This window comes from Paraflavitalea devenefica, assembly GCF_011759375.1.
In the GTDB taxonomy this organism is placed as follows: Bacteria; Bacteroidota; Bacteroidia; order Chitinophagales; family Chitinophagaceae; genus Paraflavitalea; species Paraflavitalea devenefica.
On the sequence record NZ_JAARML010000002.1, the window covers coordinates 57672 to 115342 of the forward strand.

The following is a 57671-nucleotide window of genomic DNA, read 5'->3' on the forward strand; positions in this document are numbered from 1 at the left end:
CTTACCGTGGCAATGGAGATATTCAGCTTGCGGGCAAGGTCGTATATAGTAACTTCTTTTTCCTTTTCCATTACAATCGTTTACATCAATATAAATAGCTGCTGGTAAAGCTAAGGAATATTTTTTTTAAAATATTCATGTAATCGGTTACAATTATAGGGAATTTGTCCGATATTAGCCCTGCAAACGTATAACTGCATACTTGCCATAACTCTAAAAAACGATTGTTTCTATGCAGCCAAAACCAGAACTGACAAGGCTTTTGGGAGATTCCGGAAGTTGCCGGAAAAGCTATGTAAAGCTGTTTTCCTACCTTTACCAGCTCAGTAGATCCCATCATTTTGCAAGGCTTTTGATCGCAGTACGGCATTTCATGCCTTTTTTCCCTGCTGCGGGTATGCAATCTGTTCCTTTATTACTGTTTTCTGCCCATAATAGATCATCCCAAACGGGATGCTTATAGTCCGTTCCCGAAACCTGTCCGGGTGATTGGCCCGGCGCTCCGTACTTCTTGAATCCGGGGCATAAATGCTCCCAATACCATTGTTCAATTAAGAGTTGGTTCAGGCTCTATCATTTTAAAAAACGATTATTTATGACAGTTTTGGTTACGCACCATGTTAACAAAGCGTCCATCCAATCCCGCTTGCGTATGGGAAAACTGATGGCGATTGCCTTGTCAGTGCTGGCAGCACTTATACTTGCCCTGCCTGTGTATGCCCAGAATGATATTCGTATTAAAGGGCGTGTTACTGGTAGCGACGGTCAGCCGGTTCCCCGTGCTTCCGTTACAGTAAAGGGGGGAACTACGGGTACGAACAGTGATGATGGGGGCAATTTTGAGCTTACAGCTCCTTCCAATGCCACCCTGGTATTTTCTTCAGTGGGCTTTTTAGCAAGGGATGTAGCGGTGAACGGACAAACAACCATCAATGTTTCTTTAACGGCCGCAACCGATCTTGACCAGGTGGTAGTGGTAGGGTATGGTACCCAACGCAAACGCGATGTGACCGGTTCTGTGGTGTCGGTAAGTGAAAAAGCATTGCGTGAGGTACCTGTTGCCAACCTGCAGGGCGCTTTGCAGGGTCGTGCAGCAGGCCTGGAGATCCAGCGTACAGGAACAAAACCCGGTGCCGGCGCTGTTATCCGCATACGCGGCGAACGTTCCATTACCGGTTCTAATGACCCGCTGATCGTATTGGATGGAATACCTTATGATGCTAACCTGAATGATATTAACCCGGACGATATTGCTTCTGTCGACATCTTAAAAGATGCTTCAGCTACTGCTATTTATGGTTCCCGGGGTTCTAATGGGGTGATCCTGATCACCACAAAACGTGGCAGGACTGGTGAAGCAAGGCTTAACTACAACGGCTACTATGGTATCAATTCTGTGCGTACCCGGTACAATGTGTTCAATGCACAGGAGTACCAGGCTCTGCGTAATATCAGTACTTACACAGGCGGATACATGCCCGAAGAAAAAGTGGCCATGGCGGCAGGCACTTCTACCGACTGGCAGGATGTAATGTACCAGGATGGATACCTTACTAATCATAACCTGACTGTTGGTGGAGGCGCCAATGGAAGCTCCTGGTCACTGGGCGGTGGTTATTACAAAGAAACAACGGTATTGCCTGGCCAGGATTTTACCCGCTATTCCTTACGGGGAACGATTGATGCAAAGGTGGGCAAACGGATCAAGATCGGCCTCAATACGATGAACAATATCAATGTCACCAATGGTTCGCAGTTTAATGATCCGATGTTCCCGATCCTTACCCTGAGCCCGTTGATGCCTGTTTATGACAGCACCGGAAAGCCGATCCTTTCGCCCACCGGTAATACGGATGACCGGGTAGGTCAATACAATCCGGTGTTTTTAAAGCACAACAACAACAATTGGATAGACAGGGTCAACCGCATGCGTTCTTTCAATTCACTGTATGGTGAATTGCAGCTCATGGAAGGGTTGAAATACCGCCTGAATGTGGGGCTTGATTACCGCCGCCAGGAGAGCCAACAGTTCCGCAGTTCCGACAATGCCCTGAACCCAAGCTACTTCAGGGCCAAACTGGGAAATACAGCCAGCGTTAACAATGCGGAGTCATGGGGATATACCCTGGAAAACATTGTGACCTACGATAAAACCATCGCCGGTAAGCACAAAATAAACGTTACCGGGCTGTTCAGCTACCAGGAAGACCATACCCACAATACCTTCGTCAGCAAAGATTCCATAGACGAGAACTTTATCCAGTTTTACAACCTTGGCCAGGCCAATGCTTCCAATAACGTAAAGCCGGTAGTAACAGGCGCCGAATCATCCTTTGCGTTGGTTTCCTATATGGCCCGTGTCAACTATGCTTATGATGATCGTTACATGCTTACCTTAACCGGCCGGATTGACGGTTCATCGGTTTTAGCGCCAGGCAATAAGTACCATGAATACCCGGCTGTTTCTGCAGGTTGGAATATCAGCAACGAGTCGTTTATGCGCAATATTAAACACCTGTCGAACCTGAAATTGCGGGTAGGATTTGGACAAACATCCAATCAGTCTGTCCGTCCTTATTCTTCGCTGGGTCAGGTATCCAGCTATAATGGCATCGGCAATGTAGGCAGCATCGGCAGTATTATACGCTATAATTATGGACCTACGGTAGTTTCAGGTTATGCGGTTACTGCGCTGCCCAACAAAAGCCTCGATTGGGAATACACCAAGACGGTGAATGTGGGTCTTGATTTCGGTGTGCTGAATAACCGCATTACAGGTACTATTGATTGGTACCATGCCAGCACCTTCAAGATTTTGTATGGTATTGTGCTGCCCCCCACTTCGGGTATTGTCGGTTCATACATTGACAATATTGGTGAAATGGAAAACAAGGGGCTTGAGATCTCTATATCTTCTGCCAATATCAGCAGCAACAATGGTTTTACCTGGTCAACTGATTTCAATATTTTCTTTAACAGGAATAAACTGGTAAGACTTACTGACAACTTTACCCAAAACATCGCCAGTCAGTTATTCTTAGGCCAGCCGCTGACCGCTATCTATGATTATAAAAAACTGGGTATCTGGCAGATCAGCGAAGCAGCAGAGGCGGCCAAGTATGGCAACCTGCCCGGCGATATTAAACTGGCAGATATCAGCGGACCCAATGGTAAACCCGATGGAGTAATTGATCCTAACTACGACCGCACCGTGATCGGCAGCTCACAGGCCAAATGGCAAGGCGGTATGACCAACCGTTTCACCTATAAAGGTTTTGATCTCTCGTTTGTATTGTATGCCCGTTATGGCGGACTGCTGGTAAGTCAGATGCACCAACCTTTTTCTGCTTACGTAGCCCTGTTGAATGGTAACAGGAATACGATCAAAGTGGATTACTGGACACCTACCAATCCAACAAATGATTTCCCCAGCCCAACTTCTATGACCAGGACACGCCCTGTTGGCGCCGACCTGAATACGCTGGCTTACTACGACGCATCCTTTGTGAAACTCAGGAGCGTCAACCTGGGTTATACCTTCCCCGGCGGCATCATTAAGAAGATAGGGGCACAGTCGGCAAGGGTATACATCACAGCACAAAATCCCTGGGTAATCTACTCTCCCTATATGCGTGCAGGGGGTGTTGATCCCGAAGCAACCGGAACCGGTCCCCAGGGCGTGCAAAACCCGGGCAACCTTTCACCCCGTGCTTTAACCATTTCGGTTTCCACACCTCCAACAAAAGCTTTCCTGGTAGGAGTAAACGTTAGTTTTTAATTGTTCATGCTGAAACGAAATCATATGAAACGTCAATATAAATTTCCCGTATTGTTGCTTACTGCAGCTTGTTTACTGGCTACTGCCTGTAACAAGAAGCTGGAGGAAAAGCCTTACACCGTTTTTACAGTTGATTATTTTAAAACACCCAGTGGTTTACAGAGTGCCGTGAATGCCTTGTATTCCGGTATGCGCTGGGTATATGGACCTATTGGGGGAGTGTATGTTTTAAATGCCGGTACAGATGAATGGACCTATGGCGACCAGGTGCAGGGCGGGGGAGAACTGGAACTTGCTTCTTATTCCATCCCTTCCACCAATGGCCATATCCTCACACCCTGGAACCGGAACTATTCCAATATCAACTTGGCCAATGCCGTTATAGAGTTTGCTCCCGATGTTGAAATGGATGCAGCCACTAAGGCTACTATTATAGCAGAAGCCCATTTTCTAAGAGGGTTGTATTACTTCTTACTGGTGCAGCAATTTGGCGCGGTACCCCTCGACCTGGGTAGCGGAGAGCTTAAATTCAACCAGGGTGCTTACCAGGGATTCAACAGGCTGCCAACAGATCAGTTGTTTGTTAAAAATTATCAGATTATTATTGATGATTTCAAGCATGCAAGCGACAACCTGCCCGATAAACGTCCGAGCAATGCCTTTAAACTATCTAAAGCAGCGGCCATGCACATGCTGGCGAAGGCTTATATTTTCAGGGCTTATTCTGCTGCCAAACAAGGCAGTGACTTTAAAAGCGCCTGGGACATTGCCAAAAACCTGATTGACCAACAGTCTACTTACGGAACAGGACTACTCACTGATTTTGGCGATGTAAATAAGGAAAACAACGATTACAACCAGGAGATACTGTATTCAGTAGAGCGTCTCCCTGGCAATCCCCTTGATAATGAAGTGGCCAATATTGGTTCTGATTTTTCCAACAAAGCAAATATTACGCTGAACCTGTTTAACTGCAACTATCAAAACAACGTAGCCATTCCGGCCGGCTCGGGGAAATTTCCTTGTGACAGGGTGATACAGTACAGCCGTCCTTTGCGTCAGGTTGTACCCACGCCCTATGTATACAATATTGCCTTTGCCGACAAAGTGAATGACAGCCGTTATGACAACAGTTTCCGCACCATGTGGCGCGCCACCAATACCAACGTAACCGGCATCGCTGTTGGCGATACGGCTTATTACCTGGCGCCATCCGATGAAGCAGGAGATGCGTTGATAGCCCAGGGAAAAAAGTACAGGGTGATCAAACCCAGTGAATTTTATCTGCCTTCCCGTCCGGCCATTCAAATGTTCCCGGCCCTGACAAAATTCGATGATAACAAGCGGGCTGCGCCTAATGATGGGTCCGGTCGTCCTTTGCCGGTAGCGAAATTATCAGAAGTGTACCTGCTGGCTGCTGAAGCGGCTATTGGTGATGGCCGTCCGGCCGATGCACTGCCGCTGGTACTTACCATACGCCAAAGAGCTGCTTACAGGCCGGGACTTGCTGCCGGAGAACTAACAAACCGGCAAAACCGGATGAAGCAAAAGAACACCGGCACTGTGAGCAGTCCGGTTTGGGTAGACCTGACCAGTGCAGATATGACCCTCGATTTTATATTGGAAGAAAGGACCCGTGAACTGGCTGGTGAAAATGTTCGCTGGCCCGACCTGGCATGCCGCAACAAACTGGTGGAGCGGGTGAAACTCTACAACCTGGCGGCCGCTGCAAAAGTAGAGTCGAAGCATAACCTGCGGCCGATACCCCAAACACAACTGGATGCCATGAACGACCCGGACAAGAAAAAGTATCAGAATCCAGGTTACTAGTAATGTCGTTTGTCAGGCTGAGCCTGTCGAAGCCCCCCTTCAACAAGCTCAGGGTGACATCTCTCAGGGTGACAACTTGAAACAAACAGCTAACATTAAAAAAAGATCAATGAAAAATAAATACAGGTCACTATTGACGATTGCTGCAGCGATAACGCTGCTGGCTTCCTGTACTAAAATGAGGGATACCGGGATTATGGAGATGAGGAATTTTAGCGATACGGCAGCCGTTTTAAAAGACGCAACCGATGTTCCTATAGGGGTAGCCATTGATTATACACCCATGCTGAACGATGCTAAATATGCAGCCGTTGCCAAACGTGATTTTGACGGTGTTACTTTCGGTTATCAAATGAAGCATGGAGCGATCGTGCAAAGTGATGGAACGCTCAAATTCACCAATGCCGATGCATTGGTGGCCGCCTCTGCCGGCCTGAACATCTTTGGCCATACACTTGGCTGGCATGCGAACCAGAATGCCACTTACCTGAAAAATTATTCGGGCCTTACCGTTCCTGCAGCAGTGGAACTCATTGCCAGCAACGCCGGTTTTGAAAGTGGCCTGGCAGGCTGGTCAACGTTCAATGCACAAAACGGGGCCACGGTTACAGCTACCAGTACGGCTTCGGAAATACGCACCGGCAGCGGTGCCATGAAAGTGGTAAATCCCGTTGCCAATGCCAATGGCCAATGGCGTGTGCAGGTATCCAGTACTGCATTTCCCACTGTAGCCGGCAAGCAATATGTTGTTTCCTATTGGGTAAAGGCAGCGGCTGCAGGCGGTTCCATCCGCTTGTCTACCGGCCCTTCAGCGCCGCAATACCAGGGCGACCAAACGATTGGTACTACCTGGCAGAATGTGACTTACCAATTTACGGCCAGTCTGACCTCTACTACTTTCCTGTTTGACATGGGACTGGTGGCCAATACTTATTACATTGACGATGCCAGCGTGAAAGAAGTTGTGGTAGCCAACAACGGCGCCCAGATCGCTGCCAAGTTGGATGAAGCGCTGAATACTTTTATAACAGGCATGGTAAACCACTATAAGGGTACTGTAAAGGCCTGGGATGTGGTGAATGAGGTAGTGAGCCCTTCAGGCGCGTACAGGAACATTGCCAATAGTACGGATGTGGCCGATAAATCGGCCGCCGATCTTTTATTCTGGAGTGAATACATGGGCCGCGACTATGTAGTGAAAGCATTCAAGTATGCTGAAGCTGCCGATCCCACCGCCAAGTTGTTTATAAATGATTATGGTCTGGAATCAAGTGCGGCCAAGCTGGATTCACTCATTGCCCTTGTAGGCGAACTGAAAACAAAGGGAGCCAAGGTAGATGGCATTGGTACACAAATGCACATTGCCTGGAATACTACCTATGCCGGCATTGACGCCATGATGCAGAAACTGGCTGCTACCGGTTTGCTCATTCACCTCTCAGAACTGGATGTGAAGGTCAATCCATTGTTTAAGCCTAATTTTGAGCTGACAGACCTGGCTGCCAATTACCAGGCTGATATGTACAGGTATGCTATTCAATCATACCTGAAGTATGTACCCAAAGCACAGCAGTATCGCATTACTGTGTGGGGTATCACCGACAATACCAGTTGGCTGTACAAGAACGGGCAGGAATTCCCGCTCCTGTACAATGCCGACTATTCAAAGAAGAAGGCGTATGCTGGCGTGTTACAGGCTTTGAAGGGTCAATAGCAGGTTGGCCACTATGAAAACTTTGTTTCAATAAAAGTATTATTGCATGCACAAAGCATTATTGCTTATTACAGTTTGTTTTTTATTCAATATGGCCGGAGCTCAGTCTCCGGCCTTGTCACGGAAAGAACGCACTACCAGGGAGCGCATCCTGATCAACGAAGGCTGGAAATTCATGCGTTATACCGGAGCGCCGGACAATTTAAGCTATGATGTGCGCCCGGAAGTGACGGACCGTAATGATAATGTAGTGGCAGATACCAAACCTACCGAATCAATAAAGGTAGCTGAGGATAACAATGTGTTGAAGCCATGGATACTGCCTGTTGCCAACGAGTTTATTAAAGACCCTGCCAAACACCATCAGCGGCCTCCCGGCCATCCCGGGGGCCGCTCCCTTTTCGTACAAAACAACTTTAATGACCAGGACTGGGAATCCGTAACGCTTCCCCATGACTGGGCTATAAAAGGGCCCTTCTACAAGGAAGCCAATGCGATAGTTGGCGGCGGCATGGGCCGCCTGCCGATACAGGGCGTAGCCTGGTATCGCAGGAAGTTAACGATTACTGCTGCAGACGAACACAAGTCAATTTACCTGGATATTGATGGCGCTATGTCATACGCCATTGTTTGGCTGAATGGACACCTGGTGGGCGGCTGGCCTTATGGTTATAATTCTTTTAGACTTGACCTGACGCCTTATGTAAAACCGGACGGCGATAATCAACTGGCGATAAGGCTGGACAATCCACTCAACTCCTCCCGCTGGTATCCCGGGGGCGGCATTTACCGGAATATATGGCTTACCAAAGTGAACAAGGTACATGTAGCGCAGTGGGGAACATTTATTACTTCAAGAGATGTTTCGGCTTCCGCTGCTACTGTTGATCTGGGTGTATCTATAGAAAATAAGTCAACCACGGACCAGCGTATTGAAGTGATTACAGACGTGTACAGGATGGATGATCAACTCAACAGAACAGGGAACAAGATAGCAACTTTCCCTTCTTCCCTATCCATCGTACCGGGCGGGCAAAAGATAAAGACCGAAAAGTCAGTAAGCATAAAAGACCCTGTATTATGGGGACCTCCGCCTGCTCAAAAACCGAACCTGTACGTTGCTGTTACCCGTTTGTTGTCAAATGGAACAGTGATTGATGAATATGAAACCCGTTTTGGCATTCGCTCCCTGCAGTTTGACCCGCTAAAAGGTTTGTTGGTGAATGGTGAACCTGTTCGCTTCCAGGGGGTGAACCAGCATCATGATCTGGGCGCTTTGGGTGCTGCCTTTAACACGAGGGCGGCTGAAAGACAATTAGAGATGCTGCGGGAAATGGGTTGCAACTCCATCCGGCTGGCGCATAATCCGCCGGCGCCTGAATTGCTGGACCTGACTGACCGCATGGGCTTCCTGGTAATTGATGAAATTTTCGATAGTTGGGAAAGGAAGAAAACACCATTGGATTTTCATTTGATCTTTCCTGACTGGCATGAACCTGATATCAGGGCCTTTATGCGGAGAGACAGGAATCATCCTTCTGTGATCGCCTGGAGCTTTGGCAACGAAGTAGGAGAGCAATACACTGCCGAAGCGGGAGCAGCATGGGCAAAAAAACTGCATGCTATTGTACGGGAGGAAGATAGTACAAGGCCTGCTACTGCCTCCATGAATTATGCCAAGCCGGATATGCCTTTCCCGAAAGAGATGGACATTTTAAACCTGAATTACCAGGGAGAGGGTATCCGTGATGCACCGGCCTACGCTCATTTACGGGGGATCAGAACCTCACCTTTGTACCCGGCATTTCAGAAACAGTTTCCCGATAAGTTAATTGTAAGCAGTGAAACAGCCTCTGCGCTTAGCACCCGGGGTACTTATATATTCCCGGTATTTAATGGAATAAGCGCCCCTGTGAGTGACAGTACAGGCGGTGACCCCAAACAACAATATGTAAGCGCTTATGAATTGTATACGGCTGCATTCGGCGCATCGGCCGATAAGGTCTTTGCTTCCCAGGATAAGCATCCTTATGTGGCCGGGGAATTTGTGTGGTCGGGTTGGGATTACCTGGGCGAGCCTACGCCTTACTACTCAGCACGCAGTTCCTATTCCGGCATTATAGACCTGGCAGGATTTAAGAAAGACCGCTTTTACCTGTACCAGTCACGCTGGCGTCCTGATCTTCCTATGGCGCATATACTGCCACACTGGACATGGCCCGAACGCAACGGGGCCATTACCCCCGTACATGTTTTTTCATCGGGTGATGAAGCGGAGTTGTTCCTGAATAATAAATCACTGGGCCGCAAAAAGAGAGGCGCCTACGAATATCGTTTCCGTTGGGATAGCGTGGTTTACCAACCCGGCGAGCTGCGGGTAGTTACTTATAAGAACGGAAAAAAATGGGCTGCCGACAAGGTGAGAACAGCGGGTAATGCTGCGCGGCTGCAATTGAGTGCCGACAGAAGCAACATACAGGCAGATGGGAAAGATCTTTCGTTTATTACGGTGCGTGTAGTGGATAATAAAGGTTTATTGGCGCCGCGGGCGGGTAACAATATACAATTTGAATTATCGGGTCCCGGTGAAATAGTGGCTACTGATAATGGCAATCCTGCTGACCTTGTTGCTTTTCCTTCAAAAGAAAGGAAGGCATTTAATGGACTTGCACTGGTAATTGTTCGTGCAAAGGCTGGAACGGCAGGGGCAATAACCATAACAGCAAGATCTGGTGGCCTTGTATCAGGACAAGTGATTGTTAAGTCCCGGTAGTTCCGCCTGGTTAATAGTGCTTATAAGATGGCTGGTTCTATTTAGATTAAAGTATTAACCTATCAGAATTCACGATATGTATTTAATGGAACAAACAATGCGGTGGTTTGGGCCGAATGACCCGGTAAGTTTATGGGACATACGGCAGGCAGGATGTACAGGCGTAGTGACAGCGTTGCACCAGATCCCGGTAGGAGCCGTATGGACGGTGGAAGCCATCAATACCCGCAAGGCAATGATTGAAGCAGCAGGCATGAGCTGGACAGTAATAGAAAGCCTGCCGGTGCATGAGGACATTAAAAAGCAATCGGGCAATTACCGGCAGTATATTGAGCACTATAAAGAGAGCCTGCGCAACGTGGCGGCCTGTGGCCTGAAGGTAGTGACGTATAATTTCATGCCTATACTGGACTGGATGCGTACGGACGTATCTTATGAAATGCCCGACAAAAGCAAGGCCCTGTACTTTGAACGGTCGGCCTTTATTGCCTTTGATCTCTTTTTATTGAAAAGGCCCGGCGCAGAAAAAGACTATACGGCCACCGACATACAAAAAGCGACAAACAGGTTTGAGCGCATGAATAATGCGGAAAAAGAAACCCTTTTCCGTAATACGATGCTGGGCCTTCCCGGCAGTGATGATGCCTTTACGCCGGAGCAGGTATTGACAGCCCTGAGAACGTATGACGGTATTGATGCACAAAAGCTAAAGCAGCATCTATTCTATTTTCTGCAACAGGTGGTGCCGGTGGCGGAAGCTTGCGGGCTGAAGATGGCAATCCATCCCGACGATCCGCCCTATTCCATTTTAGGATTGCCCCGGATAGTAAGTACAGCGCAGGACGTATTGGACCTGCTGGAGGCCGCTCCTTCATTGGCCAACGGACTGTGTTTCTGTACCGGTTCCTTTGGCGCCCGGGCCGATAATGACCTGTTCACGATGCTACAGGCTTTTGGTGATCATGTTCATTTCCTGCACCTGCGCAATACAAAAAGAGATGCAGAAGGGAACTTCTATGAAGCTGATCACCTGGCCGGTGATGCGGATATGTATACGATTGTGAAAGAAGTGCTGCATATTATGCAACGCAGGAAGGTGGCTATCCCCATGAGGCCTGATCATGGTCACCAGATGCTGGATGACCTGCAAAAGAAAACCTATCCGGGTTATTCTGCTATCGGGCGGCTGCGCGGACTGGCTGAGTTGCGGGGATTGGAGATGGGGATCTGTAAGAGCTTGAAGTGAATAGTGAGTAGTGAGTTATGAGTACGTTTGCTTCGAAAGATTCGCCGCTTACTCACAACTCACCACTGACAACTCACACAGTAATCGTTTCCGAAAACACATTTCCAAACCTGTCCGTTGCCTTCACCATGATCTTTTTGGCAGCGGGTGATGGCTTGGCGAAAAAGAGGTGATCTGTTAAAGTAGGCTCTACAAACTTGTGTTTTTGGGGAAGCTGCGGCCCGCCATGCAGTTCTATTGACCAGGGGTCCAGCTCTACGCGCTGTTCCATGGCGCCTTTGGCTACTTCATCTTCCCACCATTCTATTTTCCATTTGGGGTCCCAGTTCCATACATTCGCCACGATTTCATCCGGTGCTGTAGTCAGTTTCCCTTTATTGTACACTCTTAACTGGTGGTCTTTCTCCTTACCGGTAGATTTGTAATACCATTTAATGTCATCTCCGTCCACTTCATATACGCCATAACCATTGGGGGTACCATCGCTGCAGATAGGCCCTGTCCACCAGGCGCCGCAAACAGTGCCATGTACATGCTCCATGAGATTGTCTTTTTCCCATTTTTCGTTCATGTGGGTATGGCCCGACATGATATGTACGTTATAAGGTTTCAGCAGCTTGTACAACTGGTTCCTGTTGGCTACTGTACCACCAATGGCCTCCTCGGCCAGCTTGTTCCTGCGCTGGTTGCCTGTGTCGGTAGGGATATGATTGCTTACCACTATCGTTGAGCCGGGCTTTACCAGTGCCAGGTCCTGCTCCAGCCAGCGCAGTTGCGCTTCGGTGAGGTAACCAATGTACTTTTTAGCTGTACCTATAAAGAACACATTATCCAGTACGATGTAATGTATTTTACCACGGTTAAAAGAATAATAAGTAGGGCCAAACTGTTTTTTGAACGTGCGGGCAGAAACATCATCCGAACCGCCATCAATATCCATGTCGTGGTTGCCGATCACATTGAAGAAAGGAACACCGCTGATGGCTACCGCTTCCCGGTAATCTTCAAACAGTTCAAAATGGTCCCATACCAGGTCGCCGCAGCCGATGCCGTGGAATAAACTGTCTTTGGGATAAGAAGCTACCAGTTTTTGCAGGTCGGGGGCAGATTGTGTTTTGAGCAGTTCTGCATCTTTTTCTGAAATGATCTGGGTATCGGCCCATACCACAAAATTGTGTTTGGTATCATCAACAGTCAGCTTCTCCAGGTTGAAGTCGGCTTTCAAAGCACCTTCCTTCTGGGTAAGGGGCTGGTAGAATTGGGAGATGCCTTTGTTGTTGGGGAAGGCATAGCCTGCCGGCAGGCTGATGTATACAAATTCAGCCGCGGAATGTGCATTGATCGTATAGTTCCCTTTTTTGTCGGTGGTGGTAACAGTGTAACCATCGGTTACTGCCACACCAGCTATAGCGGTACCATTGTTTTGTACACGGCCTTTAATAGTAAGGCTGGCTGCAACACGTTGGCCGGCTGCCTGCGTAATCATGGCAGGTGTGGAAAAAGCAGCGCCTGCAAGGCCAAAACTCCTGAGAAAACTTCTTCTGTTAAGCATAGGGAGATATTTGGTGATAGAGAATTTTAGGATTTGCAATAATAACTATAAATGAGTAATCTGTTATTGAAGATGAAGTAAGAAGTCTGAAGTCCGAGGCCTGAAAAATCCTTTCAGACCTCGGACTTCAGACCTCAGATTTTTATTTCAGTTTGGTAGCTCCTTCACCTTCAATCTCGGTGATGGGAGATTGTTTGGTGAGCAGGAAATTGGTTTGTGTCCGGGCCTTTGTCCATCTTCCCAGGGCCATGTTGTATTCGCCACCCAGCAGGTTAAAATAGCCTTGGTCGGCAGTAGCGTAGCCGAGGCAAAGGGTATTCGAGCCTTGCCTGTAAAATGGCTGGTCTTCCAGGGTGATGGGGTTCTTAACGTCGTACCAGTCGTTATTGGCGATCTTGTAACCTACTGCCGGCGGACCTGGGGTATACAAGCTGCCGCCATTGGATACAAAAATAACATCTACGGGTTTGGTGCTGGCATCTACCGTGGTGCCCTCAAATACTGCCAGTCCGGAAGCATTGCCGCTATTGGCAAAAAGTCCGCCGGTTTTAGCGCCAAAGCCATCTCCATCGGTAGTGGTATAGTTGAAGGCGCGTATCCAGTTGGAGCTGCTCATACTGGTGGAGCCTGAACCATTGATCATTTTGCCTGTGCCGCCAACATAGAAGTAAGTTCCTTTAGCAGCAGTGCCCGTTGTAAGATTGAATTTGAATGTACGCTGGTTGCCGGTGCCCCATCCATTGGCAGGATATCCTGAAGGATTAGAGGCATTGGCATTGTTGGTAACTACAACAGAGAAAGGAGTAGCGGCAAAATTAATATCCTTTGTAGCCATCATTTGAATATATTCATAATTGCCATCTGCGCCTTTCACATCGCTTATAAAGCCAGTAATGATAACGGGCGGGATCTCTATAACAGAGCTAAGTACTACCACATCATTACCTCTACGCAGGTGGAACCTGGGCACCAGTGAGTCTTTGGATACAACAGTGTTGAACACTATTCCATAGAAGTTGGCCAGTACGGGAGCGGGTGTATTGGCGAAGGTAGCATTGGCTGCTGTGTGAAGCGTGATATTACCAAAGCCATCATTCAGTACTTTATCGCCAGCCAGTACATCTCCTGAAGCGGGTAAAGGATCAAAGCCTCCTTTTACTACTACAGATAAAACGCTTTCGTAGTCTTTCGGTTTAGTCAGCATAAGACTGATAGGTACCCGCAAAGCAAGATAGCTGTTGCCGGAGGATACTTTGGTAATAGCATTGGCAGGCAGGTCGGTGATCTGCAGGATGCCTTCTTTTCTTTTCAGCATAGCGCCTTCCACCTTGATCACTACAGAGTCGCCAGGTTTGTAATTGGCAGCGTCTGCACCAATAGAAACTGAAATACCCCGCAGCAGTCCCAGGCGGCGTATATCCTGTATGACCAGCAGTCCTTCGGGTAAGTTGCCGCCTGAATGATCTGATACCACCATACCTGTGATGGAGGTAGAGCCCAGCATATTTTCTTTGGTAAGGGTAACATCCTGCCCCTTATGAATATTTTTCAGGTCGTATATAGGCAGATAAGCGCTTATCTCTCCACCGGGGTAATTGTCTTTTTTACAGCCCCACAGGGAGGCCAATGACAGCAAAAAGAGAGAATATAGAATGATCTTTTTCATTGCATTGTTTTTATAACTAACAACTATTCTTAAACTGTATTTCTGTTTTCCTGCTCATCACTCATTTACGGCTTCTGCCACCATACCTGGGTAGATATCAGGTCAGGCCCCTGTGCAGCTATAGCCGCTTTGTAATTGGTGGGGTTGGCAGATTGTACGTATACCGGGTAAGTCATCCTGGCCGGCATTACACCACCGTTCTTTAAGCCGGGTCCTTTCGGTAAGTTGGGGTGACCGGTGCGGCGGTATTCAAACCACTGCTGCATATCGGTCAGGAACAGGGCATAATACTTCTGAAGGTGTATCCTTTCCATTTTATCTTCCACGCTGGCCGCGTCGTCCCAGTCAATATCGGCAGCAGCGAGATGGTCTTGGATATTGTATATCTTGGTAGAAGTATCGGGCCAGTTGGGCAGCCAGAGCTTGATGCTAGCGTCTGCTCCGTTCTCGTAGAAAGTTTGGGCAGAACCATTGATCCATCCTTTCACAACCGCTTCGGCATAAATGAAATTCACTTCGGCAAAGTTCATGATCATACCGGTTAAAGGATCGTTTTGTAAGCTGGGGCCGGTATTCGTGTTATTGGTAATGGAATAGAAATAGGCTTTTTGTCCCGGGTCCTGTCCGGGCAGGTAACCACTGGGTACGCCTACAAAAGCGCCCTGGGAAGGTGCTATACCCCACCGGTTGGTTTTGGTAGGTGTTCCGGTACCGTAAACAGGAATATTAATGCGGGGATCGTTCCAATCCGCCAGGTTTTCAATAAAGAAGCTGCCCAGGCTCGGCGCCCTGAAGTCCTGCTCCCTCACGTTGATGAGCGGCGATGCATAAGGGCCTTGACCGGTCCATCTTAAAATGGCCGACTCATCGTTTTTAGCGATCTTGGGATAGGTAGATGCCTTGGTGTCTACAATCTCCTTGATCTTTTTAATGCAGGTATCAGCTACTTCCGCTTTACCGGAAAGGCGGAGCAGGAGCCGTAAATAGAGGGAGTTGCCAAACTTGCGCCATTTGGTAATGTCTCCGTAATACACCGGGTCACTGGATGCAATGATGGCTGGCCCGCCGTTGAGCAGGGTATTGGCTTCTTCCAGCTTTTTAAAGCTATCAAAGTAGATGTCTTTCTGTCTGTCAAACACAGGTTCATAAATATTGGAATCTTTGGCCAGGTTGGATTGAAAGTAAGGAACATCGCCATAAGTATCCGTAAGCATGGAAAATACCCATGACTGCAGGATCAGTGCGATACCCTGGTATGATTTATTAAGGGTGGGAGAGTCCTTGGCTATTTTGTACAGGTCCTTCAGGTTGGTCATTTCCAGGTACCAGCCATCATAGAGATAGTTGGACCAGGTGGAACGGTAATCATACCTGAACACGGTGCCTTCCCCGTCATTCCTGCTTACCGTTACCTGCATCAGCTCATTATTAAAGTTACGGTTACGCTGCATGTTATAGTTCATGATACCTACCAGTGCCGGCGCCAGCAACTGATGGGGTTGTGCAGTGGGCGTAGTATTCGGGTCGGTATTGATCTCCGTGAAATCTTTGGTGCAGGAGGCAAGCGCCATGCTGAACAGTACTACACCTGCTATAATTTTATGGATAGTTGTTTTCATGTTTTCAAGAATTAAAGTCCAACAGTAAGGTTAAATCCGAATGAACGGGTGGAAGGGAACTGGGCAATCTCAAATCCCTGCAGAACGTCACTACCGTTAAAGGTGCCAAACTCAGGATCGAACATGGGCCAGTCAGACCAGATAAAGAGGTTACGGCCATATACGCCAATGGTGGCGCGTTGCAGGCCGATTTTTCTGGCAATCTGGGGTTTAAGCGTATAATCCAACCGGGCTTCGCGGAATTTGATAAAATCCGTTCGGAAAGTGTTGCCTTCGGCATTGTCTACGCCGAGGTGAGAACGGTAGTACTCATCTACGTCCATAGCTGTCACATCATTTTTCCGGTACTTGCCATCGGCACCCATTACCACGCCATTGCCGATGATACCGCTATACCTGCCGGGCAGGGTTTTAGTGAGCTTACCCTGTTCAGCCAGTTTGTAGTGCATAAGTGTATGCCCCACCGCGCCATACTGTGCATCGAACAATACATTCAGACGGAATTGCTTGTAGGTAATTTCATTGGTGAAACTTACTTTCCATTTGGGAGTGGTATTACCGAGGTAGATCACATCCTGGGAGATGAGCGCTACACCGCTTTGTGCATCATAAACAATTTGTCCGTCCGGAGATCTTACATATCCCCTTCCATACATATCACCCATGCTGCCGCCCACTTTAGCTACGATCTGGCCACCACCTACCGGACCGTTTTGAAGTATGATAGAGCTATCGGGCAACTCTTTGATGATATTGGTATTGGCAGAAAATATAATGCCGGTATTCCATTTAAAACCGTCTTTGGAAGCTACAGGTGTACCGTTGATGGCCAGTTCCACGCCCTTATTGGCCACTTTACCAATATTGATTACAGCGGCTGAATAACCGGAAGCGCGGTCCAACTGGCGGTTCAGGATCTGGTCCTTGGTGTAACCTGAATACACGGCCAGGTCAAAGCCCAGGCGGTCCCTGAACATTTTCATAGCAACACCTGCCTCATACGTGATCGTTCTGAGCGGTTTGAGATTGGGGTTGGCCTTGATGCTGGGATTTTCCAGTCCACCGCTATATAAACTACCTGCTGAGGAATAGGAATAAGCTGTACGGTAAGCCGTCATCTGCGCACTACCAACATTGGAAGCTGAGAAACGTACTTTGAGGAAGCTGATATCCTTAGGCAATTTAAAAGCGTCTGAGACAACAAAGCTCAGGTTGGCTGATGGATAAAAGAACCCGGTATTGGCAGTGCGTTCAGGCGTGGCCAATGCACTGTTCCAGTCCTGGCGGGCGGTAATATCAAGATACAGGAAGTCTTTATAACCGGTGGTGATGATACCATAAAAACTGTTGATGGCCAGTTTGGTCTTATAAGGCATAGTGATCAAGGGGCCTGCGGCGTTGGCAAAGGTGTAAACGCCCGGATTGATGAGTGAATCGGCACGGGTTTCATCACGGGTATAAGCATTCCGGAGGGTGCTTCCGCCACCTGTAATGGAGAAATCGAAATCCTTGTTGATCCTTTTAGTGTATTTCAGCAGGAAGTCGGCACTGGACTCCATAGAAAAGATATTTTGTGTGCGATAGCTGCCATAACGGAATTTTGAGCCTGCATCAAAGGGACGCTCCTGGGCGCGCTGGTCATAGCCAAAATCCAGGGATGTCCGCATCATCAAACTCAGTTCTTTCGTGAAATTATAAGTAGCCTGTATGTTGCCGGTTACACCGTGACGATTGGTACTGTTGATGAACTCATTCACGATGGCGTAGGGATTCTCAGGAAATGAACTGTAGGGGTAGAATATTCTTCTGCCTTCCTGTCCCTTTACCCAGTAGTTCTTTAGCCAGTCAATGTCGCCATTCGGTTGCCAGAAAATATACCAGTACATAATGGATTGGTTACCGTAGCCGCTTCCCGGCAGGTTATCGCTCCACTTGTTGGTATAATTTATTTTGGAGCTCACCTGGAGCCTGTCATTAACTTTTGAATTAACCGACAGGGACACTGTATTACGCTTATAGCCTGTATTGGGTATGATCCATTTGTTGGTAACATTGGTTACAGAGAAGCGGGCAGTGGTTTTATCCGTACCGCCTTCCACGCTGATAGAATTGGTGATGGTGCTACCCACATCAAAAAACTTGCGTATTTTATTGGTATAGGGAATCCAGGGTGTAGCTACTGTATCGCGGCCCTGCAATCCATTGTTGAACTGGTAAAACATTTGACCATCGAACCTGGGGCCATAAGCAGAGCTGGAACTGGAGTTGGCCGACCGGCCATAATCATAATCTGCCTGTCCGTCCAGCCCGATGCCGTATTCCCATTGGAGGTCGGGCCAGCGGTTTACCTGTTCCCAGTTAACGTTGGAATTAAAAGTAATGCCCAGGCCTTTTTTCTTATTGCTGCCCCATTTGGTGGTAATGACAATAGCTCCGTTGGCGGCACGCTGGCCATATAATGCTGCGGCGCCGGGTCCTTTTAATATGTCATATGACTCAACATCGTCCGGGTTGATATCATTGATGCTGCTGCCATAATCAGCCGGCATGTTATCACTACTGACACCATAGGGCGCTTCTCCCTCAATGGCGCTGCGGCGGCCGCTTCCATTGTTGATGACCACGCCGTCCACTACTATAAGCGCTTCATTATCGCCGGTAAGGTTGTTCTCGCCGCGCAGGATAATCTTATTGGTACCGGCAGGTCCGGCATTGGAGCGTATGAGGTTCAAACCGGCTACTTTGCCCGAGAGGGCATCGGTCCAGTTGCCGCTCATGGCGTCTGTAAGTTGTTTTCCGCTAACAGTAGTAGTAGCATAACCAAGTGATCTTTCTGCCCGTTTGATACCCAATGCGGTTACTACCACATTTTCCATCTGGGTTTCATCTTTATGCAAGTCTATCTTCAATGATTGCTGTTCTGCAGCATTAAATTTCTTTTTTGCAGGCAGGTAACCTACGGCTGATATTTCTACGGTCCCTTCCAGCAGCGGCAGTTTTTTACTAAAGGCGCCTGTCTCATCGGCCACCGCGATGGATGTGCCCTGCCCGGCCTGTTTAATAATGACAGTGGCACTGGGAACGGGATTGTCCCCTTCTGTAATAATACCCCGCAGCGTCATCGTAGCTGTTTGCTGTTTGATGGGGGTTTCTGATCTTTTGATCACCCAACTGTTGCCGCTGGCGGTAGCTATGAAATTAGCAGGGGCCAGTATTTTGTTCAGTAATTCTCCTACATTGGGTGCTTCGTAGCTGGCAGACGTTACCCTTACGGCTGACAGTTCTTCATTGGCATAAGCCAGTTGTACTTTAAAATGGCGGCCAAATTCCTCTACTATTTTAGCCAGGTTGCCGGCGCCATGCCGGAACTTGAGCTGGGAGGTTTGGGCGTTCACCTGCCGCGATGGGGACTCACTGTTTTGGGCCTGTGCCTGCAGGAAGCCTGCCGTGAGCAGCAGTACCAAAAAACGGATTCTTGCGTTTAGTTTTGCGTTTTGCATGTTGTTTACATTACAGTATAGACAATAGATTGGCCGGCTGCTCCCACACATGGTGCGGTAAACAGTTATAAACCGAAGGTTATTTCAATGATATGTTAGTGGATATTAGCGCCTGTCAGTGTGTTCACTACCTTTAAATTCTCATTCAGGGATAAGGTCATGTCCCAGGTCAAGCTTACTTTCATGTCCGGGTTAATGCGATCGTGCGATAGTGTTACTCCGTAATATGTTTCTATACACCGTATTAATGACTCCAGCGAAATATTGAACAACCGTATCTCCGACTGTGTCCACCAATCGGCTGTAAGCGGACCTACCGTTTGCGTGGCGCCGGCCTTACCGATACGCGTATACACCTGCTGGCCGGCGGTGAGTATATTCCTGCCGCCTGCATGGTCGAGTGCTACCCTTCCTTCTTTTACCGTCAGTTGTATATCGGTCGAATCGAGCCGGTTGATCGTGAACTGTGTACCCAGCACCGTTACCTGGTGATTGTTCACACCAATGGAAAAGGGATGCAGGGTATCTTTGGCAATGCTAAAGAATACGGTCCCTTTGGTGAGCTGGGTATTGCGCCTGTTCTTAAAATCGGGGTATATCCGCAGGGCGGAGTGGGGGGCCAGCCATAATTCAGAGCCGTCCTCCAGTTGCACTTTTCGGATATTATCGGTGGCAGTCAACTCTGTCCAGGCCTCAACAGGTATTTCCTGCTGTGCCCAGGGCAGTTTAATGAATACGGCCACCAGTATAGCTGCTGCTGCGCTGATACCAATAAAATACAATTGCTTTTTCTTGCGTCGTGTGCCTTCCAGCCGGTGATGGATATTGCCGAGCAACTGTGCTTTGCGGCTGGTGTCCATCGGGTCTGGTTGTTCCCATGCCTGCTGCCATTGCTGATCGTCGTTGGGTGTATGTTGCTGCCTTGATTTACGGGGCATGAAAAACGGCTTTTGATAATAGACGCTCGCTGAAAGGATCTGGTACTATACCTTTTTGAAGAAAATGGGGGAGTTAACGATTTGGTCATATTGGGGCCGGGAGCCGGGGAGCGGCAACGGTGCAGTATATATAATACACGACTTTAAATATGCAATAGGCAATGTTCAATGCTTACTGCTCGATGTTCAAAGAAAAAACAATTGTACCTGCCGGAGGATTTTTATCATGCGTTGTCCGGCAGTGTGCAGTTGGTTTTTGACCGTCTGTTCACTGAGCCGGAGTTCGGAGGCAATTTCTTTTACGGAGCGTTGTTCTTCAATTTTCATGGCATAGATGCGGCGCATTTGACCGGGGAGTTGTTGCATGGCGCCCCGCCACATATAGTATACCTGTTTATATTGGTATTGTTCATCGGGCTGCGGATTTGCTTCCTGTGTTTCGGGCATATCATCGGGCAGGGTATACCGCCTTCTCCTGGCAGCACGGAGATGATCGCTGATGCAATGCTGAACAATGGTATATAGGTAATTCCGGAAAGAAGAATGAATAACAATAGACTGGCGCTTGTGCCACAGGCGTATGAACACTTCCTGCAATACATCATCCGCCTCTTCTGATCCATTCAGTCGCAGGCGAATATAGGTATGCACCGGCGCTGCATAGCGGTTGAAGATCTCATCAAAAGCAGTTTGGTCCCCCGCTTGCAGCATCAACAGTAATGACCCTTCATCCGGGGTAATTTCCTGATAGTTCATAATGGCGGCAAACTTAGTTACCAAATGTAACGATGTGGCAGCACGTATTTTATCAAATGTTTAATTTTTTGTTTGGTTGCAGGTTTTTGCAAGGGGTAGCCTGTAATGCGATAAGGCGGGAAATACGCTATGGGACTCATTTTCAGCTAAAACCACCGATAGCGGCAATGCCGTAATCTTACTGATTATAATGTGGGGGAAAAGTTGTATCTTACTATAGTACATTCATGCAAACGATTGCGCTGATAACTCCTCTATATCCTCCCGGAAAAGCACGACCAATGCCCGTTTTTTAACCAATAATAACTGATTTATGTTGTGGGAAGATTTTTTAGCCTGCCGCCGGAAGAGGCTGGAATTGCAACAGCGACTTGACCAGGTTGCCAAACAAACAGAAAAGTTACAGGAAAAACAGGATGAGGTGCGTCAGCGCCAGTTCCTCCAGCGTTTCCTGGATAAAATGGAAGAGGTCATTACACCTGCCTTCGGCAAATGTGTACAATCACTCAACAGATATGGTATTAAAGCGCAGCAGGTAGACCGGATGAACAGGGCGCACCCCAATGTGTCGCTCGACATCCGGTACGACAGGCAGAACTATTGTATGTTCCTGCTGTCGCCCATACAAACAGAAGGGAAAGTAGCCATGCGTACCCTGATCCATAAAGAGAACGAATGGAATTATGAAGACGCCACCCGCGTAGATATGGACCAGTTATCCGAATCCCTGATCCGGGATAAAGTGCAGGAAGCTATTAATGTGCTGGATGACAGGGATAGGTGAGGGCAACCGGTTGCAGCAGGACGGTCGTATGTTACTATTTTATTATTTTTGAATGGATTTTTTCTTGTAGGTTTGGCCGTTTGAAACGACCTATCTGACTGCTGTATGATGCGACGGATTGCTGTGCTATATTTTTACCCCTCCCATGCCCGGCTTGCTATACAGGGCTCCTGCCGGTTGTTCCTGTTTTTATGGTGTTTACTTATTAATGTATTACATACTTCTGCACAGGATAATACGCCTGTGGAATACCTGGGTATTGAACAGGGGCTTTCCAACAATGCTGTTACCGCTATTTACCAGGACCAATACGGATTTATGTGGTTTGGCACCTACGATGGGCTGAACCGGTACGATGGCTACCATTTTAAGATCTTCCGGAATACGCCCAACGATACTACTTCCCTCATCAGTAACCGCATAGTTGCTATTGCTGAAGACCAGGAACATAACCTGTGGATCGGCACGAAGCAGGGAGTGAGCATTTTTAACAATAGCAGCTCCGGTTTCTCGCCGGTCAACTGGCTGCCTTATAAACAGGCAGCGGCAGAACGGTTGAGCTGGACCATCAACGATATTAAAACAGATGCGGCGGGCAATGTGCTGATTGCTTCCGCGGGTGGAGGATTGATGATCTGCAGCAAGGGGTCGAAGCTGGCCATACAGGTGCCTTGTGTGGATGCTACCCGCGAACTGCTGCGCTACCACGTACAGGCCATCCGGATAGACAAAGGGCAGCGGGTATGGTTATTTGTGCAGGGCGTGGGCCTGTGTGTATACGACAAACAGGCAAAACGGGTAAAGCCGGTGAACCAGACGATGCGGTCGGGCTACTGCCTCGAAACCGATAACAACGGCACCATCTGGATAGGATCGGAGAACGGGCTTTTTGCTTATCATATAGCCACCAATACCGTGAAGGGATACAATGAAAGCTCCGGCATATTGACCAATAACAAGGTCGTGGGCCTGTGCCTGGACCGGCAGCACAAATTGTGGATTGCCACAGATGGCGGTGGTATTAATATACTGGATGTTCAAACCGGCAAGATGCGCTACTTGGCGCCCGGGCAGCATAAAAAATCACTGACCAGCACTTCTGTGTACGCGGTGTATGAAGATAAGGAATCACGCAAATGGATAGGCACGCTACGCGGTGGCATTAATGTCATTGATCCGCAGAAGAACCGCTTTACCACAGTGGCGCATGATCCTTTAAGCCGCAATAGTCTTGTTGATAATTTTGTATTGTCGTTTTGTGAAGATCCGGCCGGCAATCTTTGGATCGGCACCGATGGCAGCGGCGCCAGCTATTGGAACCGGACACAAAATACCTGGACGCATTTTAAGCACCAGCCAGGCAACCCGCAATCCCTCAGCAATAATTTTGTGACCAGCATTGTGCGTGACTACCAGGGGAACATCTGGCTGGCCACCTATGGCGGCGGTATCAACCGCTATAATAAAAGCAATGGTTCATTTGAACATTATGCCTGTAATTATACGGGCTATGCTTATGGTGATAAGAACGTGTGGAAGTTGTTTGAAGACAGTAAAAAGAACCTGTGGGCGGGAGCTGTGGCGCCGGGCAGGTTGTACCGGTACAACCCGCAAGCCAACCAGTTTGAATCTTTTGATGATAAGGTGGTGGATGTAACTACACTGGCCGAGGATAAGCAAGGCGTATTGTGGGCGGGCACTTTCAGTGACCTTATTCAAATAGATGTAGCGCATAAGAAGCACCGCTTCTTTAAGATAGGCAATGCCGTGCGGAGTATTTATGAAGATGGGGCCGGTAATTGCTGGATCGGTACGGAAGGAAATGGCCTGCTGTTGTTCGACAGGCAAAAAGGAACTTTTACCACGTATACAGAATCCGACGGATTGAGCAGCAATGCTGTATTGAATACACTGGAGGATAAGAACGGTAATCTATGGATCAGCACCTTTAGTGGGATCTCCAAATTCGACCCGCAGCATAAAACCTTCAAGAACTTTTATGTGGCAGATGGCCTGCAGAGCAACCAGTTCAATTACAATGCGGCCCTGCAGTTGCGCAGCGGTGAATTTGCCTTCGGCGGTATTAAAGGGTTCAACCTGTTTTACCCGGATAGTATCGGGAATAATGACCGTATGCCCAGTCTGCTGCTTACAGGGCTGCGGATAGATAATGTACCCGCGGAGCGGAATAATACATTTACAGACGGACAAACACTGGCCAATATTGATCAATTAACGTTGCCCTATAGCAAAGCGGTGATCGCTGTTGACTTTGCGGCCCTGGAATATTCTGCTCCTGATAATATTTCCTATGCTTATTATATGGAAGGGTGGGATAAAGGCTGGAATTATGTAGGTCACCTGAGAACGGCCAATTATTCCCGGCTCAATGAGGGAGATTATACCCTGCGTATAAAATCAACCAATGCAGAAGGTGTATGGAATAACCAGGAACGTATTATAAAGATCACGGTACTGCCGCCCTGGTACCGTAGCTGGTGGGCCTATGGCGGGTACATCCTGCTGGCGGTAACTGCTATCTGGTTTTACCTGTTGTACAAGAACAGGCAGGCCCGGCTGAAATATGAAATACAGATAGCGCATATCAATGCGGAAAAGGAAAAAGAACTGAATGAAAAGAAGCTGTCTTTCTTCACCAATATATCGCATGAGTTCAGAACGCCGCTCACCTTGATCATTAATCCTATCAAAGAGTTGCTGTACAGCAGGGAGCAAGGGGTAGATACCGGTGAGCTGAACATCGTGTACCGCAATGCCCGTCGCCTGCTGAGCCTGGTAGATCAGTTGTTGCTCTTCCGCAGGGCAGATAGTGAGGCGGATAAATTGCGGGTGGTAAAGCTGAACTTTTCCGATCTGTGCAAAGAGGTATACCTGTGTTTTGTGCAGCAGGCGCGCAGTAAGCGGATAGAGTATGGGTTCCAGTGCGCCAACCCCCATATTGAGTTGTATGCCGACCGTGAAAAGATGGAGATCGCTTTGTTCAACCTCGTGTCCAATGCGCTGAAATTTACACCGGAGCAGGGGAAGATACTGTTTACCGTAACAGAAACAGACGAACAGGTAGAAGTGGCCGTTGCCGACAACGGTGTGGGAATACCGGATAGCACCGGCCGGAAGCTGTTTGAACGTTTTTACCAGGTGCAGGATAAGGAAACCTCCCTGAAAACGGGTTTTGGCATCGGCCTGTACCTGGTGAAGCATTTCGTGGAAAGCCATCACGGACAGGTTGATTATACCAGTAAGCCCGGTGAAGGCACCCGGTTTGTGGTGGTATTGTTAAAAGGGCATCATCATTTCCGGGCGGATATGATCCATGAAGAATCTGTTGGTAAGGCGGAGTTCCTGGAAGAGCTGATAGAAGAGACAGAACCGGTACCGGAAGCTGATATGGTTCCTCAGGAGCCGGAGGAAGACCCGGGTTTGCTGGTGACGGACCTGCCCATTATGCTGGTGGTGGATGACAACAGCCAGATACGGCAATACGTAGCGCAGATCTTCCGGAAAACTTTTCGCCTGTATGAAGCGGATAATGGGGACGACGGACTTAAACTGGCCCGGCAATACCAGCCCGATATTATTATCAGCGATGTGGTGATGCAGGGGCTTACCGGTATTGAACTGTGCCATAGTATTAAAGAAGACCCTTCGTTCAGCCATATTCCCCTGATCCTGCTCACCGCCAGTTCTTCGCCGGATATTAAGCTAAAAGGGGTAGAGTGCGGGGCCGACGATTATATTACCAAGCCTTTTGAAAAGGAACTGTTGGTAGCACGGGTAAGCAGCATACTCAAAAGCCGCAATAACCTGCAGAAGTATTTTTATAATGAGATCACCCTGCAGCAGAACACCGGGAAGATACCGGAAGAATACCGGAAGTTTCTCGAAAAATGCATGGCCGTTGTGGAAGCGCACCTGGATAATGAAACTTTCAGTATCAAGATACTGGCGGCTGAACTCAATATGAGCCATTCCAATCTGTATAAAAAAGTAAAGTCTGTATCAGGCCAGTCGGTCAATGGCTTTATCAGGTTTATCAGGTTGCGCAAAGCGGCAGAGCTGTTTATCAATACGCCCTGTAATGTCAATGAAGCGGCTTTCCAGGTAGGAATGGCAGACATCAAGTATTTCCGGGAACAGTTCAATAAGCTTTTTGGGATGAACCCCTCTGAATACATTAAGAAGTACCGCAAGCCGTTTCAGAAAAACTTCCAGATGAATAAATAACAGGCGTTTAAAAAAATTGCCCCTGTTTTAAGTGATTTACCCCCCTGTCATGTCTGGCCGTATCCTTACTTTAGCCCCCTCAAAGCGAAAGCCTGCTTATAAAACGGATTAAAAGAATAACTATGCGGTATTTTTCCGGAAGTCTGTCCTGCTTGTTATTGTTCATGATGCTGTTGGTATGGAAGGCGCAGGGACAAGTCGCATCCGGGGTGACGGCTACTACGGTAGCCAATGGCTGGGCCAATAATTCCGTCAATGTAGTGGTCTTCCGTAAGAATTCACTGGTTACCCATGGTGGCTGGCAATACACCGCTTTCTATGACCAGGACCGCTATGTAGTGCTGGGTAAACGGAAGCAGGGGAGCACGCAGTGGCAATTGCAAAAAACGTCTTACCAGGGCAATGCGGCCGATGCACACAACTGCATTAGCCTGATGGTAGATGGGGCGGGTTACCTGCACCTGGCCTGGGACCACCACAACAATCCTTTGCGCTACTGCCGCAGTGTGCGTCCCGGTTCACTGGAATTAACAGCGAAAATGCCTATGACGGGGCAATTTGAAGAACGGGTATCTTATCCGGAGTTCTATAAACTGCCCAATGGCAACCTCTTGTTCCTGTACCGGAATGGTCAGTCGGGACAGGGCAACCTGGTTATCAACCAATATGACTGCAATACCCAGCAATGGAAGAACCTGCACAGCAATTTAATTGATGGAGAAGGGCAGCGTAATGCTTACTGGCAGGCCTGTGTAGATGCCAAAGGCGCCATACATATTTCCTGGGTATGGCGTGAAAGTCCGGATGTGGCCAGCAACCACGATCTGGCCTATGCCCGCTCAACGGATGGCGGCATTACCTGGGAGCAATCCACCGGTGAAAAATACCGTTTGCCCATTACGGCTGCTTCGGCGGAGCATGCCTGCCGCATTCCGCAAAAAAGTGAACTCATCAACCAAACCTCTCTCTTTGCCGATGAAAAGGGAATGCCCTATATCGCTACTTACTGGCGTGAGGCTGGTTCCACCGTGCCCCAATATCATGTAGTGTATAACGATGGAAAACAATGGCAGATACAGGACCTGGGTTTTCGTAAAACGCCTTTCAGTCTTAGTGGTGGCGGCACCAAACGCATTCCCATTGCACGGCCACAGGTAATGGTATGGCGCAAGGGCAGGCGTGTAGCTGCCCTGATGGTATTCCGGGATGCTGAGCGCGGGGATAAAGTATCTGTAGCCATGAAGAAGGACCTGGCAAAGGGCAACTGGCAGATCATGGACCTCACTACGGCATCAGTAGGTTCCTGGGAACCGACGTACGATACTGAATGGTGGAAACAGAAAAAAGTATTGCAGCTATTTGTGCAATCCGTGGAGCAGGTAGACGGTGAAGGCAAAGCTAATATTCCTCCTCAACCAGTAACCGTAATAGCGTGGAAGCCGAAGTGAGTCCATTTACGTCAACTAAAACGATAAAAGCATATATGAAAAGAAACATTTCCTGGTTAAGGTCCTTATCCGCTATCCTGGTGATTACAGTTATTGCCTGCAGCACACAAAAGAAAGCAGGCGTTACTACCGGTAAAGCATTCCTAAAAACAGTTGAACAGGAATTTATTGATGCGGGCGCCCAGTACAAGATATTGATGAAGGACCTGCCTGCTGATAGGTTTCCCAAAACATATTTCCCCACTACCGGTAAGCATGAATACAGTGGCTCCGGATGGTGGTGCAGCGGCTTTTACCCCGGCACTTTATTATACCTCTATGAGCAAACAAAAGATATGGCCCTGTACAATGAAGCTCTGCGGATACTGGAGCCATTGAAAAAAGAGCAATACAATAAAACCACGCACGACCTGGGCTTTATGATGTTCTGCAGCTTTGGCAATGCAGCGCGCATCCAGTCTAAACCGGAATACAAAGACATGCTGATCAATAGTGCGAAGTCGCTCAGCACCCGCTTTAACCCCAGGGTAGGTTGCATCAAATCCTGGGATTCCAAAAAGCAGCCAGAGTTCCTGGTGATCATTGACAATATGATGAACCTGGAACTGCTGTTCTGGGCCACACAGGTAACGGGTGATTCTTCTTATTATAAAATAGCGGTTACCCATGCCAATACCACCATTAAGAATCATTTCCGGCCGGATTACAGTTCTTACCATGTGATCGACTACAATCCGGAGACCGGCGTCGTACAGCAGAAACGTACCGCGCAGGGTGCAGCCGATGAGTCGGCCTGGGCGCGCGGACAAGCCTGGGGGCTCTATGGATTTACGGTTATGTACCGTGCTACCAAAGACCCGCAATACCTAAGCCAGGCCAATCATATTGCTCATTTCCTCCTGTCGCATCCCAACCTGCCGGCTGATAAAGTGCCGTATTGGGATTTTAATGCGCCCGGCATTCCCAATGCCTTGCGCGATGCCTCGGCTGCCGCTATTATGGCTTCAGCCCTGCTGGAGCTGCAGCAGTATGTGGATACGGCCAAAGCAAAAGAATACGTGGGTGCTGCCGAGACCATGTTACGGTCCCTCTCTTCACCTGCCTATAAGGCCAAACCTGGCACCAATGGCGGCTTCCTGATAGAGCACTGTGTGGGACATATGCCGCAAAAAACAGAAATAGATGTGCCGCTCACCTATGCGGATTACTATTATATCGAGGCCCTGAAGCGGTATAAGGAATTGGGAAAGTAGATGGATTCGGAGTCTTCTCCGCAGTGTCTCCCGTAGAGCTTGTCCCGCTTTGCGGGAGGACGCTGCTGTAAGTTGAAATAAGTGTTTAGGGTAGCAGCCCGGTTAACCGACAGTATTTAAGCAGTTTTTTCATAAGCAAGCAATCGTTTGGCCCCTTATGTCTATGGGGGGCCTTTATAAACGCTTTAAGGCTGATCATTACCGGGTGGGTGGATAAGAAATACTGTATATTGTTAAGGTATAAACAAAGGATATGAAAAAACGCATCATAACGATTTGCCTGGTAGTCGTTTCCCTCCTGCTACAGGCGCAGCCTGCAAAGAAAAATACCCCACCGGTCAGCGACAGGAAAATATGGTTACAGCAGCTCGACAAACTGGCCCGCCCTGTATTGTCCAACCTGGCCGCCGGAACACTGCGCGAAAAGATGCCGGTGACCTTATCACCGAAGGTGGACAATGCAGCCAACCGCTCACAGGTGGCCTACCTCGAAGCATTCGGCAGAGTATTAGCCGGTATTGCTCCCTGGCTCAATCTCGAAGGTGGTGATGCGGAAGAAGTGGCCCTGCGCAACCAATACCGGGAGTGGGCGCTCAAAGCCATCGCCCAGGCAGTGGATACCGGTAGCAAAGATTATATGCGCTTTACCGGCGGGCAGCCGCTGGTAGATGCGTCCTTCATGGCATTGGGGTTGGTACGCTGCCCCTGGTTGTGGGAGCACCTGGAATCCAAGGTACAGCAGGATGTGGTAAGGGCTTTCAAAGCTACCCGCTCCATTGTGCCGGGTTATAGCAACTGGATACTGTTTTCCGGTATGATAGAAGCCTTCTTTTGTAAGTACGGGATGGAGTACGACGGGGTGCGTATTGATTATGGCGTAAGGGAATTTGCCAATCACTGGTATGTGGGCGATGGGGTATATTCTGATGGTATGCAATATCACTGGGACTATTATAACAGTTATGTGATTCAACCCTACCTGTCCAATATCTTCGATGCCTTGCGCACGCGTAATGCGCGGGCCTATGATTGGTATGTGCCCAAATTTGACCAGATCAGCAAGCGATACGCCGTGATACAGGAGCGGCTGATCAATACAGATGGTACCTTCCCTATAACAGGGCGGTCTATTACTTACCGTGGCGGCGCTTTTCATCACCTGGCCGATATGTCGTTGAGAAAACAATTGCCGCAGGAGTTGAAACCTGCGCAGGTAAGAGGCGCTTTAACAGCCGTAATAAAGAAAACCCTTGAAGCCCCTGCCACCTTTACCAAAGATGGCTGGCTCAGCATTGGCCTGTATGGCAACCAGCCGGGCCTGGCGGAAGGGTATATCAATACCGGTAGCGTGTACCTATGTACTACAGTATTTTTACCGCTCGGCCTGCCTGATACCGATGAGTTCTGGACAGCACCGGCAGCACCGTGGACGGCCGTAAAAGTATGGAGCGGACAGGATATGTCGGCCGATCATGCCGTGGAAGTGCGATAAATTAAATTATAAGACACGAAATAAAAAAGGATGACCGTCATAACAGGCGGTCATCCTTTTTACTATTATTCGCAGTACTGCGCATATTCGCTGTATTCATATTCACCCTCAGTGCCTTCATTCACCCGCAGTATGATCAGGTCACCCGGTTCCAGTTCCCAGTAAAGGGTGGTGGAAGAACCCAGGTATTGGGATGGGTAGGAAGGATTGGCATAATCCACATACCAGCCAATCACATCGCCGGGTTCCAGGCTCATGGCATAGTATACTTGCCCGGGACAGGCCCGGAATTCATAATTACTGGCAATCCAGGCTGAATTGTAAACCCCGTTCTTTTGGGGAGTGTTGCCCGATGGGGCATGCGTGAAACCGGCCAGTACAATAAGCAGGAGGAGCATCGCTGGCAGCAATACGTTTTTTGATGTCATAGTTTAAAGTTTAATGATGAAAGGAAATCCCTTTAAATTAAACAATAGACAGCCCGGTAAATTCTTTCCGATTGGCAGGTTGATAAGCTGGTTTCGCCGCTTCCCTCAACCTGGGATAGGCAAGGACGATAACTTAACAAAGTGATGGGGAATGCTGGCATGAAATTTATATTTATGTAAATTGCTATATATTGTTCATGCTTAAAATTTTAACAGGTATGAAAACGCATCAATTTACCAGGAGTAGAGCCATACTGCTGATGGTAAGTATATTATCAGTCACTACAGGTATGGCGCAAAATGACAAAAGCAATAAAAAGGCGGAAAAAGCAGCGGAGGTGAAAGCGATGGTGGAGGCCCAGCGGTATATATTCAAGCCGCAAACAGCCAATCCCATGCGCGGCCGTACCATGCAGCTCACCTCAGAATATACAGTGAAAGTCAGCAAGGATACCATTGTGTCGGACCTGCCTTACTTTGGCCGTGCCTTTACAGCGCCCATCGACCCTTCCAAAGGAGGTATACAATTCAACTCTACCAATTTTGATTATAAGCTCGAAACCATAAAGAAGAGATGGCAGGTAACCATCAAGCCCACGGATGCGGGCGATGTGCAACAGTTCTTCCTCACCATCTTCAATAATGGAAGTGCCACCTTACAGGTTACGAGCACCAACCGTACACCGATATCGTTTAATGGGTATGTAGTAGAAAGGAAATAAATCAGTGGTTATTTCAAGGTATGTTTTTTAACGCCTTCAAATGTAATTTTCACAGGCTGTATCAATCCGTTCTTATCAAAATGCATATGATCAATGCAGGTTACACGGTGGTTGGCGTCGGTTTCACCCAGTGGCCTGCGGTGGTAAACGATGTACCATTCATCTTTTCCGGGCACCTCGATCACTGAATGATGACCGGCGCCGGTAGCTACCGTTGAGTCCTGCTGCAGTATGGTGCCAATCCTTTCAAACGGACCAAAAGGTGAATTGGATAGGGCATAGGCCACCCGGTAATTCGGACCGCCCCAGCCACCTTCCGACCACATAAAATAATACTTCCCGTCCCGGATAAACATAATCGGACCTTCCACATATCCTTTGGGGGTAATCTCTTTAAACGTGCTGCCATCATCAAAAGGAATAAAGCCGGTGAAGTCAGCCTTCAGCTTTACAATATTGCAATGGCGCCAGCCCCCATAGATCATATAATATTGTCCGTCTTTATCCCTGAATACAAACTGGTCAATAGGCTGCGCCCCGTTCTGGAACTTATCCAGCAGGGGTTTGCCCAGCAGGTCTTTGTAAGGCCCCTGTGGCTGATCGGCTATGGCCACTCCAATCCCGCCTGTTTCATTGTTATTTTGGATGTCATTGGCGGCAAAGAACAGGTAATACATATTGTCCTTCTCTACAATGGCCGGCGCCCACATCGCCTTGTTGGCCCATTTCACAGCGGCCGTATCTATTATCCGCGGATGTTTTTGCCAGGTGATCAGGTCGGGGGAAGAAAAAGCATCCATGAAAACCTGCTTCTCATACCGGTCGGAATAAGTAGGGAATACCCAGTATTGCTTATTAATAATGGCCCCCTCAGGATCGGCATACCAACCTTCAAAAATGGGGTTACCCGATGTTTTTTTGGACTGCGCTCCTGCTACCAAACCTGCACCCAGTAGTCCGGCCAATAACAAGTATTTCATGTAAATCGAATTGATCAGCCTGCAAGATACCACCCGCTCCCTACAATCATGGTGCAATTTGTCTCAATCATTGTTAAAACTTGAGCAGGAAACCTACGCCCAGCACCTGTTTGATCTGTGGCCGGGCTCCTCCGGAACTGCCATCACTTTTTACCGAAGGCACATCATTGTCATAGATCACATCTACCGACACATTCATATTGATCAGCTTCGACACTTTTACCGTGAGCACATTCGTCCAGAAAATATCTACATTCAGCGGATCATGGCGGTAATTGGAAAACAGGTCCAGCTTTGTTTTGTAGTTCGTGGTAGGCGTAATTTTCTTATTCCAGTTTATCGATGCATAGGCGCCTACTTCCATCTTCACATGCTTACCGCTGTCTACGCCATAGGCCGCTGCGGCCGCCAGCGAATCATTCATCACGATCACCCACCGCGAAGTAATGGGAGAAAGGAACAGGGAGAATGTTTCATTCGGCTTATAGTCCATACCAAGCGATAAGATCACATAGGCCGGCGACATGAAGTTGGAGGTTAACACCTTTGTTGAATCAGTAGGATAGGCAAACCCTTTTGTAAACTGGCTTCTGAAATTCAGCAGGCTGCTCAGGTACCATTTATTATTCAACTCATAGCCATATTTGGAAACCAGGTCTATGCGGTCGTCCGATTTCCGCTGCCCCAGGCTCGTCGTATTCACCATACCATAAGCCATGTCTAAAACATTATCCCAGGAATGGCGGCCATGTTTATAATGGGCGAACAAATTCAGCAAAGATGTCAGTGACAGGGAGAATTTGTCACCCCCGGCAGACCAGTTGCTCAAAGTGCCCTGGTTCACATTCAGGTTAAAAGCGCCACCGGTTTTCCAGGTGCGCTTACTGGTATCGGCGGTATTCTTAGTAATGGTACGGCTGGATTCACTCTTTAATCCTTGTACGGTTTTGTCTTGTGCATAGAGACGGAAGCTGCATAGGGTGAGCAGCAGGAGTACGTATTTCATAGCGTTTGTTTTGAAAAAAAGCCTCCTGCCACAAAAACGCTGCCAAAATGGCCCCTCCTGCGTATTGTCAGTCTGCCCAAAAGAGCAGAAAGTAACGAAGCAAGCGAATAATCAATAATCAGTAACCAATAATAAACCACCCCGTAGCTTAATAATTTATTAATTGCCCCTGCCATCAATCCCTTTCCGGCAGCAGTAACTTGCGCCGGTCTGTTATTTTTTATTTTCCCCGCAGTGTCTCCCGCAGGGGACGCTGCGGTAACTTACATATATGAAGAAGTTACTACTCTTACTGGTTAGCTGCTACCATATCATGGCAATAGCCCAGCCAACGGTATATACCACGGCCAACGCCCATTCACACAACGATTATGAAAAGCCTTTCCCTTTCTATGCGGCTTATAAAGAAGGGTTTGGTTCCCTGGAGGCCGACCTCCACCTCATCAATGACACCTTATGGGTAGCGCATGACAGTGCAAGTCCAGGCATTGATCCCACTTTTGAAGTAGGGTACCTGCAGCCATTGGATAAAGAAGTGGCCAGGCATAATGGCTTCCCCTATGCAGACCGTACTAAAAAAATACAACTGCTCATTGACCTCAAAACAGCCGCTATTCCTACACTCGATAAGGTGGTGGCTGCCCTGCGGAAATATCCGTCATTGACCAATAATCCCAATATCCGGTTTGTGATCTCCGGCAGCAGGCCCGACTCCACTACCTGGCAACAATATCCTGCCTTTATCTGGTTTGATGGCAATATGGGCCAATCCTACCCGGCAGCAGCATTGCAGAAAATTGCACTTATGAGCGCCGGCTTTACCAAATACAGCGACTGGAATGGCAAAGGCAGGCCGGTGGCCCATGAGTGGGATACCCTGCAAAAACTGATAGCCGCGGCCCATGCATTGGGCAAGCCCGTTCGCTTCTGGGCTACTCCTGATAATACCAATGCCTGGTATCATTTGATGAAATTGAAGGTAGACTACCTCAATACAGACCGCATTGCAGAACTGGCCGCATTCCTCAACAAACTGCCAAAGACCGGGTACCGTAATGATAAAGCCTACATCCCTTATCAACCTACCTATAAAACTGATGGCGTTAATAAGAAAGTGAAAAATGTGATCCTGCTCATTGGCGATGGCACCGGGTTGGCGCAATGGTACAGCGGTTATACCGCCAACCATGCCCGGCTCAATGTATTCAACATGCGTAGCATCGGGCTTTCCAAAACCAGCTCTTATGACAACTTCATCACCGATTCGGCCCCCGGCGCTACGGCGCTCGCTTCCGGTGAAAAGACCAATAATCGTTCGGTAGGCGTAGACCATACCGGTGTGGCTTTATCACTCATACCGGATTATGTGTATAAGAAAGGCATGCGTACCGGGCTCATCACATCGGGCGATATGACAGATGCTACACCCGCCGCTTTTTATGGCCATCGCACAGAACGCACTGACGGTGCTGGTATGTTTGCCGACCTGGCCGGTGCGCCCATCCAGTTGTTGATGGGATCAGGTAATAAGCACTTTACACCAGCCACACAACAAGCCTTGCAGCAAAAAGGGTTCACCCTTGTTCGTACGCTGGACAGTATGCCGACGGCTACACAGGGTAAATGGATCGTTATGGATGAGCGGGCCCACTTGTCTATGTTACAAGGCCGCGGCCAGTGGTTACAGCAGGCATTCGACAAATCACTCCATATCCTTTCCCGGAACAAAGCCGGTTTCTTCCTCATGGCCGAAGGTGCCCAGGTAGATCATGGCGGGCATGACAACAATTTGCCCTGGCTGGCTTCCGAGGTCATGGACCTTGACCAGCTCGTAGGAAGGGCCATGCAGTTTGCCGATACCAATGGCGAGACCCTGGTGATCGTAACCGCCGATCATGAAACCGGCGGCCTTTCCCTGATGGATGGTGATTATGGCAAGGGGTATATTGGCGGGCAGTTTGCCACCGACGACCACACCGCTATTCCGGTACCCGTATTTGCTTATGGTCCGCAGTCCCGGCTTTTTAGTGGCGTATATGAGAATACAGCCGTGTTCTTTAAGATCATGCAGACCCTGGGCATCGCGGTACAGCCAGCCGCCAAATAGGCATCAACGGAGCATTGGCCGTACTTTTGCATAATACCGGTCATTAATATTCTTTCATGTCTTCAACTGTTTTGATCATTGGTGCGGGCGCTGCCGGGTTAATGGCTGCCCGGGAACTATCGGCCCGGGGTCATGCCGTTACCATTCTCGAAGCCCGTAACCGGGCCGGTGGAAGGATGCATACCATTCATTCCACTGCTTTTACCGTGCCTGTAGAGTCGGGTGCAGAGTTTGTGCATGGAAAGCTGCCGCTTACCTTTCAGTTACTGGCGGAAGCAGGTATCGGCCATACCCCGGTAGAAGGCCGGATGATAGAAGTGCGCAAAGGACGCTGGCACCGGCAAAACCAGTTTATAGAAGGATGGGATACCCTGATGGAGCATTTACAGTCCTTGCAGCAGGATATGACGGTGCGTGAGTTCCTGGACAGGCATTTTCAGGAACCGAGGTATGAAGAGCTGCGGCGTTCCGTACAGCGTTTTGCAGAAGGATATGATGGCGCCGATATCAACAAAGCCAGTGTGCTGGCCCTGCGTAATGAATGGGAAAAAGAAGAAACAGAACAATATCATATTACCGGCGGTTATGAACGGCTCACGGATTACCTCATAACCCAGTGTGTAAGGCAGCGCTGCTCATTACACTTCAATACTCCTGTACAGCGCATTAGCTGGCAACAGGGTAGGGTAGAAGTCACCACCGGCGATGAAAGATCGTTTACCGCCGATAAAGTGATCATTACGGTGCCGTTGGGCGTATGGCAGCAGGCCCACGACAAAAGCAATATTGATGTTGTGCCGGCCATCGATCAGCAGCTCGCAGCCTTCCGCCAGATCGGTTTCAGTGCAGTGATCAAAGTAAGCCTGGAATTTAAGCAACCATTCTGGCAGGAATATGAAAAAGAACTCGGTTTCATCTTTAGTGAAGAGATCTTTCCTACCTGGTGGACACAGCTTCCCCATCCCGTACCCCTCCTCACAGGTTGGATCAACGGACCCCAGGCTATTTCTTTTGCGCAGACCTCACCAGAAAAAATGCTGCAATATGCCCTCTACTCACTGGCTGGTATATTTGGTTTACCACTCGTATTCCTCGAACAGCAACTGGTGGCTTCACATATAACAGACTGGGGCGCTGATCCTTTTTCCCTCGGTGCTTATTCTTACGACATGCTTTCTTCCAAAGCAGCCCGCCAATTCTTGCAGCAACCTGTTGCCGGTACACTCTTCTTTGCCGGTGAAGCTTTATATGAAGGCGCACATCCCGGTACCGTAGAAGCGGCATTGGCAAGTGGTGCAGCAGTAGCGGCAAAATTGATGGGCAGCCTCGCCAATACTTAGTGCAGCTCCTTTAACCATTGTTGTGCGTAGGCCCTTGCAGCGGTGATCGTTTCGTGGCCACAACGGAAACAACGCTTCCAGGTTTCATCCTTTGCTTCCAGTTTGGGATCAGCAAAACGCTTCCGTCCCCCTCTTTCTACCAGTTTGGCATCAAAATCAATATCTGCTGTAAGCGCCAGGAACTCCTGCAGCCTTCTTTTGATCAGCGCTTGTACGTTGGCGGGATATTCCTTGTCAAACTCCTTCATGGCTGCTGCATATTGTTCTGCATTCAGGTCGTCTCCCTCGGCAAAATTGCTCATGAACAGGCCATGCTGCGGATCTTTGGGATCCTGCAATGCTTTTTGTTCAGCTTTCAGCATGGTGATCGTAGCCTCATACAACTTCTTCATATCGCCGGTGGCTTCCTTCATGCCCTTTTCATTCGACTCAATATCGTGCTTGATTTCCTCCAGGCGGGCTTTTAACTTCGCTGCTTTATCAGCGGGCGCTGCAGGCTTTGCCGATTCACGGGCTTCTTTATAGTCCTGCAGGAATTCCGGTGAACTGCTGTACCGGCGTATATAGTCGCCCAGTTCTTTCACCATGCCTGCCCGTTTGCCGGTGGCAATTCCTTTGATCACAGAAGAATGCGGGAAAGCGAGATTGCCTTCTTTGAAATTGCCGAATATATATTCACGCGCTTCCGCTTCGGCCATGTCCAGTTGATCAAATATATTTTTTACTACAGCAAATGCCATCGTGGTTAATACCAACAGGCAGGCCATCCAGGTACAGGTAATCTTTTTCATGTTGTTATTAAAATTAATTGTGCTTTTGACCGTAAAAATACCATGCGTCTCGTCCGGCCGGTTTGGTAAGATTATAGAGTGACATTATTGATGTATGAACCGGCAAAATGCCCGGCCAGGTTGGATGACGGTATAACCGATGCCAGTGTGATCCTTACCATTGAATAGTTAAAGGTGTTTGGGTAGAAAATCAAACAGGCACCATGCTTTTTAGGGTAAGGCACCTGTTTAGTTATTATCAACCAGGATTTTAATGGAAGTTTTTTGATGGAGTTAACTAATATTACTTATTTTCATTAAGCGAACCCCTATGAATTAGTTGTGTAAACCAGTCTATGTTGGAAAACCTGATCACGAAAGAAACGCTTAAATCCGAACTTGATGCTGGTTTGGAATCCGCGGTTAACCTTCTGTACTCCCGTTATAGTTCCATGTTGTATGGCTATGTATTGCAATTCATCCCCGACCGGAAAGAAGCTGAAAAAGTCCTGGTGCTCATCTTTGGTAGCCTCGCTACCCGTTTGCAGGAAGCCTGCAACTCCACGCTGAGCGTATATTGCTGGATGCAGGTGGAAGCCAGGAAGATCATCCTGGAATATAAAAAGCAACAGGCAGGCAACACTGGCAGCAGAACTGTTACTAATGGCCGGCCGACTAATGATTATTACCTTTCCTTGTTGCAGGAGGCATCGGAAGAACAACGGTTTGTATTCAGTGAGATCTTTTTGCATGGCCGGGGAAAAGAAGAACTTGCCCAGGAGTTACATAAAAACATACACGATATTAACCGGCTCCTGAATGAAAGCTTGCTGATCATGCGAACAAAGCTATCATGAACCTCCCCTCATCATTTATAAACCCTACTAAATTGGTAGGAATTATTTGGCGCTAATAGGTAGCGCCAGTATCTTTGCATTCGTTATCGTTCATGCTTGCCAGTCAAAGGTCATAAAAAGCTATACCATGAGAGAAATGTCTATGAGCCGCCTGAACCCCCACCGTTTGAAATCCCTCTTTCATACAAGCATGCTGTCTTACAGCATTGCCCGTTGTTGTTGCTGAGTTTAACCCATTGATCTGCAATTATTTTTAGTGTCTGTCTACATGATAGCAGAGCTATTGCTTTGCTATATACCCTAACATTTTAATTCATAAATGACAATGAACAGGATCATTGCCTTCTGGGCTATTACTATTCTATTGCCTGTATCCCTTGCCGCACAAACGCGTATCGTGCAGGGAACAGTGTTGGATAAATCCAATAACCTCCCGCTGGCCGGTGTTAGTATACAGGCCAGTGGTACTGCTGTAAGTGCTGTTTCCGATGTGCAGGGAGCTTTTTCTATAGCTGTATCCGGCAACACAGTGCTTACCTTTTCTTACATAGGATACACTACCCGGCAGCTACCGGTTGACAGCCTGCAGAACAACGGGCAGGTATTTCTTACACCTGCCGATCAGTCACTCGATGCGGTGGTGGTCACCGCCCTTGGCGTTTCCAAACAAAAGAAATCCCTGGGTTATGCTACCCAGGAGTTAAAGACAAAAGATATATCAGAAGCCAAGGAGGCCAACATTATTAATGCACTGGCAGGTAAAGTGGCCGGCGTGCGCATTACCAACACCCAGGGCGATATGGGTTCTTCACGCATCGTAATCAGGGGTGAAACTTCTATTGCCAGTAACAACCAGCCCTTATTTATTGTAGATGGTGTGCCCGTAGATAACTCCCAATTGGGCGCAGGAGGTTCCAGGGATTACCGAAATGCCATTGCCGACCTCAATGCAGAAGATATAGAAACCATTAGTGTATTAAAAGGGCCGAATGCTGCCGCTTTGTATGGCTCCCGTGCAGCACATGGCGTTATCCTCATTAAAACCAAAACAGGTAAAAGCCGTAATGGTATAGGCGTTACCGTCAACTCTAATACTACCTTTTCCAGCCTGCTTGTACTGCCCGATTACCAGAACGTGTTTGGCCAGGGCGCAGAAGGAAAATTCAGCTATGTAGATGGCAAAGGCGGTGGCATCAATGATGGGGTAGATGAAAGCTGGGGCCCTAAAATGGATGGCCGCCTCATTCCACAGTTTTACTCTAAAAGAGTGCCCGTTCCGTTTGTGCCGCATCCTGATAATGTAAGGGACTATTTCAAAACAGGCGTACTGCTCAGCAATAGCATTGCCCTCGATGGCGCCGGCGATAAATACAACTACCGCATATCTTTTAACAATGAAAAGCAATGGGGCATAGTGCCTAATAGTGAAGCGGGTAAGAACAACCTTTCCTTCAATGGTTCCTTCGAGGTTACACCCAAACTAAAAGTGGGCGTAGGCGCCAACTACATTGTGACCGATGCTCCCAACTTACCGGGCGCCGGTGGCCGCCGCGCTACCAGCACCATGTTGCAGTTTACCTGGTTTGGCCGCCAGGTGGATATTAACCAGTTACGCGATTATAAAGATGCAGCGGGTAATACCTTCAACTGGAACAACAGCTACTACAGCAACCCTTTCTGGGTAGCGTATGAAAATACAGTGAGCCAGCGCCGCAATAGATTCATTGGTAATATCAACCTGACTTATGATATCATTGATGGGCTTTCCTTTAATTTCAGAACAGGCAGTGACTACTATAACGACAAACGCAAACTGAAAATAGGCTATGGTACCAATGGTACTCCGTTTGGCTCTTACCAGGAAACCAACTACATCGTTAGCGAGAACAATACAGAAGCTATCCTGCGTTACAACAAAAACATCAATGAGGATTTCAGCCTCGATGTATTGGCTGGTGGCAACCTGCGTACCAGGATCTATGAAGAAAATGACCAGCAGGCGCCCAGGCTGGCAGTGGCCAACGTATACACACTGGCCAACTCCCGTGATCCGCTCATTTCTTCCAACTACTATTCCAAATTGAGGACCTGGAGCGGCTTTGCTTCTGCACAGGTAGGCTATAAGAACTTTGCTTTCCTTAACCTTACTGCCCGCAATGACTTGTCTTCTACGTTGCCACAACAAAACCTTTCTTACTTCTATCCTTCGGTAAATGCCAGTGTGGTGCTTACCGATGCACTGGATATCAAAAGCAATATCCTCAGCTTCCTTAAAATACGGGGTGGATGGTCGAAAGTGGGTGCGGATGCGGAACCTTACCAGTTGATCAATACCTATAACTTCAATGCTCCCTTTAATGGCAATCCACAGCTCACTACTTCCGGTATTGACCTCAATCCCGATCTTAAATCTGAAAGCACCAATTCTACAGAGGTGGGGGTGGAAGCTGCCCTGCTCAACAACCGCGTACGGCTGGATGTGAGCCTCTACAATACCAATAGCCTTGACCAGATATTGAAAGTAGATGTAAGTCCCACTACAGGCTATACCCAAAAACTGCTCAATGCCGGTAAGCTCAATAACAAGGGTATTGAAGTACAACTGGGGCTCACACCGGTTAAGTTGAAAGACTTCCGCTGGGACATTGATCTGAACTATGCTGCCAACAAAAGCAAATTGCTGATACTGGATAACGAAGGCCGTTTACAGAACTATGTGCTGGGTTCATACAGGAACATACAGGCGATCGCTTCTGTGGGCAAGGCTTACGGTACCTTGTTCGGCAATGCTTACAAGCGCGATGAATCCGGCAATATCGTGGTAAACGGCAGCGGTATTCCTGTAGCCGATCCTTCCAAAAAAGTACTGGGTAAATTTACGCCCGACTGGATAGGCGGTATCAACAACAGTTTCTCTTACAAAAACTTCAACCTTTCTTTCCTCATAGATGCCAGCATCGGCGGCTCTTTATTTGCAGGTACCAACTCTACCGGTAGTTACACCGGTGTACTGGCCATGACATTGCCGGGCCGCGATGCAGAACATGGAGGTTTATATTATTATTATCCGGGTAACAACAAGGCCAATGGAACAGTAGCCCTGCCCAAAGGTGGTGCGCCACCCACCGGTGAAACAGTGTATGATGATGGTATCATCTTCGATGGTGTTACGGCTGGTGGTACTGCCAATACTACCATCATTCCTGCTTCACAGTATTACAAAGCAGCGCGTAACATTGAAGAAGAGTTTGTGTATAGCGCTTCTTATGTAAAGTTCAGGGAGTTGAAACTGGGTTATACATTGCCACTGAAGCTCATCAAAAAGATCGGTCTTACAGGGGCTACCATAAGCCTCGTAGGGCGCAATCTCTGGATCATTCACAAGGATGTACCCAACATCGATCCCGAAACAGCTTTTACCAGTGGCAATGCGCAGGGCCTGGAAGACCTCACCCTACCCACTACCCGTAGCTATGGGTTCAACATCAATGTTAAATTTTAAACGGTTCGGGTGGGTCACCTTCCAAAGGTGGCTCACCCGAACCGGGTAAACAATCAATTCAAAAAGTACGATCATGACTAAGCATATATATGGATTGTTAATAGCCGGCCTTTCCCTTACAGCTATTTCCTGCAAAAAAGACCTGGCGGAGATCAACAAAAACCCCAATGCTGCCGAAAATCCACAGCCGGATTACCTGCTCACCGCTACGCAGAAAATAACATCCGACCTGTATTGGGGCGCTGATAACAACTTTAATTCCACCCTGCTCATCATCCAGCATTGGGCCAAGATCCAGTATACCGAGCCCGACAGGTATATCTTTTCCAACAGCAGCTTTACGGCACTGTGGAATACAGGGTATGCACAAAGCATAACCAACCTCAATACCATCCTAAAGATGCCGGCTGAAAAGGCCAACGACAATTACAAAGGCGTGGCTACCATCCTGCGCTCCTGGATATTTCAGTTGCTTACCGATGCCTATGGCAATATTCCTTACACACAGGCAGGTGACATACGCCAGTACCTTACGCCTGAATACAATACGCAGAAGGACGTATACTTTGGATTGCTGGATGAACTGAAAACAGCCGGCGCTACACTATCCACCTCCGGCTCTGCCATCGCAGGCGATATCATTTATGGCGGAAAAATTGACCGCTGGAAGAAACTGGCCAATGCCCTGCGCTTACGCATTGCCTTGCGTATAGCCGACCGGGAACCGGAAAAAGCCAAACAGGTAATTAATGAAGTGTTAAACAGTGCCGATGGATTGATCAGCAGTACGGAAGAAGCTGCCCGCTTTGTGTATACCACTGCTCCACAGCAAAATCCTGTGGGCGCCTGGTTCGATACGAGGGATGATTTCCGTGTTGGCAAAACACTGGTAGACAAGCTCTATGCGCTCAATGATCCACGGCTGCCCATCTATGCCAACAAACCAACGGATCCATCTGTTACTAATTACGTGGGTGTACCCAGCGGGCTTAGCAACAGCGCTGCCAATAACCTTGGTTTTGCCAAAACATCAAAGCCCGGTTCATACTTCTCGGCGCCTGCTTCACCATCGGTGATCATCAGTTATGCAGAAGTATTGTTTGACAGGGCAGAGGCAGCCGCAAGGGAATTTACGGCAGAGAATGCGGAGGAGCTGTATAATCAGGCCATCAAAGCCTCCTTTAACCAGTTTGGTATTACAGATCTTACGGTGATCAGCAATTATACTGGGCAAACTGCCGTCAAATACGATGCTGCCAACTATAAAAAGTCCCTTGGTGAGCAAAAATGGATCGCGTTATTTGGTCAGGGGCTGGAAGCGTTTGCCGAATGGAGAAGATTGGATTATCCCCAGCTTGCCCCTGGTGTGGAAGGTGTGCTGGACGGTAAAATACCCGTACGCTTCATCTATCCCGGTTCCGAACAGGCCCTGAACAAAGAGAACTATTCTAAGGCGATAACCAACCAGGGTACCGACAACTTATTAACCAAATTATGGTTCGACCGGTATTAAAATACAGTAAACAGCGCTCTGCGAGGCTTGCTTGTCCGTCGAAGCTTTAGCGAAGACGGGTAGCCTCGCAGCCCTATTCCGGGGCTTTTAGCCCCCGGTAACAATTACCTAAAATGCATAAATTCGTTGCATGCGTACAACAAGAAAGAAAACCTGTTTTATCCTTTTACTGATCGCCGCCCTTGGTCTCACAGCCGCCGCCCATTCCCCAAAAGCGGTGCTCAGGCCCGGTATCTGGAAAGGCGTGATTCAGCGTCCCGACGGGCAACAGATCGTTTTCAATTTTGAAGTAAAACCTGTTAACGGTAAGACCGTACTGTATGTACTCAACGCCACGGAGCGATTGCTGGTAGATGATATCCGGCAGGAGGGCGATTCGGTATGGATCACAATGCCGTTCTTTGATGCCCACTTTGCGGTGGCTATCAAAACCAATGGCAGCCTGGAAGGCAAGTTCATTAAGATTAGTGGCGACCGCCGGTCGGAGATACCTTTCTATGCATTGCCCAATAACAAAGAACGTTATCGGGCTACGGCCAAACCGGCTTACAACGTTACCGGCCGCTGGGCAGTTACTTTTGGTGAAGGTAAAAATACCACCCTGGCTGTTGGTGAGTTCCGGCAGGCCGACAATGGAAAAGTAACAGGCACTTTTCTTACACCTACCGGCGATTACCGCTTCCTCGAAGGCGTCATAGCAAAAGATACCCTGAAACTATCCGCCTTTGATGGCAGTCATGTATACCTCTTTGTGGCAAAGCTGGATAACGACAGTACCATTACCCAGGCCGTTTTTTATTCCGGGGGTACTGGTAAAGAGGACTGGGTGGCGCGTAAAGATCCCAATGCAACATTGCCCGATGGGTTCGATGCTGTTAAACTGAGACCTGGTGAAAGCAAACTGAATTTCCGCTTTCCATCTACTGAAGGAGAGGTGATTGCTATCAATGATGCACGCTTCAACAATAAAGTAGTGATTATTCAGATACTGGGTTCCTGGTGCCCCAACTGTATGGATGAAACGAAATTCCTGGTTGACTACTACAAAAAGAACAAACAACGGGGTGTAGAAGTAGTGGGACTGGCTTATGAGCGTACCACCGATTTTGAGCGGTCTAAACAAGCGCTGGCCACCTTCCAAAAGCGGCTGGGGATAAACTATCCGGTCCTCGTTGCTACGGCGGCCGTGTCCGATCCGCAGCGAACGGAAAAAACCTTGCCGCAGATAGAACCGCTGCAAGGATTTCCTACCACCATCTTTATTGATAAAAAAGGAAATGTGCGGAAGATCCATACGGGTTATGACGGCCCTGCCACCGGTCAGCACTATGAAGCATTCAAAAAAGAATTTGAAGAGCTGGTCAACTCATTAATAAATGAGTAACAAGGTCAGTGTCCCGTAGGGACTACCACTTTGTAGCAAAATATGTCGTATAAACCCATTGGCCCCATAGGGGCCACCCTTCGGTGCTGGCATACTTGTTTACACACATCAATTTGCAGGATATTAAAACAAGGCTTTTCTTTGCCTTGTTTTTTTATTCCCATAGAGTAACAATACAGCTATATGAACTACCAGCCTGCTCCCGATAGATACAGCAAAATGCAATACCGCCGTTGTGGCAAAAGCGGCATTCAGTTACCTGCCCTGTCATTGGGCCTGTGGCACAACTTCGGCCACGTGGATGTTTTGGAAAACGCCCGCAACATATTGCGTCTTGCATTTGATAACGGGGTTACCCATTTCGACCTGGCCAACAACTATGGTCCGCCTCCCGGCAGCGCCGAAGAGAACTTTGGTAAAATACTCAAAGAAGATTTTGCCGGCTATCGTGATGAGCTCATCATTTCCTCCAAAGCTGGTTATACCATGTGGGAAGGCCCTTATGGCGACTGGGGTTCTAAAAAATACCTCGTGGCCAGTCTGGACCAAAGCCTGAAGCGCATGGGGCTGGAGTATGTAGACATCTTCTATCATCACCGTCCTGATCCCAATACGCCCCTCGAAGAAACCATGAGCGCGTTGGACCTCATCGTACGGCAGGGCAAGGCCTTGTATGCAGGAATATCCAATTATCCCGCCGAAGAAGCGCGCAAGGCTATTAAAATACTGCGACAGTTAGGTACACCTTGTTTGATACACCAGCCTAAATATTCCATGTTTGTACGCTGGGTAGAAGAGGGCTTGCTGGATGTGCTGGAAGAAGAAGGCGTGGGTTGTATTCCCTTTTCGCCATTAGCGCAGGGCCTGCTCACCAACAAATACCTCAAAGGCATTCCTGCGGGTTCCCGCGCCGCCAAAGCCCATGGCTTCTTAAAAGAGGAAGAAGTAACGCCGGAACGTGTAAAGCAAATACAACAACTCAATGAAATAGCCGTACAACGTGGTCAGTCATTGGCGCAGATGGCGCTCGCCTGGCTGCTCAAAGATCAGCGCGTTACCTCTGTGCTCATTGGCGCCAGCAGCCCGGAACAACTGGCCGACTCCCTGCAGTGCCTGAGGAGCAAGCTATTTACCAGCGATGAATTGGAGGCGATTGAGAAAATATTGAAATAGGGTTTAGTTTCTGTTGTCGGCTATCACCCCTCTTTTACTTCCGCTGCCTTTAGCTGTTTTTCCAGGATGGCCACCCGCTGCACCAGGGCATCCAGGTTGCGGAAATGAACAAAGGCCTTCCGGTATTTATTGGCATCGAATGCCGGCGATCCCATGTAAGTCTCGCCTGGTTTCGTAATGCTTTTGGATATGCCCGATTGCGCCGTGATGATCGTATTGTCTGCCACCTGCAGGTGTCCTACAATGCCTACCTGGCCACTGAACATACAGTTTTTGCCGATCTTGGTAGATCCCGCTACTACACCATGAGCCGCGAAATAAGTGTTCTCACCAACCTCCACATTGTGTGCAATATGAATGAGGTTATCGAACTTAACCCCTTTGCGCAGAATAGTGGAGCCCAGGGTAGCGCGGTCAATGGCGCAGTTGGCGCCGATCTCCACATTATCTTCTATGATTACATTGCCTGTTTGCGGTACTTTTTTGTGATCGTTTTCCGGATTGAAGCGGAAGCCATCGCTTCCTATCACCGTACCGGAATGGATAATACAGTCTTTACCAATTACGGTCTCTGAGTAGATCTTAACACCTGCAAACAAAGTGGTATTATCCCCAATCACTACATTGTCACCCACATATACCTGCGGGTATATCTTTACATGATTGCCTATTTTGGCATTGTCACCAATGAAAGCGAATTCTCCGGCATAAATATCTTGGCCAATGGTGGCGCTTTCTGCAATGAAAGCCATCTTTGAAATGCCTTTTTTGTTCAGCTTCACCTGGTTGTACATTTCCAGCAATTGGGTAAAAGCATTGGCAGCACTTTCTACCCTTAGCAGGGTGGCGGAAACAGGCGCCGTAAGCACAAAATCTTTATTGATAATCACCAGCGAGGCGTTGGTTTTATAGAGGTAAGGCGTATACAGCGGGTTGGCCAAAAAGGAGATGGAGCCGGGTTCGCCTTCTTCAATTTTTGATAATTTGCTAATCATAACGCTGCCGTCGCCTTCTATCTGTCCCTGTAAAAGATCGGCTATTTGCTGTGCGGTAAATTTCATGTGCGGTGTTTAGTGGTGTTAAGGATGAATAATAAGTCTGCCAGGTACGCTGGCTAAAGATAGTTGAATATTTGGTGCCGCTGCCGGTTTACTGCTTTTCGTTTGTTATCATTTTTATCATTTCCCATCATTTTATGCATAAGTCATCACCCGTACTGGCGGTCCTTCCGTACTGTAAGTACATTTGTGTGGGAAAGCAGTATAGTGGAAGCATGGCGGTAGTATGGGGGAAGCATAGCTGAAGCATACCCGAAGCATACCAATAGCATGCTAATAGCGTAAAATAAAATTATCAGCGACTTATGAAAAAGTGGCACGGTAGCTCGCGCCCGGTCAACAAAGTATAAAGCAAATTAATAATTTCGGTCATCTTATTATCCATCCTGGTGTCTTTTGTATTTCCTGATCTAATATGTCAAAACTGGTGATATTGGCCATGCCGGTAAAATAGCGTACAATGGCCAAATATGCAACTTAATTGCTTACGGTGTTGATTAGCCGGACAGACGATGCAGGATGGTCAAACCTGTCCCATCTTATACATTTGTCCATCACCCAATCTTACCCGCTAACGATGAATAAAAAGCCTGCTTTCACCCGCCGTGATTTCGTAAAACATTCTATGGTGCTCGCAGCCGGCCTGCCGGTAGCCGGTGCACTGCCCGTAATGGCAGCAGCACAGGAATCGCCACTGCCCACGCCGGTACCCCTGCAATGGCTCGATGGCAAAGCGCCCACACTGACCGGCGGCGTCACCTTCGGTGTTCCCTGGCCCAAAGGTGCAGTACCCGCTACTACCGACTTCGGTTTGCAGCAGGCTGCCGGTGAACAGCTACCCCTGCAATCATGGCCACTCGCTTACTGGCCCGATGGCTCGCTCAAATGGACAGCCCACGCCACCACCTGGCAAAACACACCGCCTGATAACTTATTGCTCATGCCACAGAAGGCGCCCACAACAGGCACTGCTCCATTGGCCACAGAAAGTGCTGAGGCTATCACCATACGCACAGGTATTATAGAAACTGTCATCAATAAAAAAGGGGCTGTCATCATTCAATCGCTGGCGCGTAACGGAAAAACAATCGCGCAGGAAGGAAAGCTTGTACTGCTTACCCGCAGCAACCCCGATAATGATCCGGGCGAGCCTGTCAATACGGTACAGTTTACCGGAAGCATAGACAAAATAACCCTCGAACAAAATGGCCCCATCAGGTCAGTAGTAAAAATAGAAGGCCGTCATACCAATGCAACCGGCCGCGTCTGGCTGCCCTTCATACTGCGTTTATATTTTTACAAGGACAGCGATGCCCTGCGCGTCCTGCACACCATCATCTATGATGGTGATGAGCAAAAAGATTTCATCAGTGGCCTAGGCATCCGCTTCACCGTACCACTGCAGGAAGAGCTGCACAACCGCCACATCCGTTTTGCCGGTGCCGGGCAGGGCGTCTTTGCCGAAGCCGTGCGCGGACTCACTGGCCTGCGCCGCGATCCGGGCAAAAACATCACCACAGCCCAGGTGGCAGGCCAGACCACACCACTGCTGAGCAGTTTTCCGGAAGCCGTGGCGCAGCGCCTCCAATACATTCCCGCCTTTGGCGATTATACCTTATTCCAGTCCTCACCCAACGCCTTCGACATTCAAAAACGTACCCGTGCAGGTTATGGATGGATACAAGCCGCTCATGGCACACGCTCCGAAGGCCTCGTTTACCTGGGCACACCATCCGGTGGCATAGCGCTTGGCATCCGCAATTGCTGGCAAAGCTATCCGGCCCAATTCGATATCCGCAATGCGCATACAGAAAAAGGCGAGCTCACCGCCTGGCTATGGGCTCCCAAGGCTGGCGCCATGGACCTCCGCTTTTACCACGATGGCATGGGGCAGGATACTTTCACAGAGCAGCGTGAAGGCCTCGAAATTACCTATGAAGATTATGAACCCGGTTTTGGTACACCGTTAGGCGTGGCCCGTACCAGCGAGTTGCAAGTACACATACTGCCTGTTACGCCTTCGGCGCAGCAGTTTGCACAGCTCGCTGCTGCCCTGCAGCAGCCTCCTTTATTGGTGGCCACCCCAGCTACCTTCACCACCGCAGGCGTATTCGGTATGAGTTGGTATCAACAATCCGGCAACTCCGATCAGAAAGCAACACTCGAAAAGCAATTGGATGGGTACTTTAATTACTACCGGCAGCAGGTGGATCAGCACCACTGGTATGGTTTCTGGAACTATGGCGATGTAATGCACTCCTACGACCGCGACCGCCATGTATGGAAATATGATATTGGAGGTTTCGCCTGGGACAACTCCGAACTGTCTACCGATCTCTGGTTATGGTATTACTTCCTCTATACCGGCCGTGCCGATGTATTCCGGATGGCCGAGGCCATGACAAGGCATACCGGTGAAGTAGATGTGCACCACCTCGGCAGGTTCAGTCCCCTTGGCTCCCGTCACAACGTGCAGCACTGGGGCTGCAGCGCCAAGCAACTGCGCATCAGCACCGTGGCCAACCGCCGCTTCTACTATTACCTCACTGCCGATGAGCGTGTGGGCGATCTGATGCGCGAACAGGTAGAGGCCGTCCGCACCCTGCACCACATCGTGCCCGGCCGCAAAGTAGGACAGCAGGCCGCCACCGCCGCCGGCTATGCCAACGTGGCTTTTGGTACCGACTGGGGAGCCATTGCCGCAGCCTGGCTCACCGAATGGGAGCGCACGGGCAATGCACATAGCAGGGAGAGGTTGTTCAATAGCATGCGCACCATCGGTCAGCAACCTTATGGCTTCTTCTCCGGTGCGGCCGATATGGAGCTCGCCACCGGTAAATTTCAGCTTACCAAAAAGGCAAAACCGCAGGCATCCCACCTCAGCGCCGTGTTCGGATTGGCAGAAATTTGTGCAGAGCTCATCGCATTAACTGACATTCCGGCTTTTGAAAAAGCATGGCTTCAATATTGTGAGCTGTACAATGCTTCTGCGGAGCAGCAGCGCGCTGCGCTCGGAAGCGATCTTGGTAAGCTCAACCTGCGGCAGGCGCATGCCCGGCTTACGGCCTTTGCGGCCCGGTGTAAACAGGATACCGCCCTGGCGGCCCGCGCCTGGAACGAATTCTTCGAAGGCGGCGCAGGCATACGTAATCCCATGCCGGCTATAAAACACCTGCAGGGGCCGCAGGTGCTCAACCCCGTAGAGGAAGCGGACAACATCTCCACCAATGCTGTAGCGCAATGGGGCCTCACCGCACTCATCCTGCTGGGTATCATCGGGCCGGCCTTACCGGATAAATAATTGTAAATTCCGGTCACTAAAAGTTTATGTGCGTATGCAGGATACATTCTTCTTCCAGGCCATGTTATACCTGGCTGCAGCAGTCATCATGGTACCCATCGCCAAAAGGCTCGGCCTCGGTTCTGTATTGGGTTACCTCATAGCAGGCATCATCATTGGGCCCGCAGGGCTGAAACTCATTGGTAAAGAAGGGCAGGACCTCATGCACTTTGCCGAATTCGGCGTTGTCATGATGTTATTTGTCATCGGCCTTGAGCTGGAGCCTTCCCGTCTCTGGCGCCTTCGCCGTTCCATCATTGGCATGGGCGGCATGCAGGTAGTCATCACAGCCATGGTAGTAGCAGGTATAACTGCCTTTTTCCGGGTGCAATGGCAGGAGGCATTGGCCCTTGGGATGATCGTATCCCTCTCTTCCACGGCCATCGTATTGCAATCCCTCCAGGAAAAGGGATTAATGCAATCTGCCGCCGGGCAAAGTTCCTTTGCGGTACTGCTATTCCAGGACATTGCCGTCATCCCGATGCTGGCCCTCTTTCCGCTGCTGGCCAGTGAACCGGCCAATGCAGCGTCAAGCCTGCACAATACCGGCCTTGCCGGCGGACTGCCTGCCTGGGCGCAAACGCTCATGGTATTGGGCTCAGTATTACTCATCATCGTGGCCGGCCGTTACGGTATGCGCCCGGTATTCCGCCTCATTGCCAAAACAGGCATGCGCGAAATGTTTACCGCCACCGCCTTACTCCTTGTGGTGGGCATTGCGGTACTCATGACGACCGTAGGTCTCAGTCCGGCCCTCGGTACCTTCCTCGCAGGAGTGGTATTGGCCAATAGCGAATACCGCCATGAACTGGAGACAGATATTGATCCTTTCAAGGGACTATTGCTGGGTCTCTTCTTCATTGCAGTGGGCGCCTCCATTGATTTCTCGCTGCTCATAGCCCGTCCCTTCTTTATAGCCATACTGGTATTGGGCGTTTTATTCCTCAAGACCATCATACTCTTCATCGTGGGGAAAGCGTTCAGGATGAGTACCTCGCAGAACTTCACCTTCAGCTTTGGCCTTAGCCAGATAGGGGAGTTTGCTTTCGTGCTCATCAGCTTCTCCTTCCAGGGAGGCATCCTGTCTAAAGAAATCACCGATACCATGACAGCCGTAGTGGCCGTCAGCATGGCGCTTACGCCGCTGCTTATGATGCTCAATGAAAAATGGGTGCAGTCCCGTATTTGTAAAATAGGTGTCGCGCCGGCGGAAAGGGAAAGTGATGTGCAGGAAGAAGATAACCCGGTCATCATTGCGGGCTATGGTCACTTTGGCAATACCATTGGCCGTTTTCTGCGTGCTAATAATATTGGCGCCACCATCCTCGATACCGATAGTGACAACGTAGATTGGCTTAGGCGCATAGGTTATAAAGTATACTATGGTGATGCCAGCCGGTCCAATCTGCTGGCGATAGCAGGCGCCCATAAGGCAAAGCTCATCGTCATTGCCATTGGCGATCAGAAAAAACGCCTGGAGATGATCGAGACCATCAAAAAGCATTTCCCCAATCTGCAGATGCTCGTACGGTCTGCCAACCGCTATGATGCCTATGACCTCATGAATGCCGGTATGCTGTACATCTACCGGGAAACCCTCGATACCAGCCTGCGGGTGGGGGTGGATGTCATGAAAATGCTGGGGTATTCTAACGAAATTGCCGACAGGTCGGCCAAAACATTCTTCGTACACGACGAAAAGGCCCTCAAATACCTCTCCACCATCCGTAATGATGAAGAATACATCAGTGCGGCCCGCAGGAATATGGAAGAGCTCACCATGCTTGTACAGGCCGACCGCGTTGTGCAGGAACCCAGGCAAGAGCAACAACAACTCCCCGGCGAACAGCCTGCCGAAGACCAGGTCCGCCTCGCACAATAACGATTCTCTCTTCTTTGTCATTTCGAATCCCGCCTGCGCACTGGCCTTGTGGCGATGCAGGCGGGATGAGAAATCTGCTATCGAAGCAAAAGGATCGAAGCAAACGTATTGCCGACTGCCGATTCACGATTGCCGCCTTTTCCCAGTCTATAATTTCAGTAGAAATTACTATCTTCCCACCCCTGATACGTATCCTTATTAACCAGATTAAACAACAAGATGAAAAAGATCTATTTAAGTGACGCAGGACCCAAAGTATCACCGGCCATCTATGGCTTTTACCGCTGGCATGAAGTAGACAACAAGGCAATGGCAATGGAAAAAAACATTAACCTCTGTCTGGAATTAGGCATCAATACCTTTGATCATGCTGATATCTATGGCGGATATGAATGTGAAGAACTGTTTGGCAATGTCATCGCGCAGGGTACGGTGAAACGCGAAGACCTCGTGATCTTCACCAAATGCGGCTTACTGGAACCGCATCCTTCCCGGCCCGACATACGCATCCGGCATTGTAATACCTCTAAAGACCATATCCTCCAAAGTGTTAACAACTCACTGAAAAAACTCAGGACGGATTACATAGATATCTTCCTGCTCAATAACCTTGATCCGATCTCTAACCTCGAGGAAACAGCCCTCACCCTGCAAAGGCTGAAGGAGTCTGGCAAAGTCAAAAACATTGGCGTGGTCAACTTCTCGGTATTCCAGCACCAGTTGCTGGCTTCTTACCTGAAGGCTCCGCTGGTGACCAATCATGTTGAGCTTAGCTTATTAAATACTACGGCGCTCGACAATGGCCAGGTGGATTACAGCAAGCAACGCTACATGCGTCCGCTCGCTTCTGCGCCGCTGGCTGCCGGGGAGATTGCCAATGGCAACACAGAGCAGGCCGTACGGGTGCGCAGCAAGTTGCAGGAAATAGGTAAAAAATACAATGCCGATCAGGAATCCATAGCAGTCGCCTGGCTGGTAAAGCTGGGAGCCCTGCCACTCATTGGCACCACCAGCGAGCAAAGAATCCGGAACATCGTCAATGCATTCAACATTGATCTCGATAACCAGGATTGGTACGAACTCTACAATGCTTCAAGAGGTATTTAATAAACGTCTCTATCTTTTTACTTCCCCGCAGAGTCTCCCGAAGAGCTTGTCCCGTAACAGCGGGAGGACTCTGCGGTTATCATCACTTCAGAAACAACTTAATAGCCAGCAGCTTTTTAATATCCTTAATAAGGCTATCGTCTTTCACTTCAATATAAAAGCTGGAACCTTCCGTATGGGTGCGGGCTGTCTGGATGATCTGCAGGGTATCGTCTGATAAATTACTCTTCATGGCTTCCCGCATTGCCTTCTCACCCAGTACCAGCAGGATGGCAAAGAAACTGTTACAGGGAATACAGTATATGATCACCCGTTTATGATACCTCACCCGCACATGCCAGCCAGCCTTGGGATTGAAATGCCACAATTCCTCTGACCCCGGCCGGTTTTGGAACACATACTCTCTGATGTTGCACCAATGATCGTAGGTGTCATCCAGCGCATCCCGGAATAGCTTATGTACAGGCTTTTTGGCCTGGTCTGGAAAAATAGGGCTGTACAAGTTGCAGGTTTTAAGGAGTAATCTAAACGGATGAATGATAGTATATAGTGTGAACCCGTTGCATAATGACGGGTATTCCCTTATTTTTACTGTCCACAAATAATGGCAAATCCGAATACAACGATTCTTTCACCTCAACCTGCTTGCATGCTGTTACCTGCTATAGGAAAAAAACGAGTCTGGCTCCTGGGTCTTCTCTTGTTAATAGTTGTATTACCTGCCTGGTCGCAATCAACGGCAACAAAAAATAGTCAATGGCCGTTGGGCAACTTTATCCGGCCACCGCACGTGAACCCTGTTATTGCTCCCGATAGCATCACCCGTTTCTGGTGTCCTATGAATGAGAAGCAGGTCGACTGGGAATCCAATGACACCTTCAATCCTGCGGCTATTGCAAAGGATGGCACCCTGTATGTACTATACCGCGCAGAAGATAAATATGGGATAGGCATTGGTTTTCGTACATCACGCATTGGCCTCGCGGCCAGTAAAGATGGGCTCACATTCACCAGGCGGCCCGCACCGGTATTATATCCTGATAAAGATGCACAGAAAGAAATGGAATGGCCTGGAGGATGCGAAGACCCGCGTATAGCAGTAACGGAAGAGGGTACTTATGTTGTATTGTATACACAGTGGAACAGGAAGGTACCGCGTATTGGGGTGGCTACTTCACGCGATCTTATAAACTGGACCAAACATGGCCCTGCTTTCAAAAAAGCGCACGGGGGCAAATTCTTTAATACGCCTACCAAATCTGCGTCTATTATAACCACCCTGAAAAATGGTAAACTGGTCATTGCTAAAATACACGGTAAGTACCACCTGTATTGGGGTGAGTACAAGGTAAGCATGGCCACTTCTACCGATCTCATCAACTGGGAGCCGGTGCTGGATGAAAAAGGAAACCTCAAAACGGTCATTGCACCGCGGAAAGGTTACTTTGATAGTGATCTTACCGAGTGTGGCCCACCGGCGCTGTTAACCGATAAAGGTATCTTGTTATTGTACAATGGTAAGAACAGCAAAGAAGGCAATGGCGATCCACGGTATACGCCCAAAAGCTATTGCGCCGGCCGGGTGCTCATGGATGCTAATGATCCGTTCAAAGTAATAGCGCGTGATGATCAGCCTTTCCTGGTGCCTTCGGAAAGCTTTGAAAAGAGCGGCCAGTATCCGGCCGGTACCGTGTTTATAGAAGGGCTTGTTTATTTCAACAACAAATGGTTCCTCTATTACGGCTGCGCCGATTCCCGTGTGGCAGTAGCCGTCTACGATCCGGCAGCAAAATAAAAAATAAGCGGTAAGTAGCGAGTAGCAAGCAGTAATCCACCACTTGCCACTCGCTATTCACCACTTGCTTTCTAAGGCGTATCCCACCACAATGGTGTCAGCAGCCGGTACCTTTCTGAATTATCACCCACTGCTTCCGGATTGCGGTTCTGTTCATTCGTTTCATACACCATGCCGCGTATCCATTGATTGGGATTGGCAGCATCAAAGATCACTGTGTTGAGATTCGCAGGTCGCCTGAGTGATGGGCCATAAATAGCCGTACTGTAATCCATGCGCCGCATATCCACCCAGGTTTCAGGATTGAGGCATTGCGTAATATACTTCTGCCGCATAATATGGCTCAGTCCCTGTGTAAGGTTATCAAAATGCGTGCTCAGCCCATCAGCATCCTGGGCAGTCCAATAGGCATTGATGTCTCCGGCAGTTACACCCAGCTTGCGCATATTGGCTGTTACGCCCTCCCGGTAAGCGGCCAGGGCGCCCGCTTTATCATTTCCCCGCAGACTTGCTTCCGCTTGTATCAGCTTCACTTCTGAATAAGTAATAAAAGGGAATGGCGAAATACTATCTGTGTAATAACCGCTTCTGCTAAAACGGCCATAGTCATTCTCACTGGTGAAAGTACCGGTGCCATCCTGTCCGCCAGCCAGCCCCGCGCCGGACCGCAGGCCACGGTATTGTGCGTCTGAAGCGGCAGGCTTCATAATACGGCTGATGCGTGGGTCCTGGAAAGGCGTTTCCGTCACCGGGAACTTCGTCAGTATATTCACAAAGAACTGCGACCAGGTAAAATAGCGCGGATCAGTAGCACTCGTAAAACCACCCCAGCTTGCCCACGGGTTTTGATCTGTTTGCTGTCCGGTGCCCAGGTAAGGGAATTGCGCATCCATACCATCTGCATTAAAACCATTCTGGCAGGCCGCAATAATATTGGCGCTGTTGTACAGGTTTCCTTTTTTAGACAGGTGGTTCATATACCTCGCGCGGAGTGACCACGCAAAGCGCTTCCATTTATTTACATCGCCCTGGAATAGAATATCACCGCCACTGAAATTCAACGGCGTGGTATTGGGACCATCAAACTTGGTAACAGCATCTGCCAGCAAGGAATCAATATAGCGGTATACGGTAGGTTGATCGTCCATTTTGGGCAGCAGGTTGATCTGGCCTTCGCCATTATAAAAATCACTGGCTACAATAGAGCCGTACTGGTCGGTAAGCATACCCAGGTTCAAGGCCAGCAGCACCTGGCCGGCGCCGGCAAAATGCAGGTTGTTCTCTTTCTTGCCCAGCACGATCAGGTCCACACAATTGGGCATGGTGAATACATAAGCATTCTGCCAGAAGAAATAGCTGGCGGTAAAGCGCCAGGTCTCTGCATTGCGGTTGGTACCGGTGAGCAGTTTGGTAACCCCATATTGTGTCGTGCCAGCTATTTCGCGGGCCCCTCTCCACATGGAAGAACCATTAGTAGTAGTGATAGCGCCTATCAGCCGGTTATGGGCCGGCATGGCCGTAGGATTATTAGGGTCTTTGTTTACATCCAGGAACTTTTTACAGGAACTGGCAACCAGCAAAGACACCGATATAATAACATAACTGATCTTATTCATTACGTGCTTCATAAACGAATTTTAGAGTGATATTTTCAAACTGATGTCCACACCACGGGTAGCAGGAATACCCAGGTTGTCAAAACCGAAAGAGCCGGTGCCGCCTACACCGGCGCCACTGCCCGATACTTCAGGATCAACGCCGGAATAATCCGTAATCAGGATCAGGTTACGTCCCGTAACAGATACCTGTGCATTCGTAAAAGGCGTTCTGCCCAGTAGTTTCTTAGGCAGGGAATACGTGAGCGTGGCATACCGCATGCGGTACCACGATCCGTCTTCTACGAAATCATAGCCCTGGAATGGATAAATAGTTTGATAATAATTCTGGTCCAGTACCACCGATTGGGTGTTCTTGGCGCCGGTAGACTCTATAATGCCATCAAATACCATCGTACTGCCGCGCTTCAGTGTTTTAGTGCTGAGCCCCGCACGCACCAGGTAGTTTTCAGTGGCATTATAAATAGCTCCACCAATACGCACATCCCACATAAAGG

37 protein-coding genes (2 of these 37 cut by a window edge) are annotated in these 57671 nt (G+C 48.8%); 22 read left to right on the plus strand and 15 right to left on the minus strand.

What is annotated here, in order from left to right; all coding sequences use genetic code 11:
* A protein-coding gene (locus HB364_RS09875) for a LacI family DNA-binding transcriptional regulator (RefSeq protein ID WP_167287824.1) crosses the window boundary here: on the minus strand, positions 1–71 show its 5' end (the start). The gene continues 961 nt to the left of window position 1, outside the view; the window shows 71 of its 1032 coding nt (coding positions 1–71); the start codon lies at positions 69–71; the stop codon falls past the left edge of the window.
* Between the two features lie 524 nt (positions 72–595).
* Between HB364_RS09875 and HB364_RS09880 the strand changes: the two genes are divergently transcribed.
* The 5 genes from HB364_RS09880 to uxuA all read left to right on the plus strand — a co-directional run bounded on the left by HB364_RS09880 (position 596) and on the right by uxuA (position 11341).
* On the plus strand, positions 596–3778 hold the full coding sequence (locus HB364_RS09880) for a SusC/RagA family TonB-linked outer membrane protein (protein ID WP_167287825.1): 3183 nt from the start codon (positions 596–598) through the stop codon (positions 3776–3778).
* 24 nt (positions 3779–3802) lie between these two features.
* Positions 3803–5608: a RagB/SusD family nutrient uptake outer membrane protein gene (locus HB364_RS09885; protein WP_167287826.1), complete on the plus strand. Its 1806-nt coding sequence runs from the start codon at positions 3803–3805 to the stop codon at positions 5606–5608.
* A 109-nt stretch (positions 5609–5717) separates the two neighbouring features.
* On the plus strand, positions 5718–7322 hold the full coding sequence (locus HB364_RS09890) for an endo-1,4-beta-xylanase (protein ID WP_167287827.1): 1605 nt from the start codon (positions 5718–5720) through the stop codon (positions 7320–7322).
* 46 nt (positions 7323–7368) lie between these two features.
* Positions 7369–10095, plus strand: a complete 2727-nt coding sequence (galB, locus tag HB364_RS09895; protein WP_208419926.1) for a beta-galactosidase GalB — start codon at positions 7369–7371, stop codon at positions 10093–10095.
* Between the two features lie 85 nt (positions 10096–10180).
* Positions 10181–11341, plus strand: coding sequence for a mannonate dehydratase (gene uxuA / locus HB364_RS09900; RefSeq protein ID WP_208419927.1), 1161 nt, complete (start codon positions 10181–10183; stop codon positions 11339–11341).
* A 73-nt stretch (positions 11342–11414) separates the two neighbouring features.
* Here uxuA and HB364_RS09905 read toward each other — a convergent pair whose 3' ends face one another.
* The 6 genes from HB364_RS09905 to HB364_RS09930 all read right to left on the minus strand — a co-directional run bounded on the left by HB364_RS09905 (position 11415) and on the right by HB364_RS09930 (position 21372).
* Positions 11415–12893, minus strand: a complete 1479-nt coding sequence (locus HB364_RS09905) for a calcineurin-like phosphoesterase C-terminal domain-containing protein (protein ID WP_167287829.1) — start codon at positions 12891–12893, stop codon at positions 11415–11417.
* Between the two features lie 142 nt (positions 12894–13035).
* Positions 13036–14559 (minus strand): DUF5689 domain-containing protein, encoded by a 1524-nt coding sequence (locus HB364_RS09910; RefSeq protein WP_167287830.1) that lies wholly within the window; start codon positions 14557–14559, stop codon positions 13036–13038.
* 65 nt (positions 14560–14624) lie between these two features.
* Positions 14625–16178, minus strand: a complete 1554-nt coding sequence (locus HB364_RS09915; RefSeq protein ID WP_167287831.1) for a SusD/RagB family nutrient-binding outer membrane lipoprotein — start codon at positions 16176–16178, stop codon at positions 14625–14627.
* Between the two features lie 11 nt (positions 16179–16189).
* Positions 16190–19678 (minus strand): SusC/RagA family TonB-linked outer membrane protein, encoded by a 3489-nt coding sequence (locus HB364_RS09920; protein WP_167287832.1) that lies wholly within the window; start codon positions 19676–19678, stop codon positions 16190–16192.
* A 95-nt stretch (positions 19679–19773) separates the two neighbouring features.
* A complete protein-coding gene (locus tag HB364_RS09925; RefSeq protein ID WP_167287833.1) occupies positions 19774–20616 on the minus strand; it encodes a FecR family protein in 843 nt (280 codons plus the stop codon).
* A gap of 186 nt (positions 20617–20802) precedes the next feature.
* Positions 20803–21372, minus strand: coding sequence for an RNA polymerase sigma factor (locus tag HB364_RS09930; RefSeq protein ID WP_167287834.1), 570 nt, complete (start codon positions 21370–21372; stop codon positions 20803–20805).
* A 313-nt stretch (positions 21373–21685) separates the two neighbouring features.
* On the opposite strand from HB364_RS09930, the gene HB364_RS09935 reads away from it, so the two are divergent.
* The 5 genes from HB364_RS09935 to HB364_RS09955 all read left to right on the plus strand — a co-directional run bounded on the left by HB364_RS09935 (position 21686) and on the right by HB364_RS09955 (position 30594).
* A complete protein-coding gene (locus HB364_RS09935; protein ID WP_167287835.1) occupies positions 21686–22156 on the plus strand; it encodes a hypothetical protein in 471 nt (156 codons plus the stop codon).
* Positions 22157–22261: 105 nt separating this feature from the next.
* Entirely contained in the window at positions 22262–26401 is a 4140-nt protein-coding gene (locus tag HB364_RS09940; protein ID WP_246228462.1) for a hybrid sensor histidine kinase/response regulator transcription factor, read from the plus strand.
* 122 nt (positions 26402–26523) lie between these two features.
* On the plus strand, positions 26524–27849 hold the full coding sequence (locus tag HB364_RS09945; protein ID WP_167287836.1) for a BNR repeat-containing protein: 1326 nt from the start codon (positions 26524–26526) through the stop codon (positions 27847–27849).
* A 35-nt stretch (positions 27850–27884) separates the two neighbouring features.
* Positions 27885–29102, plus strand: coding sequence for a glycoside hydrolase family 88 protein (locus tag HB364_RS09950; RefSeq protein WP_167287837.1), 1218 nt, complete (start codon positions 27885–27887; stop codon positions 29100–29102).
* A gap of 253 nt (positions 29103–29355) precedes the next feature.
* On the plus strand, positions 29356–30594 hold the full coding sequence (locus HB364_RS09955; protein ID WP_167287838.1) for a DUF2264 domain-containing protein: 1239 nt from the start codon (positions 29356–29358) through the stop codon (positions 30592–30594).
* 65 nt (positions 30595–30659) lie between these two features.
* Here HB364_RS09955 and HB364_RS09960 read toward each other — a convergent pair whose 3' ends face one another.
* Positions 30660–31022 (minus strand): hypothetical protein, encoded by a 363-nt coding sequence (locus tag HB364_RS09960; protein WP_167287839.1) that lies wholly within the window; start codon positions 31020–31022, stop codon positions 30660–30662.
* 218 nt (positions 31023–31240) lie between these two features.
* On the opposite strand from HB364_RS09960, the gene HB364_RS09965 reads away from it, so the two are divergent.
* Complete coding sequence (locus HB364_RS09965) at positions 31241–31744, plus strand: DUF4251 domain-containing protein (RefSeq protein ID WP_167287840.1); 504 nt, start codon at positions 31241–31243, stop codon at positions 31742–31744.
* 8 nt (positions 31745–31752) lie between these two features.
* Here the strand turns inward: HB364_RS09965 and HB364_RS09970 are convergent, their stop codons facing one another.
* Both HB364_RS09970 and HB364_RS09975 read right to left on the minus strand, forming a co-directional pair.
* Positions 31753–32724: a glycoside hydrolase family 43 protein gene (locus HB364_RS09970; protein WP_167287841.1), complete on the minus strand. Its 972-nt coding sequence runs from the start codon at positions 32722–32724 to the stop codon at positions 31753–31755.
* A gap of 73 nt (positions 32725–32797) precedes the next feature.
* On the minus strand, positions 32798–33730 hold the full coding sequence (locus HB364_RS09975; RefSeq protein ID WP_167287842.1) for a DUF3078 domain-containing protein: 933 nt from the start codon (positions 33728–33730) through the stop codon (positions 32798–32800).
* A 271-nt stretch (positions 33731–34001) separates the two neighbouring features.
* Between HB364_RS09975 and HB364_RS09980 the strand changes: the two genes are divergently transcribed.
* Entirely contained in the window at positions 34002–35837 is a 1836-nt protein-coding gene (locus tag HB364_RS09980) for an alkaline phosphatase (protein WP_167287843.1), read from the plus strand.
* A 56-nt stretch (positions 35838–35893) separates the two neighbouring features.
* On the plus strand, positions 35894–37177 hold the full coding sequence (locus HB364_RS09985; protein ID WP_167287844.1) for a flavin monoamine oxidase family protein: 1284 nt from the start codon (positions 35894–35896) through the stop codon (positions 37175–37177).
* Here HB364_RS09985 and HB364_RS09990 read toward each other — a convergent pair.
* Positions 37174–37968, minus strand: a complete 795-nt coding sequence (locus tag HB364_RS09990; RefSeq protein WP_167287845.1) for a hypothetical protein — start codon at positions 37966–37968, stop codon at positions 37174–37176. The two genes, HB364_RS09985 and HB364_RS09990, sit on opposite strands and share 4 nt — an antisense overlap.
* Positions 37969–38303: 335 nt before the next feature.
* Between HB364_RS09990 and HB364_RS09995 the strand changes: the two genes are divergently transcribed.
* The 5 genes from HB364_RS09995 to mgrA all read left to right on the plus strand — a co-directional run bounded on the left by HB364_RS09995 (position 38304) and on the right by mgrA (position 46376).
* On the plus strand, positions 38304–38804 hold the full coding sequence (locus HB364_RS09995) for a hypothetical protein (RefSeq protein ID WP_167287846.1): 501 nt from the start codon (positions 38304–38306) through the stop codon (positions 38802–38804).
* A 325-nt stretch (positions 38805–39129) separates the two neighbouring features.
* Positions 39130–42306, plus strand: a complete 3177-nt coding sequence (locus HB364_RS10000) for a SusC/RagA family TonB-linked outer membrane protein (RefSeq protein WP_167287847.1) — start codon at positions 39130–39132, stop codon at positions 42304–42306.
* 73 nt (positions 42307–42379) lie between these two features.
* Positions 42380–43819 carry a SusD/RagB family nutrient-binding outer membrane lipoprotein gene (locus tag HB364_RS10005; RefSeq protein ID WP_167287848.1) on the plus strand — a complete coding sequence of 480 codons (1440 nt, stop codon included), beginning with the start codon at positions 42380–42382 and terminating at the stop codon, positions 43817–43819.
* A gap of 130 nt (positions 43820–43949) precedes the next feature.
* Complete coding sequence (locus tag HB364_RS10010; RefSeq protein ID WP_167287849.1) at positions 43950–45203, plus strand: peroxiredoxin family protein; 1254 nt, start codon at positions 43950–43952, stop codon at positions 45201–45203.
* A 183-nt stretch (positions 45204–45386) separates the two neighbouring features.
* Positions 45387–46376: an L-glyceraldehyde 3-phosphate reductase gene (gene mgrA / locus HB364_RS10015; RefSeq protein ID WP_167287850.1), complete on the plus strand. Its 990-nt coding sequence runs from the start codon at positions 45387–45389 to the stop codon at positions 46374–46376.
* A gap of 23 nt (positions 46377–46399) precedes the next feature.
* Here the strand turns inward: mgrA and lpxD are convergent, their stop codons facing one another.
* The gene (gene lpxD, locus HB364_RS10020) at positions 46400–47437 is read right to left on the minus strand and encodes a UDP-3-O-(3-hydroxymyristoyl)glucosamine N-acyltransferase (protein WP_167287851.1); all 1038 of its coding nucleotides are present in this window, start codon (positions 47435–47437) and stop codon (positions 46400–46402) included.
* Positions 47438–48011: 574 nt separating this feature from the next.
* On the opposite strand from lpxD, the gene HB364_RS10025 reads away from it, so the two are divergent.
* From HB364_RS10025 to HB364_RS10035, 3 genes are all read left to right on the plus strand, one after another.
* Positions 48012–50735, plus strand: a complete 2724-nt coding sequence (locus HB364_RS10025) for an exo-rhamnogalacturonan lyase family protein (protein ID WP_167287852.1) — start codon at positions 48012–48014, stop codon at positions 50733–50735.
* A gap of 34 nt (positions 50736–50769) precedes the next feature.
* Positions 50770–52656, plus strand: a complete 1887-nt coding sequence (locus HB364_RS10030) for a monovalent cation:proton antiporter-2 (CPA2) family protein (protein WP_167287853.1) — start codon at positions 50770–50772, stop codon at positions 52654–52656.
* A gap of 219 nt (positions 52657–52875) precedes the next feature.
* Positions 52876–53763, plus strand: a complete 888-nt coding sequence (locus tag HB364_RS10035; RefSeq protein ID WP_167287854.1) for an aldo/keto reductase — start codon at positions 52876–52878, stop codon at positions 53761–53763.
* Between the two features lie 82 nt (positions 53764–53845).
* On the opposite strand, the gene HB364_RS10040 is transcribed toward HB364_RS10035, so the two are convergent.
* A complete protein-coding gene (locus HB364_RS10040; RefSeq protein ID WP_167287855.1) occupies positions 53846–54265 on the minus strand; it encodes a DUF3788 family protein in 420 nt (139 codons plus the stop codon).
* 147 nt (positions 54266–54412) lie between these two features.
* On the opposite strand from HB364_RS10040, the gene HB364_RS10045 reads away from it, so the two are divergent.
* Positions 54413–55558 (plus strand): glycoside hydrolase family 130 protein, encoded by a 1146-nt coding sequence (locus tag HB364_RS10045; RefSeq protein ID WP_167287856.1) that lies wholly within the window; start codon positions 54413–54415, stop codon positions 55556–55558.
* A gap of 71 nt (positions 55559–55629) precedes the next feature.
* On the opposite strand, the gene HB364_RS10050 is transcribed toward HB364_RS10045, so the two are convergent.
* Positions 55630–57186, minus strand: a complete 1557-nt coding sequence (locus HB364_RS10050) for a SusD/RagB family nutrient-binding outer membrane lipoprotein (RefSeq protein WP_167287857.1) — start codon at positions 57184–57186, stop codon at positions 55630–55632.
* Between the two features lie 9 nt (positions 57187–57195).
* Positions 57196–57671 carry the 3' end of a SusC/RagA family TonB-linked outer membrane protein gene (locus HB364_RS10055; RefSeq protein ID WP_167287858.1) on the minus strand. 2671 nt of this gene lie beyond the right edge of the window, so the window shows 476 of its 3147 coding nt (coding positions 2672–3147); the start codon falls outside the window, past its right edge; it ends in the stop codon at positions 57196–57198.

What these genes read in the sequence shown, in the direction of transcription:
- galB (WP_208419926.1), top strand. Translation starts at nt 7,369, where the DNA reads ATGCACAAAGCATTATTGCTTATTACAGTTTGTTTTTTATTCAATATG.
- lpxD (WP_167287851.1), bottom strand. Translation starts at nt 47,437, where the DNA reads ATGAAATTTACCGCACAGCAAATAGCCGATCTTTTACAGGGACAGATA.
- HB364_RS10045 (WP_167287856.1), top strand. Translation starts at nt 54,413, where the DNA reads ATGCTGTTACCTGCTATAGGAAAAAAACGAGTCTGGCTCCTGGGTCTT.
- HB364_RS09910 (WP_167287830.1), bottom strand. Translation starts at nt 14,559, where the DNA reads ATGAAAAAGATCATTCTATATTCTCTCTTTTTGCTGTCATTGGCCTCC.
- HB364_RS09935 (WP_167287835.1), top strand. Translation starts at nt 21,686, where the DNA reads ATGTTGTGGGAAGATTTTTTAGCCTGCCGCCGGAAGAGGCTGGAATTG.
- HB364_RS09965 (WP_167287840.1), top strand. Translation starts at nt 31,241, where the DNA reads ATGAAAACGCATCAATTTACCAGGAGTAGAGCCATACTGCTGATGGTA.
- uxuA (WP_208419927.1), top strand. Translation starts at nt 10,181, where the DNA reads ATGGAACAAACAATGCGGTGGTTTGGGCCGAATGACCCGGTAAGTTTA.
- HB364_RS09995 (WP_167287846.1), top strand. Translation starts at nt 38,304, where the DNA reads ATGTTGGAAAACCTGATCACGAAAGAAACGCTTAAATCCGAACTTGAT.
- HB364_RS09940 (WP_246228462.1), top strand. Translation starts at nt 22,262, where the DNA reads ATGATGCGACGGATTGCTGTGCTATATTTTTACCCCTCCCATGCCCGG.
- HB364_RS09970 (WP_167287841.1), bottom strand. Translation starts at nt 32,724, where the DNA reads ATGAAATACTTGTTATTGGCCGGACTACTGGGTGCAGGTTTGGTAGCA.
- HB364_RS09985 (WP_167287844.1), top strand. Translation starts at nt 35,894, where the DNA reads ATGTCTTCAACTGTTTTGATCATTGGTGCGGGCGCTGCCGGGTTAATG.
- HB364_RS09945 (WP_167287836.1), top strand. Translation starts at nt 26,524, where the DNA reads ATGCGGTATTTTTCCGGAAGTCTGTCCTGCTTGTTATTGTTCATGATG.
- HB364_RS09925 (WP_167287833.1), bottom strand. Translation starts at nt 20,616, where the DNA reads ATGCCCCGTAAATCAAGGCAGCAACATACACCCAACGACGATCAGCAA.
- HB364_RS09960 (WP_167287839.1), bottom strand. Translation starts at nt 31,022, where the DNA reads ATGACATCAAAAAACGTATTGCTGCCAGCGATGCTCCTCCTGCTTATT.
- HB364_RS09930 (WP_167287834.1), bottom strand. Translation starts at nt 21,372, where the DNA reads ATGAACTATCAGGAAATTACCCCGGATGAAGGGTCATTACTGTTGATG.
- HB364_RS09885 (WP_167287826.1), top strand. Translation starts at nt 3,803, where the DNA reads ATGAAACGTCAATATAAATTTCCCGTATTGTTGCTTACTGCAGCTTGT.
- HB364_RS09980 (WP_167287843.1), top strand. Translation starts at nt 34,002, where the DNA reads ATGAAGAAGTTACTACTCTTACTGGTTAGCTGCTACCATATCATGGCA.
- HB364_RS09990 (WP_167287845.1), bottom strand. Translation starts at nt 37,968, where the DNA reads ATGAAAAAGATTACCTGTACCTGGATGGCCTGCCTGTTGGTATTAACC.
- HB364_RS09890 (WP_167287827.1), top strand. Translation starts at nt 5,718, where the DNA reads ATGAAAAATAAATACAGGTCACTATTGACGATTGCTGCAGCGATAACG.
- HB364_RS09950 (WP_167287837.1), top strand. Translation starts at nt 27,885, where the DNA reads ATGAAAAGAAACATTTCCTGGTTAAGGTCCTTATCCGCTATCCTGGTG.
- HB364_RS09955 (WP_167287838.1), top strand. Translation starts at nt 29,356, where the DNA reads ATGAAAAAACGCATCATAACGATTTGCCTGGTAGTCGTTTCCCTCCTG.
- HB364_RS10035 (WP_167287854.1), top strand. Translation starts at nt 52,876, where the DNA reads ATGAAAAAGATCTATTTAAGTGACGCAGGACCCAAAGTATCACCGGCC.
- HB364_RS10050 (WP_167287857.1), bottom strand. Translation starts at nt 57,186, where the DNA reads ATGAAGCACGTAATGAATAAGATCAGTTATGTTATTATATCGGTGTCT.
- HB364_RS10025 (WP_167287852.1), top strand. Translation starts at nt 48,012, where the DNA reads ATGAATAAAAAGCCTGCTTTCACCCGCCGTGATTTCGTAAAACATTCT.
- HB364_RS10010 (WP_167287849.1), top strand. Translation starts at nt 43,950, where the DNA reads ATGCGTACAACAAGAAAGAAAACCTGTTTTATCCTTTTACTGATCGCC.
- HB364_RS09880 (WP_167287825.1), top strand. Translation starts at nt 596, where the DNA reads ATGACAGTTTTGGTTACGCACCATGTTAACAAAGCGTCCATCCAATCC.
- HB364_RS09905 (WP_167287829.1), bottom strand. Translation starts at nt 12,893, where the DNA reads ATGCTTAACAGAAGAAGTTTTCTCAGGAGTTTTGGCCTTGCAGGCGCT.
- HB364_RS10000 (WP_167287847.1), top strand. Translation starts at nt 39,130, where the DNA reads ATGAACAGGATCATTGCCTTCTGGGCTATTACTATTCTATTGCCTGTA.
- mgrA (WP_167287850.1), top strand. Translation starts at nt 45,387, where the DNA reads ATGAACTACCAGCCTGCTCCCGATAGATACAGCAAAATGCAATACCGC.
- HB364_RS09920 (WP_167287832.1), bottom strand. Translation starts at nt 19,678, where the DNA reads ATGCAAAACGCAAAACTAAACGCAAGAATCCGTTTTTTGGTACTGCTG.
- HB364_RS09975 (WP_167287842.1), bottom strand. Translation starts at nt 33,730, where the DNA reads ATGAAATACGTACTCCTGCTGCTCACCCTATGCAGCTTCCGTCTCTAT.
- HB364_RS09915 (WP_167287831.1), bottom strand. Translation starts at nt 16,178, where the DNA reads ATGAAAACAACTATCCATAAAATTATAGCAGGTGTAGTACTGTTCAGC.
- HB364_RS10030 (WP_167287853.1), top strand. Translation starts at nt 50,770, where the DNA reads ATGCAGGATACATTCTTCTTCCAGGCCATGTTATACCTGGCTGCAGCA.
- HB364_RS10005 (WP_167287848.1), top strand. Translation starts at nt 42,380, where the DNA reads ATGACTAAGCATATATATGGATTGTTAATAGCCGGCCTTTCCCTTACA.